Source organism: Heyndrickxia camelliae, from assembly GCF_002844575.1.
In the GTDB taxonomy this organism is placed as follows: domain Bacteria; phylum Bacillota; class Bacilli; order Bacillales; family Bacillaceae_C; genus Margalitia; species Margalitia camelliae.
Genome location: NZ_PIQO01000016.1, coordinates 1 through 57,671, shown reverse-complemented (window position 1 = coordinate 57,671; position 57,671 = coordinate 1). Strand labels below are relative to the sequence as shown.

The window sequence follows — 57,671 nt, the reverse complement described above, 5'->3', positions numbered from 1 at the left end:
TTGGACCGCAATATTTTGCCAATTTGTCTTACACTATGAACCAAGAAATTGTGCAGAATGGGCTTAGTCTCGGTTCCCAGCAATTACTGATACCATCTACACTTTCGAACCTAGCATTTGCACTTGGTGTTCCGCTTGGTCCGGTAATTACTAGAGCAATTGGGGTCAGGAAAAATTACTTAATTTTTATATTCATGTTTTTATGCGGATCGATTATTAATCTATTTGCGCCCAATTTAGAAATCCTCGTGATAGGCAGGATCATCCAAAGTGTCAGTGCTGGAATTCTATTTTTAACCATGCTGCCTGTCAGCTTAAGATCCTTTCCAAATAATATTCGGAATACGTATTTATTCTTTATCATAACTGGGTTGTTTGGAGCTACAGCTGCTGGGGCATTTTTTGGTTCTCTATCTTTAGGTATTGATGCATGGCGCTGGTTGTTCTTGCTAAATATTGTGTCAGCTGTGTTGTGCTTCGTTATTGGCATTTTTGCATTGCCAAAAATAGTGGAAGAGCATGAGCATCCACCAATTGATAAGACTGGCTTATTTTTGTTAATTTTGCTTATGCTGGTACTTTCCTTTCCGCTTTGCAACTTAATGAATAAAGGCTTCACTTCTTATTATGTTTGGCCGTTTTTGGTGGTAGCTTTAATATTATTAATTCTATTTATATTAGTGGATGTAAAAGCAGAAACTCCAATCGTGCCATTTAGAACGTTAAAGGCTGCCAAACCTATTTCGGGTACTGTTATGGCGGTGGCATCACATATTTTACTTGTATTAGCTATTGCCGGAATCAATGGATTTTTGCGTCATAACAAAGATTTGCCAGTTCATTATTTGTTGATTTTTTATTGCTGTTTCTTTGTAGGAATTGTGTTTACTGCTATTTTTAAGACTTTATTTTATGGTGCATTAGGAGCTGGAAAATTAGGTATCATAGGTTCTTTAGCGGTCATGTATGTCAGCTGGAAATGGAGAACGATGACGCCTGCTATTTCCTTGCCAACGCTTTATGTAGAGATAGCGTTATTGGGAGCGGGTGTTAGTATGGTGCTCGTTAGTGGTGCCTTAGGTACGGCATTTGCAGGAAATTTACACTTTGCTTCGATGCGGTCAGGTACACTTCATTCCATTCGGAATTTTACAGGGGCGGTAGTTACGCCGATTGTAGCCTGGTTTATCTCAACTCAAAACACTATTCAATATGAAAATATAAGAGGGAATTTAGGAGAATTTGATTCTGAAACGAATACAGAACTTGCTAATTTAACCCGTCGCTTTGTAAGTATGGGACTTCCTGTTAAGGATGCTCAAAGTATGACGTCTTATGAATTAGTAGCCAATACAAAAAAAGCAGCTATTTTGACAGCATATCATCATCTTTTTACATTTATGTTTGTGGTGGGGGTCATTATGTTAGCTGCATCGATTGTCAAGATGGCAACGGGTAAAGGGATTGGACTCGTCAAGAAAGAGAAGAAGGTTAAACCATCTAAAAAAAATGCTGCAGAACAAACTGCATAAAAAATATATTCTGATTGTGAGAGGAGAAATGTTATGGCTCGTCGATTAATTTTAGCCAATATTATAGGAGTTATTGTCGTATTTCTAGTAGTAGCAGCTGGCGCTTATTTTTATTATGAACATGATCATTTTTTGAAGACGGATGACGCTGTTGTATCCGCGGATATGATGCCAGTAGTAGCATCGAAGACAGGGGTATTAACAGATTGGCAAGTTTCTAATGGTGAAGATGTCTTAAACAAAGATAATGTAGGTACTATCTTTGATGGAAAAAATTCCGTTCCAGTAGATGCACGAATGGACGGAAAGATCATCAAAAATGAAGCGAAGAAAAATCAATTAGTCCAAGCTGGGCAAGTGCTTGCTCAAGAGGCCGATATGGATCACTTGTACATTATTGCTAACATTAAGGAAACAGATTTACAGGATATTGAAAAAGGTGATAATGTGGATGTTACGGTTGACGGAGATTCCGGGGTTGTATTTAAAGGGAATGTGGATGAAATCGGATATGCAACCAATTCTGTATTTTCCGTTCTGCCATCTGATTCTACGGGGAACTATACAAAAGTAACACAAAAAGTCCCTGTCAAAATATCCATCGATCAACCATCGTCAAAAGTGCTACCTGGAATGAACGCAGAAGTAAAAATCAAAAAATAAAAACCTGGGGTGCCAGGCACCGCCCGTGGACATTTCGCAATATTGTCCACGTGTCGTGGACAGTAGAGAAAGTGTGCGTCTGACATGGACACTTTCCTGATTTGTCCACGAGTGGTGCCTGGCACCATTTTGATTTCGCTGCAAATGTTAATGTCCTTAGAGAATTCGGTGTTCTATTTACTGATTGGGTATTTGTTTTTTCGTTCGCGGTTATCGTTTTTGTTAGTCATGTATAGCCCACGTTTCGTTTTCATTTCGTGTCTAAAAGAGCTGTGGGATGTATATTAAAGATAAATTTAGAAAACAAAATGACTTTCCTTATTTTCCTGAATTATGCTTATTTTTTATGTGTGCATGCTCATCTGTAATAGGGAAGGCAGTATCAGCATAAGTGAAATAAAAAACACAAGACAGCATTATAAATATGTCTTGTGTTTATTTATTTTCAAGCAATGCAGTCTGCCTGCTCTTAATGGAATGATTTGCTCTTATAGTGTACTGCTGCCACTTACTAACAAGAATAATCACCGGTAAGGCTATTTGCGGAGAAGATAACGGAAAATCTAGTATTCCGGTTAAACCTAGAATAGGCAGAGAAAATAGAAACCAATCAAATATACTTTTGCTGTGATTATATTTTAACAGTTTCAGGAATTGGTACATGACGATGATGGTTATTGCTATGAATACTACCCCTGCAAGAATTCCAAAATCCGTAAAAAATGCTAAGAAGATATTATGAGCATGTGCTGCATGGTGACCTGTCTGGATTAGATATTCCGTTGGAAATCCAAGTGGTGTCAATCCAAAACTCGGATATTCTTTTATTAATGCAATACTATTCTTCCAAATAAAAATACGCGTCTCTAAATTTTTGAGAATATCATAGCTTCTTGGGATGAAATGGTAAAGCCAAAACCCATTTGCTAACGCAAAGCTCGCGGTCAATAATGTCAATTTCCAACTTAATCTAAATAAGAAAATGCCAAACAAGAATAACATAACACCGAATCCCGAACGAGATCCTGTATCAATGACACCAACAACAATAAACACTAAGAGAATGCAATAAAGAGCGACTTTTTTGTATACCTTCGCCTTCATAGTCTTTAAGAGCTCCGCAAGTAAAAAACCCATTGCAAATACTAATAAAAAGGCGGAATAATTCGGATTGTAGGCAGATCCATATAAACGTTTGTGGCTTAAAAAACCTAATAATTCACTTCCTGTTAAATATCCAAACAGTTCATTGCTCCATCCTGTTTGAAATAGCAGCATACTAACAGTGCCAAATAAAAATTGGTATACACCGCCTAAAATAATCACCCAGCTAAAATGTTGAAGTTGAGTAAATTTTCGTTGGTTCATGCTGAATAAATAAACTCCATAATAACCAACAATGCCTAATGAAACAGAGAGGTAGCTCCATTGCTGCTGTTGGATAGCTGCCCCAATGGTCGACAAAAATATAATAGAAAATAATACGGTAACCATATCAAAAGGAATTTCTCGAGTCCCTTTTATGACCCGATACAATTCTATAGCACCGATAGTAAGCATATATAAAATCCCTATTGGCGGAAGAACGAAAAGCAAAGCTAGAGCGGCAGCAAGTGGCTGTTCTCGAAAATAATAGAAAATAAAATTCCTAATTCTCTTCATATAATTCCCCTTTCATTATGGGTGAGGGGACAGGCTCTTCGTCCCTTGTTTGGGGATAAAGGGATAAAACCCTATCCCGTTTATGGGGTGAAAAGAAAATAGCACCGTAATGTTAGTTTTATAACGGTAAAATCCTATGAACTTAGTTACTTTAAATTGTTTTACTTAATTTACTCTTAAGGAATTATTAAAAATAGATTAAAAATGGTATGGAACTATTAGGAAAATACCCAAAAAGAAATATATCCTTTCTTTTCTCTGAAAAAATCCTTTATTCTTATAGAAGAAGTACAAATGAGAGAGGGATACAGCTTGAAAGAAATATACAGTGAAATTATTCAATTTCGGGGTTCACATTATGAGTTTGGTTTTATGCAAGGGGAAAAGTTGAAGGATTCTCTTATTGTTAAAAATCGAGAGAATCAATGGAAGGTTCGCAAGCCTAGATTCACCGTGGAAGTAGAGGAAGTGAAGCAAGCGATTACCAGATTTGCTCCGGGAGTGTGGGAGGAATTACTTGGATTACAGGCATCCTTACAATGGCCGATGGAGCGTGTATTAATGGAATTTGGTGGCTATCGGTTAGATTATGTTCGGTCTGGCTGTTCGATTTTAACAGGAGATTATTATTTAATCCGTAATTATGATTATCATCCCAAAACATACGAAGGGCGTTATGTCTTTTTTCAACCGACTGATCAAGGATATGCAATAGTGGGGCCGAGTCAGAGGGTTACAGGTAGAATGGATGGCATGAACGAAAAAGGCTTGGCTCTTGGATATAACTTTATGCATCGCAAGAATCCGGGAGATGGTTTTATTTGTTGTATGATTGGAAGATTAATATTAGAAACGTGTGCAAATGTTGACGAGGCAGTTGCTATGTTAAAGGAAATCCCTCATCGTCATTCATTTAGTTACATTGTTTATGATGTCAGTGGCGAGACGTACGTAGTGGAAACATCACCACGAAGGGTAGAGGTTCGCAAGTCTAATGCGTGTACCAATCATTTTGAAATCATGAAGCATGAAAATCCCCATCATTTAGTGGATTCCAATCGGAGATTAGAAATTATGGAGAAACATCGCGATAATCTTGCTGGTGCTCATGATGCTTTCCGATTATTAAACGATTCAGATAAAGGAATCTTTTCCACTTTGTATGGAAGCTGGGCAGGAACTATTCATACAACTGCATATCTGCCAAGAGAAAGAAAGGCTTGGATTGCCTTAGGCAGTGACAAAAAGCCAATCGAATTTGATTTTGCAGCATGGTTGAGTGGAACAGATATTAAGCTAGATAAAATAACCGGAGAAATCGATACAGACATACCGTTTGTGCATATGGACGAAGGTGCAGATTGGTTTCGGCGATAAGTAACTGTCCACACTACGTGTACAAAGTGGCGATTTGTCCATTTGTGGTGCCAGGCACCAAAGGAACAACCCTTTGGTGCAGTTATGGCAATTATTCCTTATCTAACTTACAGACTGTCTTGAGCATGGTTTCAGCCCCGGCCTTTGCATCTTCCTTTGTTGTGAATTCCTGTGGATTGTGACTAATTCCATGCTGAGAACGAACAAAAATCATACCTACAGGAAACCTGTCTTTAAATTGCATCCCATCATGTCCCGCACCGCTTGGCAGGGAAATCACAGGATAGCCCTGATCCGCTATACTCTCTTTTATCGTATTCTGAATCTCATTAGAGCATAATACTGGTGCGACTCTTTGAAGGTCTTCGATGGACAAATCAATTTCACGTTCAGCAGTAATAGTTGCCGCATAATCTTTAATTTCCTTTTCCAATTGGTCGCGAAGTTCCTCTTTCACATCCCGAATATCAATGGTAAACTCTACACTTCCTGGAATAACGTTGACACCGCCTGGAGCGAGAGATATTGTGCCAACTGTTGCAACGGCATTTTCATATTTTTTTGCGAGTTTCTCGGTTTCAGAAATAATCAAGCTGGCAGCCACTAGTGGATCCTTCCTTTGATTCATAGGGGTAGCACCAGCATGCTCTGCTTGGCCGATTAAAGAAAATTTTAACCATAAAGGTCCAGCAATTCCCGTTACCACTCCAACAGGTACATTTTCCTTTTCTAGTACTTTGCCTTGTTCAATATGTAATTCTAAATAGAGTTTGACATCATCCATTCTTGCTTCAAGAATATTCTCTGGACTATACCCCTGCTTTATCATTGCATCATGTAAAGAAACACCATTTGCATCCTTTCTTTGTAAATCTTCTTTTTGCAAATTTCCTGCAACGGCAAGGCTGCCAATCATCCCAAATCCAAATCTTGAACCTTCTTCATCTTTAAAAGCAATCACTTTTACCGGATGATTCAGATGAATATTTTGTTCTTGAAGGGATTGAACCACTTCAATGGCGGTTAATACCCCAAGACTTCCGTCAAACTTACCCCCATTCGGTACTGTATCAAGATGAGATCCTAAAAGGATAGCTGGAAGATCTTTAGATCCAGGTAAAGTACCGATTACATTTCCGACTGCATCAAAGGTGACTTCTAGACCGGCCTCTTCCATGTATTTTTTTACTTGCTCATTTGCTTCATGCTCAACGTCCGTATAAGAAAAACGGGTAACGCCATTATCTGGTGTTTGTCCTATGGAAGATAATTCATGTATTCTTGACCAAAGGCGATTAGAATTCACCATTTATTCCTTCTCCTCTCCAACATTTATACTATTATTACTAGTTCGCTAAAACTTTTTGATATCCTGCGTCTACTGAAATGATAGAAAAGCTATTTATTTATAAAATAGAGGGAATCAAGGTAAAATGGGTGTATCTATTTTTATAAGAAAAGGGGAAGGATAGATGGATTTTATTGATAAAGTAGTTGTTGTTACTGGTGCTGGAAATGGGATTGGAAAGACGGTTGCAATTGAATACGCGAAAAAAGGGGCGAAAGTAGCTATTGCAGAGATCCATCAGGAGGCAGGACAACAAACAGCTGACCAGATCAATCAAAATGGCGGAGAGGCTATTTTTATCCAAACAGATGTAAGGCTGCCAAAGGATATAGAAGATTTATTCTGGAAGGTGTCGCGGGAATTCGGAGGTGTTGATATTGTCATTAACAATGCTGGTGTTTCTAGATGGAAGAGTCCGCTGGAATTAACAGTGGAGGAATGGGATGACATCATTAATACGAATCTTCGCAGTGTGTTCTTATGTACAAGGGAAGCTGCTAAATATATGGAAAAGGGCGGTTCCGTCGTAAATCTTGCGTCTACTCGTGCCCTAATGTCAGAACCTAATTCAGAAGGCTATGCGGCGACAAAGGGTGGTATTGTAGCTTTAACACATGCACTGGCTGTTTCATTAGGAGAAAAAAGGATCCGTGTGAATGCGATTAGCCCGGGGTGGATAGAAACGAGAAACTATGAACAACTAAGTCATGCTGATCATGCCCAGCATCCGGCACAGCGAGTTGGAAAACCAGAGGATATTGCTCGAGCTTGCTTTTATTTAACAAATCCTGAAAATGATTTTGTCACCGGTCAAAATCTTGTCATTGATGGTGGAATGACGGTTAAGATGATTTATGAAGAGTAAATAAATACAAGTCAAATCTAGAGAGTAGGATCTCTAGGTTTTTTTGTTATGGATAAGTTATCTTATCCAACTGACGGCCACAGCGGGAAAACAGCTTCTCTTGTAAGGAATAGCTCCTATAGAGACAAGGCAATAGAACTTGCAGTGTCTACGCACCGTGGACAAATTGGCCGATTGTCCATCGGTGGTGCCTGGCACCATGTGAATGAATGTGCATTTTTTGAGTAACAATAGTTTTGTCAAAGTGTATGCGACAAAGTTAGTTTTCTTCTTTGTTGATAGCGGTACTATTGTGACTTACCATTATATATGTACTATATTAATGAAAGGAAGAGAGCGAATGGCTCAATCTAATATAAAAGTAGCGGTTCAAAAGTTCGGTAACTTTTTGAGCTCTATGGTTATGCCAAATATTTCCGCTTTCATTGCTTGGGGTCTTATAACTGCATTCTTTATTCCTACTGGCTTCACTCCAAATGAAAGCCTTGCCAAAATGGTAAGCCCAATACTTACTTACCTATTGCCGTTATTAATTGGTTATACAGGTGGTAAGCTTGTTCATGATCAACGTGGTGCAGTTGTAGGTGCGATTGCCACCATGGGGGTAATCGTTGGAGAACCGACGGTACCTATGTTCTTAGGTGCTATGATTATGGGACCACTTGGCGGTTATGTTATTAAGAAATTCGACCAATTGATTGAAGGAAAAATTAAAGCCGGCTTCGAAATGCTTGTTAACAACTTCTCCGGTGGTATTTTAGGAGGAGTATTAGCAATCCTAGCATTCTGGGCGATTGGTCCAGCTGTAAAAGTATTAACAGGATGGTTAGTTAATGGGGTAGACTGGCTAGTTGCAACCAATCTATTGCCTTTAACAAGTATCATTATCGAACCTGCTAAAATCTTGTTCTTAAATAATGCCATTAACCATGGTGTATTATCACCTATCGGTATTGAACAAGCAAAAACAGCAGGTAAATCTGTTCTATTCTTGCTTGAAGCAAACCCTGGACCAGGTATTGGTTTATTATTAGCTTATTGCTTCTTTGGAAAAGGAACAGCCAAAAGATCTGCACCGGGTGCTGCTCTTATCCAATTCTTTGGAGGTATTCATGAAATATACTTCCCATATGTATTAATGCGTCCGTTATTATTCATCGCCGTTATCCTTGGTGGTATGAGTGGTGTATTAACATTAGTTCTTTTAGGTGGTGGACTACTTGCTCCAGCATCACCAGGAAGTATTATCGCCGTTCTTGCCGTAACTCCGCATAGTGCAAGTGCTTATATTGCTAACATTGCAGGGGTTCTTGTAGCGGCAATTGTATCCTTTATTGTTTCAGCTTTAATTCTTAAAACAGGTAAACAAAAGGATGAAGATATTGAAGAAGCAGCAAGAAAAATGCAAGAAATGAAAGGAAAGAAAAGCTCCGTTGCAGGCGTGTTTGCTGGGGACCAAGGAAAAATGCCTGAACATGTAAGCAAAATTGTTTTTGCATGCGACGCAGGGATGGGATCCAGTGCAATGGGAGCATCACTTCTTCGCAAAAAGGTAAAAGAGGCTGGTTTAAATGTTTCCGTAACGAACACAGCTATCAGTAACTTGCCTTCAGATGCGCAAATAGTTGTAACTCAGGAAGAATTGACACCAAGAGCGAAAAATAAACTTCCTAATGCTTATCACGTATCGGTAGATAATTTCTTATCTAGTCCGGAATATGATAAATTAATTGATCAGCTGAAAAATGGCGATACAAATGAATTGAACGAAGTTGTTGAGGATGCAGAAGACAATGCTCCGAGACCGGAAGATACTCCTGATAGCAACGATGGATTGTTATTAGAGAAAAATATCTTCCTTAACCAACAATTCGCAAATAAGGAAGAAGCAATTCGCTTTGCTGGTAGAGCACTAGTGGACTCAGGATATGTGAAGGAAAGCTATATTGAGGCAATGATTGCCCGCGATGCGATGACTTCTACGTATATGGGAAATGATGTAGCTATACCACATGGTACAGAAGAAGCGAAAAAAGACGTTCTTCAATCAGGTTTCACAGTATTACAAGTGCCAGATGGTGTTGATTTTGATGGTAATAAGGTGCGTTTAATTTTCGGTATTGCCGGTAAAGATGGTACCCATCTTGAAATCCTGTCGGGAATTGCAGTAACATGCTCCGACATGGAAAATATCGAGAAAATGGTTGCCGCTAAATCAGCAAAAGAAATCATGGATATTATCAACGATAAAAAATAATGATCCCACAGAATAGAAAAGCTGCAGCATCCCTGCGCTTTTCTATTCGTTATTTAGGGTGCCAGGCACCACTCGTGGACAAATCGGTAAAGTGTCCGCGCAGGGTGGACAGTTTGATGAAACATGTAATGAATAAATTTCCTGAAATGATGGTGTAAATATGTTTATTACCTCAAGGGAAAAAGCAATCATCGAGTTGATTATTAAAACATCCGGGAAACACACGGCTTTTTCTATAGCTACATTTTTAAATGTAAGTGTGCGTACAATTCAACGGGATTTAAAATCGATTGAAAAAATCTTGGAACCATTTCACCTTCAATTAATAAGAAATCCTAATGCGGGTTTAGTAATAGAGGGGAAAAACGAACAAATTTTTCGATTGGTTCAGCATCTTACCGGCAGTCATCCTGTGGACGAAACACCTCAGGAGAAAAAACTTCGGCTGTTTTTAACATTAATAAAAGATGTGGAGTCATTTAAAATTCAAGTTTTAGCAACGACTTTAGGTGTAAGTGTTACTACCTTGTCTACCTATCTCGATGAATTAACGGAATGGCTGAAAAATTTCGATCTTGAACTTACTCGGAAACGAGGTGTTGGCGTTGAATTTCACGGATCAGAAGAAAATAAGCGAAAAGCATTGGCCAGCTATTTCTTGCTTTATTTTAATGAGGATTTAATTGAGAGCCTATTTTTATTAGAAAAGGGAAAGGGCTCAGAACAAAAAATACTGCATTTTTTTGATGCAGAGTATTTATTGGAAATTGATCGAGTTGTAAATGACACGTTAAATTATCGACATTCGCGATTAGCAGACACTGATTATATTGGATTAATTATTCAAATATGCATTACGGTCCAAAGGACAAAAGATGGATTTCTTATGGAGAATGAAGGCAGTTTATTCAATGAGCAATCCGAAGAATACATTCTCATGGAGGAAATTTGTAAAAAACTGCAAGCATCTCTTTCTATATCGTTTACATATGCCGACAAACGTTTATTAGCATCTATTTTAAAAGGATCCAAGCTACAGGAAGTAGAAACTGTGCCATATGACAGTGTTGTATTAGGGCAAATGATCAAAAATATGATTCAATATGTCTCTTCTCAACTTCATGTCGATTTAACAAGGGATTTTTCCTTATTTCATGGATTACTTTCCCATCTAGAACCGTCACTTTTTAGAATTAAGCAGAATATAGGGCTATTTAATCCATTAACGGAAGAGATAAAGCGAAAATACCCAGTGCTATTTCTTGCAGTGAAAAATAGTGTTGAGAAGGAATTTAAAGATATTGAGCATTTTCCAGAAGATGAAATTGCCTTTATTGTTCTTCATTTTGGTTCAGCACTGGTGATGCGGGAAGAAGAAATGATGATTAAGGCACTCGTTGTCTGCCCGACGGGGATTGGAACCTCGAAAATGCTCGCCAGTCGGATTAAGAAAGAGATAACGGAAATTGATTCGGTAGAAATTAAATCAATTAAAGAAATTCAAAACAGGGAAAGCTTACAGCCATTTGATGTCATTATTTCCACCGTCCGCCTTCCATTTATTCGTAAGGAGTATATCTTAGTTAATCCTCTCTTAAGTAATGAGGATATTACCGCAATTAGGGGCTTTTTGCAAAAAAATATCGGCAATTTAACGAAGAATAATCAATATACGGGTAAAACAGGTCCTGTCGTATCAAGAAAAACTAAACCAACATTAACGGACTTGCTTCAGGAAATGAAGGTCATTGAAACAAGTATTGAATCTATTATGAACCATTTTCGTGTTTATCGAAATCTTAGCCCGAATGGATATAAAGAGAATATGAGTGAAATGCTAAGAATTGCGGAAAAGGAGAGTCTGCTCACCAACCCCGAAAGTGTAATGGAAACATTATTGGATAGGGAAAAAAAGGGCGGTCTTGGAATTCCTGATACTGGAATGGGTCTTTTCCATTGTCGAAGTGAACATGTACGAGGGCTTATTTTTCAAATCTCTCATTTAGATAAAACGTGTATGGTAAAAGGAATGGATGGCAATGATATGCCCATGAAAAGCCTATTATTAATGCTTGCTCCTGAGGATTTAAGTACAAGAGAACAAGAAATTATCAGTCTGCTCAGTACAAGTTTAATTGAAACAAAAGAATCGATCATGATTTTTTCATCTGGAAACGAAGATATTATTCATACAAAGTTGGAATCCATCTTTTTAGAATATCTTCAAACAAATTTTATAAAGGAATGATTGGAATGAAACAAGTAGTACATTTTGGTGCGGGGAATATTGGAAGAGGATTTATCGGTGCTCTTTTCTCACAATCAGGTTATCATGTAACCTTTGTGGACATTGCAGATCAAATTATTGACCAATTAAATGCTGAAAAGCAATACACCGTTAAATTAGCAACGGATCAACAAGAATCCATGACGATTACGAATGTTTCAGGGTTAAATAATATGAAACAAGAGAGCGAAGTAGTGGAAGCTATTAAAGGTGCAACATATTTAACAACTGCAATCGGTCCAACTATTTTGCCGAGAATTGCTCCTTTAATTGCAAAAGGTTTAGCCGAAAGAGTGAAGGCGAATGATGAAAAAATATATGTAATCGCATGTGAGAACCAAATTTCTGCGACGGATTTATTGAAGGGATATATTTTAGAAAACCTTGATGAAGATACAAAATCAAAATTAGAAGGCAAGGTATTCTTCTTCAATTCTGCCGTTGACCGTATCGTACCTATTCAAAATAACCAAGGATCACTGGATGTATTGGTAGAACCATATTTTGAATGGGTAGTGGAAACGACAGAAGAAATACCTCCTGTTGAAGGTATGAAAATTGTGGCAGATCTTGCACCATTTATTGAACGAAAATTATTTACAGTTAACACTGGGCATGCTGTAATTGCATACCTTGGATACTTAGGAAATAAATCGACTATTGATCAAACGCTTGCTGATGGAGCAATTGAGAAACAAGTGAAAGCAACACTTGGTGAAACAGGTGCCTATTTAATTAAGCAATATAATTTAAATCTTGAAGAACACCAACAATATATTGAAAAAATTATTAATCGCTTTAAAAATGCCTATTTAAATGATGCGGTGACAAGGGTTGGACGTTCTCCAATTCGCAAGCTTGGACCTAATGACCGCTTAGTTCGTCCAGCAACGCAAGCCGAAAAGGCAGGTCTTTCTTACACAAACCTTTCCAAAGCAATTGCTTCTGCATTGCTATTTGATTACAAGGAAGATGAAGAAGCAGTAAAATTACAACAAATGATAAGTGAACACGGTGTCAAATATGCGTTAAAAGAAGTAAGTGGACTTAATGAAAATAGTGAAATTACGAAGGAAGTATTACGTCATTACGAAGAGTTAAAAAAATAATAGATAAGACACATGGAGATTCTGCTCCATGTGTCTTTTTATTGGAGAAAGGGAGGGGAATACATAATCAAAAATTTCCCATTTATTTCATCCTATCCAATAAATATCCTCCCTTAAATTTCCTTGGTTCATAAGAAATGATGAATGCTTTCGGTTCATAATGCTCAACCGTAGCAAATAACTCATTTTCCCGATTTCTTTTTGTTAAAATTTCTAATCTGTATCTTTCGCTGTCTCTGCCTTCTCCTGAATATACCGTTACTCCGAACCCGTTTTGACGCAATGTATCGATGAGATTATTGTTTTTCGATTGCGTGTTTACCGTTACATTAATGAAACCAATCGCTAGTTTTTGTTCTATTTTGGTTCCTAGTATAATGCCGATCCCAAATCCTACAGCATACACTACCATCGCTAATATATTTTTATTTCCGCCAAACACTAAGGAAAGCCCGAATACATAGATGAGCATTTCTACAATACCGAGAATGGAGGCTAATATTGTGATATTTTTTACAAGGAAAATAGTACGTAGCGTATAGATAGGCACATATATTAATTGCAACAGCAAGATTAAAAGGATATTTAACAAAGCTTACACCTCTGAATTAATGGGATGACAAAATAGTTACTAGTTATGTTCTTTTCTTTTTTTCATTCTTTTATACTTTGCAAGGATTTTTCTTTCTTTACCCTTTTAACTTGGTGTGAAAACATGGAATAGCTAAAGAAAAGGACCTCCATATTAAGAGGGCCTAATCAAGCTCCTGCTGGCGCGAAAGAATAGAGTAGTAATGGAGCACAAAATCATAAAATAGTTTTTCAGAAGGAGATAATTCGCGATTCTTTGGGGTGATGATTCCGACAGTCCTTCTGATATCTGGTTGGGTAATGCGTTTAACCAGTGTGCCATTAGGAATATTATCTTGGAGAGTGATTTCTGGTAAAAGGGTCACTCCCATTCCGGATGAAACTAAACCTTTGATGGCATCTAGATCTTCCCCTTCAAATGGAATTTTTGGTCGGAAGCCAGATTGAAGGCATGCATCCTCTGCAATTTTGCGAAGGATAAATCCTTTTGGAAATAATACAAATGAATCATTCTCTAACTGTCGGAGTGGGATAATCTCTTTGCTTGCTAAAGGATGCTCTTGTGGGATTAGTCCAACAAAATGTTCCACAAATAAAATATCTGTATGGATATCCGGGTCACGTGTTGGGACAGGCCCAATGAAAGCAAGGTCAATCTCTCTTCTTTTAATCCCTTCTATTAAAAAGTTATAGGAACCCTGTCTTAAATGAAAACATACATCCTGATGATTTTTTTTAAAAGCATTGATGATTTGCGGCAGGGTATTAGTCGCTAAGCTGGATGGAAAACCGATACGGATGGAGCCTCGCTCTGGATCTAAATATTCATTTATTAATTGTTTGGCATCATCTAGGGCATTTATCGCAATAGCTGCTTTTTCGGAAAACATTCTTCCGATATAGGTTAATTTAATATTTCTTCCTTCTCTTTCAAATAATTGGACACCTAGTTCATCCTCTAGGTTGGATATTTGCCTGCTTACAGCGGATTGTGCTATATGTAAAGTATCTGCAGCAAGAGACATATGCTCCTGTCTAGCTACTTCTAAAAAGTATAGTAACTGTCTTAATTCCATAAGTTTCCCTTCAATCTAAATTTGATATAGATTATATGTTAATTATATATTGTTAATATGATTATTTAAATATATTATAGTAATATATGAATAAAAGCCCTTTCATAATGAATAGACCAGCTTTTATCACTTTATACATGAAAATTAGTGTAAAGGAGAGTTACAGCATGAAAAAAATCAGCTTAGGTTGGCAAATTCTAATTGGACTTGCCCTCGGAATAGTAATTGGAGCAATTTTCTTTGAGAATCCGACTTTACCAAAAATATTAAAGCCAATTGGCGATATATTTCTTCGGTTGATTAAAATGATTGTAGTACCGATTGTGGTATCAAGTTTAATCATCGGGGTATCTGGTGTAGGGGACATGAAGTCTTTGGGGAAAATCGGCGGTAAAACCATTCTTTACTTTGAAATAATCACAACAGTTGCAATTGTTGTAGGTTTACTTGCTGCAAACATTTTCCACCCTGGTACAGGTATCGATCGCTCTCATCTATCAAAAACGGATATTTCCAGTTATGTTAGTACAACGGAGTCGACAAAAAGTCATTCATTTGTTGATACTATCGTAAATATTGTACCTAGTAATCCAATACAGGCTCTAGCAAACGGTGATATGCTTGCAATTATTTTCTTTTCTGTTCTTTTTGGATTAGGGGTAGCGGCAATAGGAGAAAGAGGGAAACCCGTTACTCAATTTTTTAAAGGTGTAGCAGATTCGATGTTCTACGTTACAAACCAAGTAATGAGGGTAGCACCAATTGGTGTCTTTGCTTTAATTGGCGTTACGGTTTCTACGTTTGGACTATCATCCTTATTCCCGCTTATTAAACTGGTTGCTGTTGTATATGGTTCTATGGTCTTTTTCATTATTGTCGTATTGGGCATAGTAGCCAAAATGGCAAAGGTGAATATATTTAAGCTATTGCGTTATTTAAAAGATGAGTTGATTTTAGGATATTCTACATCAAGTTCAGAGACAGTACTTCCGAAAATTATGGAGAAAATGGAGAGGCTTGGATGTCCAAAAGCCATTACATCGTTTGTAATTCCGGCTGGGTATTCCTTTAACTTAGATGGATCAACCCTTTATCAATCCATTGCTGCACTATTTATCGCCCAAATTTATGGAATTCATATGAGTATCGGACACCAAATCACGCTTGTTTTGGTCTTGATGATTACTTCAAAAGGAATTGCAGGAGTTCCGGGAGTTTCATTCGTTGTTCTACTTGCAACATTAGGAAGTGTTGGTCTCCCTGTTGAGGGTCTCGCATTAATTGCAGGAATTGACCGTATCCTTGACATGGCTCGTACAGCTGTCAACGTTGTAGGTAATTCGCTTGCAGCTATCGTCATTTCCAAATGGGAAGGCCACAAAGTACTAGATAGAGTAGAAAATCAAGCGGGATAAAGGGTCCGGTTCCTCATCCCATTAAGTGTAAAAGTAGGTATAAGGGTCTCATAGAAATACGCTTGGAATAATTCGTTTATTCTAAGCGTTTTTTTGTGTGTCCACCATCAAATTCAGAGGGGGAACTAAAGGTCCCATCCCTCATCCCACCCAATCAAAATATAATGGGACGAGGGGTCTGACCCCGCATTTATACTTTTATTAGTAAAATTATGGGAATAGTTCACCGTTTGTTAAGGAATAATAGAGCATGAGAATATTATTTATCCCGCGAGGTAGAAAAATTGAAAAAGACCTTCCCTAATTCTGTTCGCCGGCCAAAGGCTCACATTTCTCCATATTTAATTAATTATATTGAGGAACGTAATCCTTGGACTGTTGTTTGGTGGTCTGCTGCCTTTCCGGGTGCAGGGCATTTGCTGTTGTGTAAATATTTTTCGGGAATATTGCTGATGTTTTGGGAGTTGGTCATTAATGTCAAGGCGCATATTAATGAAGCTATTTACTACTCCATGATTGGACAATTCGAACTTGCTAAAATGACCATCGATACTAGATGGTTTCTTCTATACTCTGCTGTTTTTGTTTTTGCCATGTGGGATTGTTACAGCACCACGATAGATCTGAATAAATACTCACAGCTGGCTGATCGCCTTGATTCGCCAATTAAACCTTTTAAAATCGGAATATTTGAACTCCATTTTCTTGATTATCGAAAGCCAGCGTATGGGGCTTGGTGGTCATTTCTTTACCCTGGTTTAGGCTCCATATATAGTAACAGACTCCCAACGGGTTTTTTTATTTTCATTTGTTTTATTGTAACTGTTTATTATTCTAATGTATTACCCGCTGTACACTTGACTTTAACTGGGAACACAGAACATGCTGGTAGTGTTATCAATAAACAATGGTTCTTGAATTTGCCTTCCATCGTCCTGTTCAGCATAAGCAGCTCCTATCAAGATATCATATTTACTAATAAATTATTTAAGGTGGAACAATCAAGATACCTGCAAGAACATTATCAGCCGATACATTTTAATATGCCTCAAAAGATTAAGAAGAGGGATAATATGCATATTATTGCAACCTTTCGTCACAGTGCGCTATTAGAACTTGCTTTAAGCGATTTACAACAACAGGGGATACCCAAAGATAGTATTTTCGTTGCTTCTCTAGAAAAATTCATCCCTAAAACACATGATGTTTATAAGATCCATCGTGAAGGTGCCAGTAAATTAGAACTTTCATTTTTCTTTGGAGCTGTTTTTATGCTGCTTGGCGGAATCTATGGATTTATCTGGACATGGGGTCCGATTATTTGGTCACTGATTGGATTGATTTTTGGAGCTACAGTAGGTCTTTTAATTTCCTTTTTTATTTATAAAAGCAAATGGTTTCAAAAAGAACCCCCTTCAGAGGTTGTTTTGATAATTGAGTGCGAATCGAATCAATCAGAGCTAGTAGAAGGCATACTATGGGGGCATAATGCCCTTGGCGTATCCAAAACTTCGTAAACTCGGCTTATGTTACCGGGTTTTTTTGTTTTGAGCAGGTTCTATACTTAAAAATTTCAGAGGTAAGTTATTTATGAAAAAAGAACAGAGAGAATAATAATTGCGGGCATTCAAAACTTCTTTTTCATGAATAAAAGGGGTTACGGTTACAGCCGAAACACTAAACTTTATTCAAGAATCCCATTCACCGCATTTTTATTTATGAAGCGATTCAAGAAGCGAAACACGGTAGTTGAACAACAATTTTTATCAATTGGAATAAAAGGTTGTGGAGGATGCAATGGTTAATAAGTTTAACGAACTAGGAATGCTAATACAAGATTTAGGCAGTGGGTTGCATTTTAAGTGGGTTTTAAAGGCCAAATTAGTAGAGAAAGAGCAAGGAGTTGTCTATTAGAAGTGTTTTAAAGGAAAAAAAGGCAGAGAAAAAGCAAGGAGTTGTCTATTAGAAGAGTTCAAAAGGCCAAGTTAGTAGAGAAAGAACAAGGAATTGTCTATTAGAAGGGTTCAAAAGGACAAATTAGTCGAGAAAGAGCAGAGAGTTGTCTATTAGAAGTGTTTTAAAGAACAAATAGGCAGAGAAAAAGCAAGGAGTTGTCTATTAGAAGGGTTCAAAAGGACAAAAGGGTAGAGAAAGAGGAGGGAGTTGTCTTTTAGAAGAGTACAAAAGGCCAAATTAGTAGAGAAAGAGCAAGGAATTGTCTATTAGAAGTGTTTTAAAGGACAAAAAGGCAGAGAAAAAGCAAGGAATTGTCTATTAGAAGTGTTTTAAAGGACAAAAAGGCAGAGAAAAAGCAAGGAATTGTCTATTAGAAGTGTTTTAAAGGACAAAAAGGCAGAGAAAAAGCAAGGAATTGTCTATTAGAAGTGTTTTAAAGGACAAAAAGGCAGAGAAAAAGCAAGGAATTGTCTATTAGAAGTGTTTTAAAGGACAAAAAGGCAGAGAAAAAGCAAGGAATTGTCTATTAGAAGTGTTTTAAAGGACAAAAAGGCAGAGAAAAAGCAAGGAATTGTCTATTAGAAGTGTTTTAAAGGACAAAAAGGCAGAGAAAAAGCAAGGAATTGTCTATTAGAAGTGTTTTAAAGGACAAAAAGGCAGAGAAAAAGCAAGGAATTGTCTATTAGAAGTGTTTTAAAGGACAAAAAGGCAGAGAAAAAGCAAGGAATTGTCTATTAGAAGTGTTTTAAAGGACAAAAAGGCAGAGAAAAAGCAAGGAATTGTCTATTAGAAGTGTTTTAAAGGACAAAAAGGCAGAGAAAAAGCAAGGAATTGTCTATTAGAAGTGTTTTAAAGGACAAAAAGGCAGAGAAAAAGCAAGGAATTGTCTATTAGAAGTGTTTTAAAGGAAAAAAAGGCAGAGAAAAAGCAAGGAGTTGTCTATTAGAAGGGTTCAAAAGGCCAAATTAGTCGAGAAAGAGCAGAGAGTTGTCTATTAGAAGTGTTTTAAAGGAAAAAAAGGCAGAGAAAAAGCAAGGAGTTGTCTATTAGAAGGGTTCAAAAGGACAAAAGGGTAGAGAAAGAGGAGGGAGTTGTCTGTTAGAAGGGTTCAAAAGGCCAAGTTAGTAGAGAAAGAACAAGGAATTGTCCTTTAGAAGAGTTCAAAAGGTAAAGATTGTGAAGCAAAAGAACCAATTCTCCTTTAGAAACGGATCAAGGGACACTAATAACGTAATAATATCTATATATCTCATTTTAAGAATTGCTAATGATGTGGCTAAATCCAAAAAATGGTTGTAAATATTTTTTTGATAATTTATACTACTTATAGTTTAGGATGGATAATTTTGTTAAAAAACAAAATGTAACTGGTTAAATTGTTTTTAAGACCACTGACATACTATTGTTGATTTATTTTTATTATGTTGTCGCATCCTTTCTACTATTCTATTTATCGTAAAAACAATCGTCTCAAGGTAATTCCAATTGTCTTTGTCATAGTAACCTTACTTTTCACTCTCTATATTCTCGTTATCAATACAATGTGGGGGAATGGGGTTGTTTCATTGATATTCGTCTTAGAAACCATTACACTAATGCACGCGCGCAATACATGAAAAAAGGAGATTTATTCATTATGTGGGCACAACGGTTCATCGAAACAGTCAGGGGAACATTTGAAATCTTTGAAAAAGGGGATGGTAAGCCATTAGCAGTCACCCATCTTTATAGTGCTTTTAATGAGCGGGGAAATACATTTGCAAATCCATTTACGAAATACTATAAAGTTTACTTAATTAATCTTAAAGGTGCAGGTAATTCAGTAAAAGCAAATAATGAGCAAGAATATAGTATACAAGAATCTGTTTTGGATTTAGAAGCGATTAGAGAAGCGATAGGTCTTGATCAATGGGCATTTGCGGGCCATTCTACGGGAGGGATGCTTGCATTAAAATATGCTATTTATTGTCCTCGATCATTAACAAAAATTATTGCCGGCGGGGCAGCTGCAAGCTATAAATATGGGGAAGACCCGAATTGTATTTACTGTTCTCAAAATCCCAATTTTAAGCGCATAGTCGAAATTATGGACAAATTAAACAACCCTGCAACACCTATTGAAATGCGCAGGGAACTTGATTACGAATGGGCTTTAATGTCATTTTATTCAGAGGAAAAGCTTCAAATCGCACTAAAAAAGCCTAATAGCGGAAAAACGGTTGGAGTAAGGTTAAATTATTTTAGAAATATGGAGTATCCTGTATTTGACATACGAAAAGAGTTGAAACATGTAACTGTACCAAGCTTTATTTATTCAGGGAAATATGACTCCCAATGTCCGATGAAATATGGGATCGAGATTGCTGAGTTAATCCCCAATGCCTCCTTTACTATCTTCGAAGAAAGTAATCATAACCCTTTTTCAGAGGAAGAAGAGAAATTTCTCGAATTTGTTAAGACTACTATTTAAAGACTTCGATTTAAATTAAGTTAATTGCTATTCCCCTTTAAATAATCATGATAATGGAGTGAACGCATTTAGTCCTTTTTTCGTCTTGAGCATTACTTCTGCGCTCATCGTTTCATTTTGGCTTTCTTCCTTGTATCCGTTTTTAACGAAGGCTCCTTGAATGATGTTCCATTAGATCATTACGTAAAATTCGAATTGCTTTTGGAAGGAACTCTTTTACGTAACAGCTTCATTATCGATAAGCATTAAAATCCTAGGAGTTGGAATATATGAAACTTGGATTAAAAAGAGATCAAGTAAAATTGGCTCCTTATTCTGATGAGTGGAATAAGGAGTTTATTAGGATAAAAGAGGAAATCCAAACAAATACACCATTAGATGGGGAATGCATCGTGCATATTGGCAGTACAGCTATTAAAAATATGGATGCCAAGCCCATTTTGGATATTTTAGTGGGGGTAGAGAACATAAACAACATTGCCCCATCCGTTATTAAGGGCTTAAAAAAAATTGGATTTTTGCGACTGAAAGTGGAGCGTCCTTCAGAAATTATCTTTGCTAAATTTACTGATAATAGCTACGAAGAAAAAACTCATTATATTCATTTAGTGAATTATGGGGATGAGCTTTGGCAAGATTTGATTTTTTTCCGTGATTACTTAAATGCCAATGAAACAGAGAGAGAGAAATATAAAAGAATAAAATTAGAATATGTACAGAAATGCAATACTGGAATTGAACAATATACGGATTTAAAGGAGGGATTTGTAAAGGAGATTTTAAAAAAAAGAAAACATAAATATCATTAAGCCTCTATATATGGTTGATACGGTCTTTCCCAGGTTAAAAATATATTAAATAATGATGGGTGGTTTCCGTAGAAAATGGGAGCATACAAGCATGGGAATAGGTATATTGATGGAGCAGGAACATATAACGGAAATTTCTTCAATAAATATAAAAAGAGAATTTGTTACGAAAGTTAAAATTGGAAATTGGAAATGGAGGGGGCGAAATGCTGGAGGACACGGCAAGAGAATTGCGAAATATAAGAATTACCCTTGTGATTTTAACGATTATTGTTCTTTTTATAGGTGGAGATCGAACAGTTCGGATTGATAATTTAAATGATTCACAAGAGAATTTTCCTCAATTCTCCTATAGTAATATGGTAGATTTAGGTGATGGGAATTTTGGGGTATTATCTGGTTATACGGGTGGGGATGGTAATGAGACGGTGAAAGTCTATTATTATGACAAAAAGAAAAATAAGATAATTTTTAAGACAGAAGCTTCATTAAGTGAGCTTCAGTGATAATTATGTAACCATTACTATAGAGAAATGTGTTATTCTATATATTAAAAATCCCATGCAATCGGAGGTGAAACATATGAGTGGAATCGTTGGTTATATAGGGAAGTCTTCAGCTGAGTCCGTTCTGCTGGATTGCTTGACTCAATTGGATTATCGCGGCTACGATTCTGCAGGAATTGCTATATCTAATCAAGATAACATCAAGATTCGAAAAGAAACCGGTAGAATTGAAGATTTAAAAGCATTGTTAGAAATAGATCCTATTATAGAGGGCAATATTGGAATTGGACATACAAGATGGGCTTCACACGGGGCGCCAACTATTCTTAATGCCCATCCTTTAAGTGATGATAAATCGCAATTTTATGTGGTTCACAATGGAATTATCGAAAATTATCGGCAATTAAAGAACGAATTAATAGAACTTGGCCATGTATTTTATACTGATACCGACACAGAAGTTATTCCGCATCTTCTTGTACAGCATGATACAGGCATTTTAGAGGAGACCGTCCGTAAAGTACTGCCTTTATTAAAAGGATCCTTTGCACTTGCCATTATGTCTCAGAATCAACCAGATACAATCATTGGAATATCACAGGAAAATCCATTGATTATTGGATTTGGAGAAAACGAAGCCTTTTTATCCTCTGACATTTCTGCCCTCCTATCTTACGTGAAAGAAATGTATCCAATCAAGAATGGTGAAATTGCTGTTTTAAAAGCGAATGAAATTAAAGTACAAACGATTTCAGGAGAAATTATTCAGCCAGAAAAAAGAATCATCGAATGGACAGAAGATGATTTTAGCCTCCAAGGGTATGAGCATTATATGCTGAAGGAAATTATGGAACAGCCCAAGGCGATAAAAAATACGCTGGAGGGACGGTTGTTAGAAAACGGAGTGAGCCTCCCAGAGTTGGAGCCTTTTATAAGGAAAGATTTTGATTATCGGAAAATTGATATTGTGGCAAATGGTACTTCCTATCATTCTGGAATGATAGGAAAAAAAGTTATGGAGACCTTGCTTAATATCCCAGTAGAAGTTTCTATTTCCTCTGAGTTTCGTTATGAGCATGGACCACTTGATGAGAAAAACTTAGTTATTGTTATCAGTCAGTCTGGAGAAACAGCGGATACCTTGTCTGCGCTAAAAGAAGCAAAACGTCATGGAAGTACTGTTATTGCAATAACAAATAAAAGGCGAGGAAATATTGCGAGAAAATCAGACTATACAATATGTACGAATGCCGGACCCGAACTAGCAGTTCCTGCAACGAAGGCATACACGACACAAATAATTGCATTATATCTTTTAGCTATCGTCTTAACAGAAAAAACAGGTGGCTATGGGATAGGTCTGCTCCCGGAAATTTTAAAGGAATTGCACCAGCTTCCGGAAGAAGTAGAGAAAACATTAATCATGACTCAAGATGCAATTGACGAGTTTGCCCAGGTGACGGAAGATCAAGAGAGTCTTTTTCTAATTGGTCGGGGGTTAGATTATGTTCTCGCATTAGAAGGGGCACTTAAGCTTCAAGAAGTTGCTTATTTACATGCCGATGCTTATGCAGCGGGAGAGATGAAGCACGGAACAATGGCTTTGATTACTCCGGGTGTTCCTGTAATTGCTCTTTCTACCCAAAAACATCTGCGTGATAAAACAATCAGCAACATTAAGGAGATTAAAGCTCGAGACGCCTTTGTTGTTGGGGTAACTACAATTGGAGATGATGATGTTAGCGAAATAGTGGATGAGGTAATGTATATACCTGAGGTTCATCCATTCCTAATGCCGATTATTGCTGCCATACCTCTGCAACTATTAGCCTATTATGCAGGAACCGTACGTGGATATAATGTGGATAGACCAAGAAATCTAGCGAAAAGTTTGACAGTGGAGTGAAGCATAGCTCCACTGTTTTCTTTTTTGTAGTTTTATAAAAAAGACTGATCAATTAAAACAAAGTTCGATTATTTAAAATAAAGTTTGATTAAAATCCTGATTTTACAGGATTTTTTTCTTTAACTATAGGGGCAGGATAGTACAACAAGACATATATTACCAGATTATGCTAAAATGAACCTATTATTATTTTGGAGGCGATACGAATGCCATTTGAACCACCAGCAGAACACTATGATGAGCATATTGAAGTAATAGATGAACAAATATGTAATTTAATTAGGAAACGGAAAGAACTATCAAAAAATAATCCTGGTTTTCCAACTAAACAACTTATATGTGATTGGTCGATAAAATATAATTTTTATGAAGATTTTCTAAACAGTGTTTTTGCACATTTCTTAAACGAAGAGATATATAAACCTGTTGTTGAGCCAAAAGGATTTCTTAAAAATATACCGATATTAAAGTCATTTGAAATAGATGATTGGTTTTATTCGGTAACTTTTGTACGTCAATTCCAAAATGCCAGTGTTGTTCATTTAAACCTTGATAGGGATGATTCCGATGAAATGCCTGGAGTCTTTCCAGAGCATTATTGGTTTGATCTTTCAATAGACGACGACGACGGAGAAGGGATAAATTACGACTGTCGAAATGAAGGAGGTGGCGGCTCAAGAGGGCATTCATCATACACTTTTGTTGTATCTCCACCTTTACCTGATGATGTTTCTAAAATTAAATTAGTCTTTAAAGAATATAAAACTCCATTAAAAACAAAACCAACGGGTCTTGAATTCGTCATAAGAATGGATAACTAAATGATTTATCTAAACTTTTCAATATCCATTATTCAACTAAAGGGTGCAATAGTTAAAGAAAATGAGGTCGCTGCGGCGATCCTTTTTCTTGTTCCACACAAGAGCAGTTTAGTTGAAGATTGATGTTTAACTTATGTTCAACAATCGGGTTAGATAGTGTAGCAATACCTAGATATCTGATTAAATGTTTAGGAAGGATGGGAGAAACTTGTGCTTAAAGTAACAGGTAGGTTAGCGAAATAGAAGTTATATTTGTCGAAGTCAATTACATATTATATGGATTCTGAAAAATGTACATAAAACCATGAGCAGAATAGCTGAATTTACTATGAATACAAAAAATTGAATTAATGTTAAATTAGTTATAGTTTGTAATATATGAAGAGGTGATTCTTATTGAATAAGTTCGATAGAGAAAATATAGGATTATGGTACTTGCCATCGAATCCAACCGAAAGGTTAACAGGCACATTAACTATTGAAGAGGACAATGTTTGTAAATTGAAGATGGCTCATAATTTTAATGGCTTATCAGGAGTAGGAGTTAATGAGTTACCAATAATTCATGGTATATTATCAAATGGAAAAGAAGTTACACTTGTAAACTCAATAAAAACTAATGAACGATGGGGGTTCCCCGGCTTTCCTGTATCCGTTTGGACATGTAGTCTAGCCGTTATTGGCGGGCTTTATAATGAGGCTAATGATATAGCAATCTCAGAAATAAAAGCCACCTATGAATCTTTAAATTTATGGCTGAACAAAAGACCCTTTGAGATTAATGCAAACCCAGCTTCATCTGAACTATTCATGCATTATAAGATGCCTGACGTGATTAAAATCGAAAACACTAATTTTAATATTGAATTCACTTATAAGGTGAATAGTTCAGGTAACCTGTATAGTAAATTTGAAGTTAGCCAAACAGAATTCGTTAAGTTTCTATTTAAAGAAAGTGTACATTACAGGGAAGCTATTAACGTTGTGGATGATTTTTCCAACTTTTTAACCCTTTGCATAGGAAAATCGGTTAATTGTGAAAACTTTTTTGCTAAAGATACTCATGGCAAAGACATCACTCTATTATTGAGAGCGCAAAAGGATAATTCAGCAAAAGTAAAAGAGAATGAAATTATTATTAAATTCTCTTATATTGAAGATTCATTTGAAACCTGTATACAGACATGGAGCGCAAAAAAAGAATTATTAGAGCCAATTATTCATTACTTTGTTGAAGCGCATGAAAAAGGGTTTCATGTACCAATGTCATTTCTTAAAGTAGTACAAGCTTTAGAAGCCTTTTCGCGAAGAATGAGACACAATAAAATATGGTCTGACGAAGAATTTAAAGAAATGATTGAAAGGATAACTTTACAATTGCATGCTGAGGATGATAAAAAACTTATCTCTGGTTTAATTTCAAACGAACCTAGGTTAAGGCAACGATTGAATGAAATTCTTTCAGAGGTAAACGATGTTTTTGAAATTTCATCTAAAAAAAGAAGCTCTTATATCTATAAGATAGTTAATACTCGAAATTATTTTACGCATTTCGATGAAAGTCTAAAAGAAAAAATCCTTGATGTAGATACGATGTACTACATAACAAAGTATTTGAAACTTGTATTACGAGTGCTTCTATTAAGAGAATTAGGAATAAACAATGACCTAATTAAACAGCGAATGAGTGATAATCAAGAACTTATGAGTGTTAAAGAAGGATTGGGGCTTATCCCGCCCATTGAACTGTTCAAAATAGAGGTACAAAGGAGCTCTAAGGATGATTCAATGGAAACCTCACAAGAATAAAAATAACTTTTTTTAGACTTTATCTAATAGTTTGATAAAGACTAAGGGGTCACGAAAAAAGACAATGAACAAACTCGCTAATAGAAGCGTCAGTGTTATTCAACAAACGGGCAAGATTGTGGAAATAAGCATCCCTTATCTTATTTAATTAACGGGTGCTTTAGTTCAATAAGAAATGATCAAACTTTTTTATAAAACCGAAAATTAAATATGCTAAAAAGGAATCCATTTTGATCAACCTTTTTTTCAAAATGGATCTTCTTATTTACCGTAAAATACGGGTTTATAAGGTATTTTTATCAATCTTTATTTTAAACCTACACTTTTTTGTAGTTTTATAAAAAAAGACTGATCAATTAAAACAAAGTTCGATTATTTAAAATTCTATGTTTACTCTATTTTTTTCTTTAACATTAGGATAGCGTTTAACGAAGAAGGATTAACGCTTTTTTTATGCAGTTTTAGGAGGATTTACTTTGGATGATTTTTAAACAAGCCATAGTTAATGGAGATTTTTCTGGAGCAAAACAACTTTCTATATATATAGATTTGTAAACTATCTCTTGCTTGATAAGGAATCATCCGAAGTACATTATTTAGCTTCATTACTACTTAGCACTTTATACCTAGGGAGTGCTACCAATAAACTCTAAAAATATGAGACAAGGGATTCTATGGAAAATTAGGGAGTATGTTATATTAATTTGTAAAGGGAGGTTATTATGAAGTTTTTCTTCAGATTAAATTTCGTTAGTATTTTATATGCACTATTTATATTTATTCCAGTGGAACTGTATATAAATATCCCTAGAATTACAAGATTGATGGATTTGGAGTCTGGAATAGTTCCTTATATATTTGGGTTCACTATCATTGTTGAAATTATAGCCGGCACTGTATTGCTTTATCAGTTAACCAAGAAGTGGTTAAATGGAAGAATATCAAAATTTTGGACAGTAATTCTCTGGCTACCCTATTTTATTTTTTTTGTATTTGGTTTTGCCTCTTTCTTTCCTAGTACCTATGCTGGGGATAACCCAGGTCCAGGTGCTGGTTTATTATTAATTGGCGGATTGATTTTTTATCCGCTTTATATACTAATTCTCAATATTATTAGTACTAATTCAGACTAGAAATCAATCTAGTCCTTTTTTATTGCAATTAGTTTATGATCCAGCTGCCAATTTGGTGGCTTTTTCTTATTCGACTAAAGGGGCAAGTTTGTTGAAAATGGATTATGTTATAATAATTTGTATATTTCAAATTTTAAAGTGGAGCCATGTAAAACAACAAACTGGGGAGAAATACTAGAATTAGTCGAATCAGAGATTAGCCTGAATTAGAATATTTTTGAACGAGATTACGGATTAGTATGGCGGGAAAAGAGGTCGTATAAATGAAGCTCCCAGAGAAAATTATTATTTCAGTTCTTTCTACACTAATTTTTTCTCTGTCTTTAGCTTTCTTGGAATATACACCGGTGACAGAACAACAAACTGGAGTTGCTTATTTTTCTTTTAAAGTACTGGTTATAATATATGTTATTTTTTCATTACCTGTATATTTAATAGGTGGAGGGCTTTACTCTTATTTCGTAGATGTATATTTCGATAAAGTTCAGTTTCGTAATAAATTTTTAAAATATCTTATTGAATTCCTCGTATATGCAGCAGGTGGTTTATTAATAGTTGGAGTACTCTTGGCAATAATATTACTAGTTGACGGAAGTGTCGCTGGAATATTGATATCCAAATTTTTTATAGTTGGTGCGTTGGCATCCTTATTGTTTTATCACATTTCTCTAATTTCTAAAAAGGCATTAAAATTCGTACAAGATAAATTATAGTTTTAATAATCCAATATCGTGGCGCTTTTCTTTAGTAAGAAGGTGTCATTTGATATGCCCTTACAAATAAAGGGATTAGATTTTGTTAAGATAAAAAAGATTGTGAAGTTTATCACTTAAACAAAAGGGTGCAAGAGTTGAAGATTCAATGTGGATCAGCAACTCTTTTTTCGTATTTGACTAAAGGGGCAGCATTTAACTCTAAAATCTCATTCTATAAAACACTGAAAATACTGGAGAAAACGTGAGTTTTCATTTTGTTTATTGAGGGAGTTTAGTTTACTAGGTGTTAATGGAGGTGGTAGATTGAAACTCAATAATGTCAATGTCATTGGATGGGTATATGCTATATTGTTAGGCATCTGTAATTTCTTTTTTAAAGAAGAACTATCAATTATAACAACTGGTTTAGGAGGATTGTTTGTCTGATTATTGGATTAATGTTGATATTTTATCAAAGTAAAAAGGTCAAACATTAAAAAACTTGCATTTCCTACTAAATTCTTAAAGAATCGTACTTAAGGCAACTAGAATTTCTTATTTATTTCCTTTTTTCAAACAATACTGTAAATAGTATGTAGAACACAGCAAAAGTAAAAGCCTTTAAAGCGTTAACAGCCCAATTAAATGTATTATTCTGTACAATGCTCAATATAACAAAGGCAGCAAATATTGTTATACAAAATAGCAAACTTCTCCGAAGTATATTCATTAAAAATCACATTCCTTCAAACAATAATAATTTTATTTTATATTATTTTTTTACCTTTTGCCATATTTTGGATTTTCAATCAACTGGAGAGTTAAACAAGAATGGAGAAACCATATTTATTACGGTTTCCTTTATTTTATTGGCATTTATCAACATTAAGGTTTAACAGAGCCTTTTGCTAAAATAATAAAGTTTGTGAAGGATTGTACTTAAACTATAAGGGGTTTTAGTTCAATAAGAAATAATCAAACTTTATTATAAAAATTTAAATTTAATCAAACAGAAAACCGTCATTTTGATTGCTGTTGTATGTGAAGAGAACAGAGTTTTTTTTCAATCTTTATTTTAAACATACACCTGAACAACTTTTATCCAAAGAGAAGCAATTCATACTGCAAAAGAAAGACCCCGAAAACAAGGCTTCATTGTTTATATGAAAAAGCGAAATTTAAGGTTCTCATTTAACTAAAAGGTGCAAAGTTTAAGAGCCAGCTGCCAATTTGGCGGCTTTTTCTTATGCGACGAAAGGGACAGATTAGTTGTACAATCTTCATTAGCTTTTTTTCAACAATCTGGCCAGATTGGAGAAGAACACTCACAATGAAAATGGCATTTATATTAATATTAAAAGATAATGGAAATTGTAAAGAAATGTACTTAAAGTAACAAACCGGTCACTTTTATAAGAGATTTATAATGTTTACAGTTTCTTTGGAAAATGCTTGAAGATAGTACTAAATTTTATAAGATAAAGCAAATTAATGAAAACAAATTAAAATAATGAATAGATTGAAAATATTCGCATATAGTGATATATTTTTATTTAATAAAACAAAGGAGGGGGTACCGGTATGAAAAAAAGATCATTAAATTCTTTATCTAAAGGTGTAGGGTACTCAACTGCCGTTTTTTTCGTGTTCGCTAATCATGGGAGAAGTCTGTCTAATTTTAGAAAAAAACGACTTAAATCCTTTGATTAGATTCTCTAATTAAAGTAGTGGGATATAAACCACAGGTCGTTTCCTGTGGGAGTTATTATACATTCATGCTATTGAAAACCACAGGAAAATTTTCCTGTGGTTTTTTTATTTTCAGAGGGAGGAAAGAACATGGAGAAAACACAAGAGATATTTATTAGGCAATTGGAATTGTCAGATGCGGAGGATTTACTAAAGTTAGAGGTTGAAAATAGAGATTTTTTTCAGCTCTATTCACCACTAAAAGATGAAAAGTTTTATACACTTGATGGGCAAGTTGAGCGAATTAAAAATTGGGTTTTACAAGCTGAGCAGGACTCAGTTTATGCTTTTGGGATATTTCTTACAGACAGCGAACAACTTATTGGAATTGTAACACTATCTGAAGTTGCAAGAGGTAACTATCAGAGCTGTTGGATTGGATATTCACTAGACCGCAAGCAAAATGGGAAGGGATACATGACAAAGGCCGTAAAATTAGTTGTAGACTATGGATTTAATGAATTAAAATTACATCGAATTGAAGCAGGAGTAATGCCTCATAATGTACGTTCCATGAAGGTACTAGAGAAAGCGGGATTTCATAAAGAGGGTATTGCAATAGAAAATGTTAAAATTAATGGGAAGTGGGAAAATCATCAAACGCTTGCGATTGTCAATAATGAAAAGTATAAACCGAAGTAATTAGAAAAAACCCACAAGGCATTGCAATGCCAATTGGAGATTACAGTTACCTTACGATTGTACCAAAAGGAGCCGAATTAATTACTCTATCAGGTCATGTAGGAGTAGACAGAGAAGGATATATTCCTGATTCAGTTGAAGAACAATTTCAGATTTCCTTGGAGAATATTGTATCGCTTCATAAAAGTGAGAATTTAGATACTAATGGGATTATCAAAATTAATATTTGGTTAACTGAAAAGGAAGACAAAGACGTATTTGTAGACATCTATAAGAAATTTCACAAGGATTTTCCACCCGCAATGACACTTGCTTATGTTATGGCTTTAGGAACTCCATACCTTAAAGTAGAAGTTTTGGCAGCTCGTTTTTAGTCTATACCTATTTAAATCTAGTAAGGTGTTGATCAATGTTGAATACGCCTAAATAGGTTGAATAAGCTGCTCTAACAAGAAATATTAAATAATTTAATTCTGAAGGGAAGAAATGCACTTATACTATTGGCAGGATAGTCAACAATGCAACAAGATATAGTTTTAAGTTCTTCCACAATCAGGCGCTTTTCTTGAATAAGAAGGCGTCTTTTTTATATGCTCCTACACAAAGAATTGTGAAGATTTTCACTTAAACTATAGGTTTAAAATCCAGCTGCCATTACGGTGGCCTTTTCTTATTGAACAAAAGGGGGAGGATAATTGAACAAGAATATATTTGGTAAAATTCAATTAGAAGACATTTGTAGAAAGGGGTTAGTATATGATATTGGTGAGTTCCTGATTAGCAGGGTGATGTGAGATATAATGGGACAAATTGTTTAAATGATAAAATTAGAAAATTGGTAGAAGAAAATAAAGCTATTACAATATGTCCAGAATTACTTGGTGGGTTTTCAACGCCTAGAGAACCAGCTGAGATAATTGGTGGAAACGGAGAAGATGTATTGGATGGAAACGCTAAGATAGTTGAAAAATCAGGTAAAGATGTTACCCAACTTTACATAAAAGGAGCCTATTCTACGCTAGAACAAGCTATAAAATTAAATGCGACTTTAGTGGTTCTAAAGGAAAATAGCCCATCTTGCGGAAGTTTAACCATATATAACGGTGAATTTACAGGAAAAAAAATTATGGGGATGGGAGTCACTTCAGCTCTACTAAAAAGAAATGGAATAAAAGTAATTTCAGAAGAGCTATTTGCAGCTACCTTCCTTTAAAAATAAGAAATGATCACACTTTATTATAATAATTTGATAATTAATTAAAAGTAAACCGTCATTTTGGACAATATATTTCAAAATAACGGTTTTTTAATTGCTATTGTATAAGGAGAGAAGAGAGTTTTTTATCAATCTTATTTTAAAGCTACATTTTCGATTAAATAACAATAAAATTGTTTAGTTTACAATAATGTCGTTTAAAAATAATAGTTATTAAAAAAACAGTCATACTAATGCGAGTCAGATTAATTAGGGGCATTTTTCCATTTCGGGTGTCACAAAGGGTGATACCTTTATTATTTATTCAGTTTTCATCATATTATTTAAAATATCATAAACTAATGGAAAAGTAATAAAGCCATCTTCTTCTAGAAAATGACCACCCTTTTCAACAGGGTAAAATAATGTATCTAATTGTTTTGATAAATTTTTACTTAATTGAAAAGGAACAATATGATCATCTTTTGCAGCAATAACAGCACGTGAATTAGTTGCAGAAATAATTTTTTTATAATCCACTTTTTTAACTGTAAAAGGATCTAGAGAAGGTAAGATGGATAATGGTTCGGAAAAACCCGAAACAAGAATAACCCCTCCAAAACTTGGTAAAGGATCTAATTGTTCTAGGTAGTTTAATAGTGTGATGGAGCCTAAGCTATGAGTTATAAAATAAGTGTTGTTATCTAAATTTTTTATATTATTGGCCAATGTTTTTAACCATTCTTCTTTCTTGGGATCAGACGAATTTGGCATGTGAAGAACCGAAACTTGATTACCATCTGCTATTAATTTTTCTTTTAACCATGGGAACCAATGATTTGCTGGAGAAGCTCCGTATCCATGGATAATATATACTTGTTTTCCCATTGCTATTCTTCCTTTCTTATTATAGATTAATACCATTATATTACAGATCTAAATCTACACGGTAAAAAAACATTTGAAAAAGCTGCAATGCGAGAAGGAAAAGAAGTAGCTAGCTTAGATTTAGAATTGGAATCAACAATTGGGCGATATTGTGAAGCAATGTATAGAGTTAAACGACTTTATTGTTATATTTTTGAGAAAAAGAGAAGTATGTTACAAAAAATTATATTTTAACCCCGTTCTAAAATTGAACGGGGTTATGCTAGTCTAAGATTTTAAATTAAATGATTTTTTTTACTTTACGCTTTTTGTAGTTTAATGGTTAAACTATACGCTTTAATCTTCAGTCCATATGAAATCTTATATTTGTTTGAACCTTGGAAAAAATAAAATGTGTTACAGTTTGTGCAAGTGGACTAACAATATCAATGAATTCTTCAGCTTTAGCTAACGTTTCAAAATGCATTTTAAGCATATAACAAGCATTTCCTGCTATACGATAACAAAACTCTACGTTTGGAAGTCTCTCTATATAATTTCTAAAAGACTGATAGTCTCCATTTTTAACCGTTGCTTCTACAATGCACTGTATAGGGAAACCTAATTTTTCATAATCCACTTCTAAGGTATATTTTTTTATTACTCCAAATGACTCCATTTGTCTTACTCGTTCCGTCACAGAAGGAGAAGACAGATTCACTCTTCTTCCAAGTTCACTCATGGATAAACGACTATTATTCTGTAATTCATCTATTATTTTTTTATCAATATCATCAATTTTCATTTTTTAAATAAAACCTCCTAATTTTGTTAATCATTTAAATAATTTATTGCTAATTTATTTGTAATTTAATGTGATTAAAGCATTTTATTTTTTATAATTAACTTATTATTAAATATAACAAGGGGGTGTCTTATATGGCAAGAATTGTTGAATCCAGTTTCGGACAAACGCCTTTTCAAAAGCTATTAGGACATAACAAACAAGTAATGGAGGCATGGTCTTTATTAGGGGATACGTTAGAGCAGGATGGAAAGCTATCTTCTAAGTTAAAGGAACAAGTAAGGCGAACTTTAGCACAAAGCAATGGCTGTGAGTATTGTAAAGCGAAAGGGAAACCTGAAACAGATAAGTTTGATGAAAAAATATCTATTGCGGTAGGATTTGCAGAAGTATTTTTGAAACAAAAAGGGAATATATCAGATTCCACGTTTAATATATTGAGAGAATGTTTCACAGAAGAGGAAATCAGTGAACTTTGTGCTTTTATTACGTTTACCACTGCTTCACAATATTTTGGAGCGATAATGAAACTAGAGGCAAAATAATAATACATTGGAAGTAAACTAATAATTTAATAGGGGCTATACTGGAACATATAGCCCTTTCTATTTTAAGGGTTTTTGGTAATTTGAAAGAGTCAGGGGGAAATATCTTGGATAAAGAAAATAGAGCTTTAATTATTATAGATGTACAAAAGGCTTTTGATGATAATAAATGGGGAGGTCGAAACAATCTAACTGCAGAAGAAAATATTAGTAGGATATTAACATTTTGGAGAGAGAAAGGCTGGCAAGTCATACATATTCAACACAAGTCTGATAACCCTAATTCTTTATTCCATCCAAATAATGAGGGGTTTACTATTAAGGAATTGGTAGCGCCTATTGAAGAAGAAGTAATTATAATTAAGAAAACTAATAGTAGTTTTATCGGCACAAATTTAGAGGAGTTTTTAAAATTAAATCATATAACAACAGTGGTAATAACTGGTTTGACTACCCCGCATTGTGTTTCTACAACTACGAGAATGAGTGGGAATTTAGGTTTTAATACATATCTTATATCAGATGCAACAGCTGCGTTTGGTATAAAAGACCAAAATGATAATTATTATGATGCTGAGACAATTCATAATGTTTCTCTAGCTACTTTAAATGAGGAGTTCGCTACAATACTTACAACAGTGCAACTACTAGATATATTAAAATAAACTTCATCAAGTTTAGCTCTAGTGTAATAATAAATGAATATCAATATTGGGGTGTTTTTTAAATAAAGCTTCTCTTTGCCCATATCCACAATATCTGCAGTAGCATTTTTGAGGAGCGGTATTAGGGAAGTTCAATTTAATTTTATTTATAATTTGATCTGCCTCTTCATAATTTCGTCCATTAATTAGAACATTTACATCTTCTTTGGCAAGCTCCATAGCAATTGCTCTTTACCAATACCTTTCGTGGACCCATAATTATTTAACTGTTTCTTTTCTTTTCTTTAGATGAAATAAATGCCGTATCAATTTATACAGTATTACATAGCATTTAATACAGGTATTGAACTATTTTTTATAATAATGGTTGACATCTCTAGCTACTCGGTGTTACGATGTACTTGTAATAAGTAATACTAAATAGTGTATGGGTTCCCAGAAGCTATTCAGTAAAAATTTACTCCAGTACTATGTTATACTGAGTATTAGTTCATACAAAATAGAGGTGGATCGGATTATGGAAAATTTAACTGAAATGCTGAAGGGTTCGCTGGAAGGCTGCGTGTTGGAAATCATCAGCCGCCATGAAACCTATGGCTATGAGATTACCCGCCGCCTTAACGAGCTTGGGTTTACCGAAGTCGTAGAAGGGACGGTCTATACTATCCTTGTACGATTGGAGAAGAAAAAACTGGTGAGCATTGAAAAGAAACCGTCAGATATGGGGCCGCCACGCAAGTTTTACTCTCTTAATGAGGCTGGTCGTAAGGAACTCGAATTATTTTGGAAAAAATGGGATTTTGTATCATCGAAAATAAACCTCTTGAAGTCAAACTAGCTTCACCAGATATTCTATCCGGTATTTTGGGAGTGTTTTAGCTATATAAAAAAGGAGGAAAAATGGCATGATGGAAATGTTCAAAAAGATGATTGGTGATAAAAAAGAATATAAGATGATGATGGCGAGAGTTGAAGCCCTGCCAGAGGACTACCAGTATGTATTTAAGAAAATTCAAAACTACATGTGGAAATTTACAGCTGGCAACGGGATGGATATGCTGCACATACAGTATGAATTAATCGATTTGTTCGAAGCTGGAGCAGCGGAAGGCAGGCAAGTGCTGGAAATCACTGGGGAAGATGTGGCGTCCTTTGCAGACGAATTAGTGGCAAATGCGAAAACCTATGTTGCCAAGTATCGTGAAGATTTGAATCAAAGTATCTTGAAACGATTGGGAAAAAAATAAACTCGTTAGATTTTACCGACTGAATAGCTGGTTACAAATATGAATTGCCATCATCGTTATTCAGTTATACTTTCGCCTAGTAGTAAGTGATACAGGTTACCAGTCAGACTGAGTAGATTATAGTCAATTTAGCTTTGCTAGGTACATCTTATAAGGAGGAAAAAAGTATGAATAATGCAGTTATTTCTGTAAAAGGGTTAAAAAAATCCTATAAAGACAAGGTGGTCCTAAAGGGGGTAGATTTTGAGGTGCGGCGTGGAGAAATTTATGCACTGCTTGGCTCAAATGGAGCTGGTAAGACGACAACTGTTAACATCCTTTCAACGCAGATGAAACCGGATGGCGGTGAAGTTGGTATTTGCGGCTTTGACGTCCAGCGCCAACCAGATCAAGTTCGCCAAAGCATTAGCCTAACAGGGCAATTCGCAGCTTTAGATGGTATGCTCTCAGGACGGGAAAACCTGATGTTAATCGCCAAATTGCGGGGAGTTTCCAATCCTGCACAAGTCGCCGATAATCTCCTAGCAAAATTCAAACTGGCTGATGCGGCAAACCGTCGAGCAGACAAATATTCCGGTGGGATGAAGCGCAGGCTGGACATCGCCATGAGCTTGATAGGCAAGCCAGCAGTCATTTTCCTTGACGAACCGACAACAGGTCTTGATCCCGAAGCGCGGATTGAAGTCTGGGATACCGTCAAGGAGCTTGCCGGCAGCGGCACAACCATCTTGTTGACGACCCAGTACCTAGAGGAAGCCGAACAGCTTGCAGACCGTATCGCCATCCTGCATGGCGGAAAAATTATCACGACCGGTACTCTTACTGAACTTAAAGAGATGTTCCCGCCTGCAAAAATGGAGTACATCGAGAAGCAGCCGACATTGGAGGAAATTTTCCTCGCAATTATCGGCAAAAAGGAGGAAATGTAAATGAAAAGCAAAACAGGTGTATTACTAGGACGTTTAATGCGCAACATTATGCGCAGCCCGGATACGATTATCACGGTGGCAATTACACCGATTATGATGATGCTACTGTTTGTCTACGTGTTTGGCGGTGCAATCCAGACAGGTACGGAAAACTACGTCAATTATTTATTGCCGGGAATCTTGCTGATGGCTATTGCATCCGGTGTTGCTTACACTTCCCTAAGGCTATTTACGGATGTAAAGAGCGGGTTGATGGCACGTTTTATAACCATGCCCATCAAGCGCTCGTCGGTATTGTGGGCTCACGTGTTGACTTCGCTGGTTTCCAATGCGCTGACTCTTGTGGTGGTTATTCTAGTCGCACTCTTAATGGGTTTCCGTTCCAACGCTGATTTTCTACATTGGCTCGCGGTAGCGGGAATACTAGGGATGTTTACAATGGCGCTGACATGGCTGGCGGTTATTCCCGGATTGACAGCGAAGTCTATGGAAGGGGCGACAGCCTACTCATACCCGCTGATTTTCCTGCCATTTATCAGCTCAGCCTTTGTCCCCACCGAAACTATGCCCAAAATTGTGCGTGCATTCGCTGAGAATCAACCAGTGACATCCATCGTAAATGCAATTCGCGCCCTCTTGTATGAAGGGTCTGTTGGAAATAATATTTGGATCGCCCTTGCCTGGTGCGTCGGCATCATGGTCATTGCTTACTTTTTCGCGAGTAAACAATTTAAGCGTCAATTAGGGTAAGTACCATTTTGGGATTACCCATATCCAAAATTATACGTTGTGTAATGGCAGTTGCTATGGTTCGTCTTCCATCACTACCTATGAAATCGGGTACTTCACATGAGGTAGTCCTATATTCCTTGCTGGAATAGAATTCGCTGGTTATGCAGAAACTTATAAGGATATATCAATCATAATACCGTAAGACTTAGGTGATAAAACATGAAAGCAGAGACCACAGAGAGTAAAAATCTTAGTGTTGCAATAGATAAAATGCAAGAGGGGTTGGAAAGTGTTATTGAATTATACAACTCGATTGAAGACGATACACCAATAATTAATCTTGATAAAGAAGTAATGGAGGACCTCGAAAAGGCAAAACGCATATTCGGAGAGGATTATGTAAGCAAAAAAATTAATACCATTCTTCGAGAAGTGTTAACGTGGTTGGATTTAGATTCATTTGAGGTTGAACAGGAAGAATAAAGGAACTATACTTCCTACACAATTGGATTCATAAGTTCAATAAAAATAATCAGTATTTTAAAATAATTGGAAAAACCGTCATTTTGATCTGCTTTTTTCAAAATAACGGTTTTTTTATGCATTTATCTAGAGGAGGCGTTTATATGATCCTTTTAATAAACAGTAGGACTCAAGGCTGAAATATAGACCCAAGATGTATAGAAAGAATAGTTAGTTACCTATTCCTCATTCAGTTGATTTAAAGACCGCTGACTCTGTGATATCTAACCCCTCTTCATTGTGACTAACGGCTCTTGATATGTAATGCTTTACTTTCCTTAATACCAACAAAAAAATGGGGCTGCCTAATATTACTTGGCAGCTCCCATTTTTTATTCGCTTACTGCTATCCAATGAAATAAGTTTCGCCATGGATATCGCTTTGATTTTTTTATTGCTGATAATGTTCACTATATTATCTATTGTTGATCTACAGGGATTACTGCATCTCTTAATTCCTTTTCTAAGTCAGCTTTATATTCTGCTGTTTGATCCGGTGTCCAATTAAAAATCGCTTCCATCCTATCAATGACAGGATCTTTCCACTGTTTGGCCCATCCAATATTAAAGAAAACGGAACCTGTGCGGCGAATAAAGAAGTCTACAGGTTTTACTACCATTTCATGTTCAATTCCATACATAAGCAGTGCATATACAAATGGGGTTAAATCCTTTTGTTCTAATTCCTTATATTTCTTAGCATACTGAAACAAATAGTCTACATTTGTTCCATATTTACTAGCAAGTATGCGACCTTCGTCTTCCTTTAATCCATATGAGACCGCTTCTTTAGATTTATGATCAACAAATAATTGATACTTTTCAGAACCTCCAAAATCCCCTCCTGAAATAGGTAAATGAATGGTTTGGCAGGATTTATAGTTTTTTTGGTGAGCTGAAGACAACTCTTTTGAAACAAGGTTAACCACATTTTCAGCCATTTTACGGTATCCTGTCAATTTACCGCCGGCAATTGTAATCAATCCACTATCGGATTCCCATATTTCATCTTTTCTAGATATTTCTGAAGGGTCTTTTCCTTGTTCATAGATAAGTGGCCTGACACCTGCCCAACTAGATTCAACATCTTCCTGAGCAATTTTAACCTTTGGAAACATATAGTTAATGGCTTTAATCACATAGTCACGATCAGATGATAGCATCTTAGGATGTGTTATATCTTTGTCAAAAAAAGTATCTGTTGTTCCGACATATGTTTTGCCATCACGTGGAATCGCAAAAATCATTCTTCCATCCGGAGTATCGAAATACACTGCTTGCCTTAATGGGAATACGGATTGGTCGAAAACAAGATGGATGCCTTTTGTTAGTCTGAGTTGTTTATTATTTTTGGAGTAATCTTTTCCACGCACTTGATCCACCCATGGACCTGCAGCATTCACAACTTTCTCGGCAAATATTTCATACGTTTTATCCGTTTGTACATCACGTACATTAGCACCTATTATTTTTCTGTCATTATTGTAGATGAAGTTTTCACTTTTTGTATAATTTACAACATGTGCACCATGAGCTACGGCTGCTTTCATAACTTCAATTGTTAATCTTGCATCATCCGTACGATATTCCACATAATACCCTCCACCTTTTAATCCCTCTTTTTTAATAAGTGGCTCTTTATTTAGTGTTTCCTCAGCAGATAGCATAGTACGACGCTCTGATTTCTTAACTTGGGCTAAAAAGTCATACACTTTGAGACCAATGGAAGTGGTAAAAGCACCAAATGTTCCGCCTTGATGGAAAGGAAGAAGCATCCATTCAGGTGTGGTGACATGTGGTCCATTCTCATAAACAATTGCCCGCTCACGACCAACTTCTTTTACTACATTTATTTCGAATTGTTTTAAATAACGCAATCCACCATGGACAAGTTTTGTAGATCGGCTGGATGTTCCGGCAGCAAAATCCTGCATTTCTACTAATGCTACTTTCATTCCGCGTGTAACGGCATCTAATGCGATACCTGCACCAGTAATTCCACCGCCAATAATAAGAAGATCGTATTTATTTTTTGTCATTTGTTCTAGCAATTCAGTCCGATTGATTCCTGTGAAGTTATTTTTCAATTGAATCATCTCCCCATAATATAAATTATCCATATATAGTTGATTGATTATATTCTTTTATACAGTGATAAACAAAAAGAGACCACTACAGGCATAATAGTGCAACACTAAAATGCTGTATGGTCTCTCTTAGTCTCCTACCGTATATTAACTTATCTTCATACTATCACAACTTTTTTATTGTTGCCAGCCTTTTTTAAAACGCTTTATTCCATTTATAAGAAGTTTGATCGAAGTAGTAACATTACTCTGGCAAACTATAATAATAACAAAATCTCGCCAATACTGAAGTGGTATATGTCAAAATGTCGGTCGGTTTTAAATATTCAACATCAACGTCTAAAACAGAGACCTAAAAAAATATTGACAACGTTTACAATGTAAATTAATATTTAAATAAGTTAATAGTGTGATGGAGAAATTGAGACCCACATTTTTTGATATGTATGCTTTTGATAAGTATACATTTAAAAATTGTGGGTCTTTTTGCTTTCCATTGTAATAAACATATAAGGTGAAAAATGGTAGTGAAGGTGGGAGAAGAATGTCGGAATTTTTAGGTGAATTAGTTGGAACGATGATTTTGATTATTTTCGGAGGTGGCGTTGTTGGTGGTGTTGTCTTAAAAAAGACAAAAGCGGAAGGATCAGGCTGGATTGTAATTACCATCGGATGGGGTCTTGCGGTTACGATGGGAGCATATGCTGTAGGGAGTATATCTGGTGCACATTTGAATCCAGCTGTTACTCTAGCCTTTGCTGCAATTGGCAAATTTCCGTGGGCTAAGGTTCCTGTGTATATAGCCGCCCAAATAATTGGTGCTATTATCGGTGCTATTATTGTATTTTTCTTATATTTACCTCATTGGAGAGAAACAGAAGATAAGGTTGCTAAGTTGGCAGTGTTCGCCACAGATCCTGCCATAAGGAGTCCGCTTGCTAACTTAATTAGTGAAATGATTGGAACTTTTATACTTATTATGGGTTTGTTATTTATTGGTGCAAATCGTTTTACGGAGGGACTAAATCCAGCGATTGTAGGATTATTAATCACAGCAATTGGTTTATCGTTAGGGTCGACAACTGGGTATGCAATTAATCCCGCACGTGACTTAGGGCCAAGAATAGCGCATGCTTTTCTCCCTATTGCTGGTAAAGGAAGTTCTGATTGGGGATATGCATGGATTCCTATTTTAGGGCCTATAATCGGAGGAGTTTATGGTGCTTTGTTTTATCAGGCAATTTTTAAAGGCGATTTTTCCATTGGATTTTGGATTGTAAGTATAATAGTTGTCATTATCTTTGTTGCTGCGGCTTCAAAGGAAATTAAAAAAGGGATTAATTAAGGAGGAGAATGATATGAAACAATATATACTATCAATTGATCAAGGGACAACTAGCTCTCGAGCTATTCTTTTTAATCATGCGGGTGAAATCGTTGAGACGGCGCAAAGAGAATTTGAACAGTTTTTTCCAGAACCGGGCTGGGTAGAGCATGATGCAAATGAGATTTGGACATCTGTTCTTGCTTGTATAGCGGAAGTATTAAGAAAGGCGGATGTTAATCCTAATCAAGTAGCAGGAATTGGAATTACGAATCAACGTGAAACAACTGTTGTATGGGATAAAACTACAGGAAAACCGATTTATAAAGCCATCGTATGGCAATCCCGACAAACGGAAGAGATTTGTAAGGAACTACGTGAAAATGGTTATAGTGATTTATTTAGAGACAAAACGGGACTCCTCATCGATCCATATTTTTCAGGCACGAAGGTAAAATGGATACTTGATCATGTTGAAGGAGCAAGGGAGAAAGCAGAAAAAGGAGAACTTCTTTTTGGTACAATTGATACATGGCTTGTCTATAAACTTTCAGGTGGTAAGAGACATGTAACCGATTATTCGAATGCGTCACGTACACTTATGTACAATATTTATGAATTAACATGGGATGAAGAGTTGTTGAAAATATTAGGTGTACCGAAAAGTATGCTCCCTGAAGTATGTCAATCTTCAGAAGTTTATGCAAAGACAGTAGACTATCATTTCTTTGGTCATGAAGTACCAATCGCTGGTATAGCTGGGGATCAGCAAGCCGCATTATTTGGGCAGGCATGTTTTGAAAAAGGAATGGCAAAAAATACTTATGGTACCGGTTGCTTCATGTTAATGAATACTGGCGAAAAAGCAGTAAAATCTGAGAATGGATTACTGACAACCCTAGCATGGGGTGTTGATGGCAAAGTAGAATACGCATTGGAGGGCAGTGTGTTTGTAGCAGGTTCGGCAATTCAATGGCTGCGGGATGGTTTGCGAATGCTAAAAAATGCACCTGAGAGTGAGAGTTACGCAACTAAGGTGGATTCAACGGATGGTGTTTATATAGTTCCTGCGTTCGTAGGTCTTGGCACACCTTACTGGGATAGTGATGCGCGTGGCGCAGTATTCGGGCTTACTAGAGGAACAACTAAAGAACATCTCATTCGTGCAACACTAGAGTCTTTAGCCTATCAAACAAAAGATGTGTTAGACGCAATGGTATCTGATTCCGAATTAGATCTTAAGTCACTTCGAGTCGATGGTGGAGCAGTTAAGAATAATTTCCTTATGCAATTCCAAAGTGATATTCTTGGTGTTCCAGTTGATCGTCCAGTGGTAAGTGAAACTACAGCATTAGGTGCTGCATATCTCGCAGGTTTAGCTGTGGGCTACTGGAATGATAAACAAGAAATCGCAAAACAATGGAAAAAGGAAAAAACCTTTACAAAACAGCTGGATGATGACCGGAGTAAAAAGCTATATGAGGGATGGAAAAAAGCAGTCGCTGCAACAAGAATGTTTAAATAATAATTAGCAATTTAAAATTAAAAAAGATCCATAACATCCGCTTTATAATGCATGTTATGGATCTTTTTATTAGCAAATATTAAATAAAGTATAAATAATTCATGATGAAAGTATTCTTGGATTTTATTTAAAATGATCCCAAATGTCCACTTTAGAAGTGGTAATCCCTTTGGCACCAGCAGATAAAGCATTCTCGACTTCCTCAATATTACGAATTAATCCACCGGCAAGTATTTTAGTTTGCGTTCTTTCTTTTATTTCCGCAATCATGGAAGGAATCGCTCCTGGTATAACTTCAATAAAATCAGGTTTCGTTTTTTCTACCAATTGAAGGCTTTTGTCAACAGCATGAGAGTCAAGCAAAAATATTCTTTGAATCGACATAACGCCTTTCTTTTGAGCTGTATAAATTACATTTGATTTTGTTGAAATAACTCCAAAGGGTTTATATTCTTGACACAGATATTCTGTACCATAGTCATCGTTTTTTAATCCGTGTATAAGATCCACATGGTATATAATTTTTTTGTTATACTCCTCTGCCATTTTTTTTATATTAATTAGTTGTCCAATATGGGTTTCTAAAGACACACCTATTTCATAATCACTTTTTAAAAACTTTTCAAAATACTTAAATGTAGAAAATGCGGGAAATATCTTTTGCAATGTTTATACCCCTTTATTTGTTCAATATTTTTACGGTTCAATTTGATTAAAGGATAACGATGAGAAAGGAGAAAAATACTCCTGTTAATATCTCTATACTATTTATTTTGCTATCTGTTTCTTAATTCGCCCGACAAGTGGTACCACAATGATACCTGCTATAACAATTTGCATCACATTTCCTGGAATGGAGCCGAATGGCTGAATCCAGTTTCCATAGAGAATTACTTCTGCAAAATAGTATCCAACAATTTTTATAATTAACGCCAATATTACCGCAAGTGTGTTTACAAGATATCTATTGCCAGGAACCTTTTCAGAAATAAGTCCGACAACGAAGCCTATTGCACCAACGATGATAAAGGTAAACGGTGACCATATCGCCCAGCCAGATATGACATCGGAGAGACCCATTCCAAAGGCACCGGCTATAGCGCCTGTTTTTTTGCCGTATATCATAGCTGCTACAAAAAGAGGCACATTACCGAGATGGATTAGCCCCCCATTACCCATTATTGGCAGCCTTATGTTGATGAGCGCAGTGGCTACTAGGGTTAATGCTATGAAGAGCGCATTAATGACTATTGCTTTTGTTCTAGTTGTTGGTAGGAATGTTGATTTCATATGATGACCTCTTCTTTTTTTAAAAAATAATATCATACTATTAGAATCTGTTAAATAGACAAGTCAAAAACAAAACATTATCAGTATAACATGTTCCATTATGCTAAATCTTTATATATATGGAGGCTGTAAATTTATTACAATAGAACATACGTGGCAGTATAAGAATAAAAGTCTTTATAAAGGATGTTTTTCTACTCTTGTGGAAATGCATTTTTTTGTTTGGAAATCATTATAGATTGCTATGGAAGATACTGTTTTTAAGGGTTTTTCTATGTGAAGCAGGAACAGCTGCTGAGAAATATTGAAGAATACTCCTAATATGATATTGGAAGTCTTCTTTGATTTGCTTCAGCCGAGACTTGCACCGCATCTTGCTAATCTGGGGGTAGTGGAACGAGTTTCGTTATTGCACATCTACTTAATACCTTACGGGAGGCGGATAACATCTTGGTGATTAACGCTGGAGAGATTATGGAGAGCGGGTCACATGAAGAATGAATAAGCAAGAATGGATTTTATTCCAATTTATATAAAAATCAGTTGATTCAAGGGAATGCATGCTAATATTTTGTTAACTTTCACATTAATAAATTTACTATACTAAATTTTCGTGATTTAATAGGTTTAATAGAAATAAGGAGTCGATGAATTGATGGTGACTTTATTATTAACAACAGATCAAATGGCAGAGGTTGATAATTTAGTGTAGATTTTATTGAGTGACCTCTTTCATTCGTTGTAATGTATCAATACACAAAATATGGGAGGGTCTTATGAGTAACGGAAAAACAGCAGCCTTCATAGAAACTTATCAATTATTTGAAGATGATTTCATACAGCAAATTCAGTTACAACACCGTTTGGATTTAGTAGAAGCATTTGGGATACAAAAAGGGATGCGTGTACTAGAAATTGGATGTGGTCAAGGGGATACAACCGCTGCACTGGCAGATGCGGTAGGAGAGAATGGATATGTTGTCGCAATCGATATTGCAAGTCCAGACTACGGAGCACCATTAACATTGAGGCAAGCTACAGAGAGAATGAAAAATTCCTTATTGGGAAAACGCATTCGTTTTCAATTTGACATGGATTTTAAGGAATTTGAATCAAATGAACGATTCGATGCTGCAGTCTTATCTCATTGTTCCTGGTATTTTAAGAGATCGAAGGATTTACTTCAATATTTTCAAAAGCTACGTACTATGACGGAAAGAATATGTTTTGCGGAATGGGATCTCGATTTTACGAGCATGCAACAGCGTTCCCATTTTTATGCAGCTTCCATCCTAGCATTTTATTCAAATTTTGTTCATAACGATGGTAATATCCAAAATCTATTCGATAAAAAACAGGTTCAGCGACTACTTGAAGAAGCTGGGTTTGAAATTGGAAAACAATTAACGGTCAACGCAAAGTATCTACAGGACGGACAGTGGGAGAAGAGTTATGCAAATAGTATCCGCCATGAATTTTCACGCGTTTCTGAAATGATGCAAACCCTGATAAATAGCTATTACGAGTTAATGAATTCATCAGATGGAGATGAACAATCCTTAGATAGTTTCATTATATGTACAAAATAGAAGAAAACAAGAGAACTTATCATCTAAAATAAGTTCTCTTGTTTCTTTAAATAGGAGTAAAGGAGTGAGAGACATTATTAAAAATAGAATACTAGGCCGTGGGCATTTCATGTCTATTTAAACCCAACATTGGATTTTCTCATAATATATACGATAACTAAAAGGCTTCCTCCTGTTAGCAGTGAAGCTAACCAAGTAAAATGGAAGGTAGGGCCAAACTTAGGAGTGAACAAGCTTATCCCTACAATAATACCCATCGATAGCAAAGCCATAATTATAAACTTCATCATATCTTTCTTTTTATTGGCATTTTCATTAAATAAAGATTGTTGGATAATCCGAAAAATGAACCATACATCGAAAAAAACAGCAGCCAAGATAACAACAAATATAATAAGAGATGTCAGTGGATATACTGTAGTTTCTACATCTCTAAAATGTGAGGTTACTAGAATCGCAATACCTCGAATGATGAACATCCAACTCATTAGATGGAGCACGATGCCACAAAGAAAAGGAAAAACATCACGCTTTTTCCCTTTGGGAAGGTTTTGAATAATGTCATCCGCAAAACGCTTAGGATCATCGCCAAAAATATCTCGTGCCGATTTTCCATCTTTTTGCCCCTCCAGCAGGTGATCCAGCATTTCCATTAATACTTCTTCCGATTGTTGTTCAGACAAAGACAAATTAAGACGTATGTAAACCAACATATCACTATAGTATTGTTTGTTCTCGGGCGTGAGAAGCTCACGTTTTTGATTATTTTCTTCAATTAATTGTTTAGCCTTCAAGGTATATTCCTCTCCTTAAATAAAGAATTAACGGGATTCACAATTTGCTTCCATTCTAAGGCGATGGTATCAAGTGACTCTTTGCCTTGCTCGGTTAAATAGTAATACTTTCGGTTTGGACCATAATCCGATGATTGCATTTTGCCCTTAATGAGACCATTTTTTTGTAATCGTAACAAAATCGGATAAATCGTACCCTCACTCACATCACTTAGTCCTACTTCTTGAAGTTTCTTTGATAATTCATAGCCATACACGGGTTCCTTCTCGATGACTGCTAAGACACAACCATCTAATATTCCTTTTAATAATTGACTGCGTAAGGACATAGTATAGCTTCCTTTCTTATATATGCTACATACCTATCTTGCAAAACAAGATAGCAAATTAAAATGCAACTACCTTGCTTAGCAAAGTAGTTGTCACTATTTTAACCTTATTATTCCATTCCTGTCAAATTGTTTTTTACCTAGATAGAAAAAAGAGCGTGAATAACTTGAGTTCTTATAAAGGCATTTTCCTTTCTAATCAATACATACGTTATTGGTAGTTTAGTCTCAGTCTTTTAATGTGAAATTTTCATTGTTTTCAGTAAATAGATGTGATATATTAGCACTATCACTTATTAAAGAAGTTTATAAAGTTATTTAATAAGTTGAAAGTTCTTTTAGAGGTGAATCCTGTGAATGAATTATTAGCTACTCCAAAATCTCTGAAGAAGATCATTCTTCGAGGTATTCGGACTAAACTTTTGGAACTTGGAAGTGCAACCAAGCTTGAACTTAGCAATCAATTAGATATAAGTCTTCCGACAATAGGAAAGTTTCTAACACAGATGGAGAAAGATGGGGAAATTATTGTTGTCGGTTTAGATGATTCCAGCGGTGGGAGAAGAGCAAAAAGATTTGCATATAATCCTGAGCATACATTAGGACTTGCGATATTTTTAGAGAGAACAGAAACTGTGTATACCGTTTTTAACTGTATGGGGGAGATTAAAGAACAGGGAAATACCACTAGTGTATTGTTAGAGAATGGTCTTAATGGATTAACTAAGTATATGGAAAACATAATAAATTCATATCCGAAAATCAGTTCCATCGCAATTGGCGTTCCTGGTGCCGTTGACAATGGTCGGATTTTTTACATACCTGGATACGAGCAGTTTCAACATTTTGATTTAAAAGGATATTATGAGGATTATTTTTCTATACCTGTCGCAGTGGAGAACGATATGAACGCAGCTGTTCTCGGATATAAAACAAATAGAGGAATAAAGGAGAAGCAGTCACTTATATATCTGTATTTTGGGGTAAACGGTCCAGGTGCAGGAATTATGATTAATAGTGATTTGGTTCGAGGTAGCACATGTTTCTCCGGAGAGGTATCATTTGTTCCCCAATATAATAACCGAAATTTTCGGCAAGCAATGAAAAGTCGAATGGGATCTAAAAAAATAAAAATCTGTGAAGATGATGAGATAGATGCAATTAGCAGACTAGTAGCTTCTTTTGTAGCGATTATCAATCCTCATACCATTATTTTTTGTAATGATGAAGTAGATATAACAATGTTAGACAAAATCGCTATAGTTAGCTCAAAATATGTCCCCTTAGAACACATTCCTGAGCTGACAATCAGTGATTGGAAACAAGATTATTTATATGGATTACAAAGTCTGGGTCTTGAACTCATGTTGAATGGGATAAGCAAGTAAATCAAAAATCGGATAATTGGCGAGGTTTAATATGACAACATTCCTTTTAATCATCATATATTTGGCTTTTATCAGCTTAGGTTTGCCAGATTCCTTGTTAGGGGCAGCATGGCCTATTATGCAATCGGATTTGAGGGCACCACTTGAAACGGCTGGCTTCCTTTTTATGACTATTGCGGGCGGTACCATTATCTCCAGTTTGATCAGTGGTAAGGTGCTTAGAAAGTTTGGAACTGGCAAGGTCACATTTGTTAGTGTATTCATGACAGCTTGTGCTTTGCTAGGATTTCATTTTGCTCCATCGGTTATATGGTTATATGTATGTGCCATACCGCTTGGATTAGGTGCAGGGGCCGTTGATTCAGGGTTAAACGATTATGTTGCCACACATTATAAGGCACATCATATGAGTTGGTTACATTGTTTTTGGGGAGTTGGAGCTACTTTTGGACCTATCATTATGGCTCAGTTTATTTCGGTACAACATTCGTGGAGAAATGGCTATTTCGCTATTTCTGGAATTCAATTTTCGTTAGTGATCATCCTTCTTCTGACATTGCCTTTATGGAATATTGTGACAAAGGTCAACACTAATAGCAAAAAGGAAGAACCAGTTAATCATAATGAAAGGGCTAAAGACGTTAAACCTTTACAAATTAAAGGGGTTAAGCTCGCTCTAGCATCTTTCTTATTTTATTGTGGGGTTGAATCAACAGTAGGTCTTTGGGGAAGCAGCTTTTTAGTAAATATCAAAGAGTTACCTGCAGCACAGGCGGCACAGTGGGTTTCCTTATATTACGGCGGAATAACGATTGGTAGATTTATAACAGGCTTTATTACTTTTAAGATAGGCAATCGTACTCTTATTCGATTAGGGCAAATAATAGCATTAGTAGGTGCAGCATTTTTATTCCTACCACTGCCATCAATCTTTTCATTAGTAGGGTTTATTATGATTGGATTAGGGTTAGCGCCGATATTTCCGTGTATGCTGCATGAAACACCAACTCGTTTTGGCAAACAGCATTCCCAAACCATTATGGGTTATCAAATGGCAGTCGCCTATACAGGCAGTACATTTATTCCTCCGCTTCTTGGGTTCATCGCATCACATTCAACAATCGGAATCCTCCCAATTTGTATTGTTATTTTTGTTGCAGCAATGCTTCTAAGTTCGGAAAACTTAAATAGACTCATAAAAAAGAAGAGCATAATTAAGAGAAATGATACAAGTTCAACAGCGGTTTAATGGAGTGAGACTCAGTTGAAACTTAAATCTTATGATTCAATTAGTCATAGGATACATAACCGTCCCTTCAGACTAAAGGAGAAGGGATGGTTTTCTTTTATTTTCACGGGGGAAGTGATTTGTAGAAGGAGTTTTTGGACCGATTCTTACTAATTTTACTACATCAAGGTTTTGTACAAATCTTTAATTAAATGAACTGTCTTTATGAAATTTGCAAAATGTACAAGATGATTATTAAAATAATCATTATTTCCGATTACGGGATATTTTTATTTTTATAGAATAAATATCTTATGGACAGCGTGTTTTACTCCGTTCTTTGTACAAGGGGGCATATGAATGAGGCATGAACTGGATCATAGGATAATAAATTCTGCTAGTATATCATGGATTTTTGTTGTAATCACTTTAGTCATTATTTTTCTATTAGTTTTCCATATTGTTTACACACTGTGGGAGCATCAAATATTATTAAGAAAATTACGCAAGCAACATAGCAATTTGACACATTCGATACCAATGTCTCTGGGGATGAGTTCTACTATGGCTCTTTGTACCATTGTTGGTGGAATCATGATTAATCATCAAAATGTAGCCTATATTGTTGGGTTAATCACTGGTATTTTTATTAGTGGGCTAATTAGTTCCCCATTTAAAGATGGAATTGCCATACTAGATGGTATCATTGCAGGTTCAATGGGTGGACTCATGGGAGTAATGGTTGGCGTGATGATTCCGCAAATAGGTTTATACATCGTAACCATTTTTTTAATAATATTGTTCGCCATCGCATGGATTGTCATTTATCGGCATATTGTTTTGCATTATCAAATATCGTAATAAAAATGCACCTTGCTTCTTTTCTACGGGTTTTTGTTTTACAATCCATTATAATAAAATACGACCTCATTCTCTTTGAAATAAAGAGATGGGGTCGCAAAAAAATTACGATTAAGCCAATTACGATCTTTTATTATCTTAAACAGATGTAGCTCCTTGTCCACCATCTATTCTGTAATAGGATCCGCTAATAAAGGATGCTTTTTCAGAAGCTAGAAATACCATTAAATCCGCAATTTCTTCTGCAGTTGCATAGCGGTTCATCGGAACTGATGCCTCGAATGCTTTTCTGGCTTCATCCGCTTTATCACCCAATGCATTCTTCTCAATTCTTCTCATCATTTCGGTATTTACACCGGATGGAGCAACAGCATTAACGCGTACACCGTATTCTGCCATTTCAAGTGCTGCTGTTTTATTTAAACCAATGACAGCATGTTTGGAAGCAACATAAGCGCTCATTCCTGGGGCACCTAATAGACCGCCATTTGAAGCGGTATTTACAACCGCACCGCTTTTTTGCTCTTTCATTATTTGAAGAACATATTTTAAGCCAAAGAACACACCCATTACATTAACACCGAAAACATTTTTAAAGTTCTCTTCCGTTTGTTCTGTAATATTTTTGAATTCACCATTAATACCGGCATTATTGATAAAGACATCAATGCGTCCATAATGCTCTTTCGTCTTTTGAACATATTCTTTTACTTCATTTTCATTAGAAACGTTAGCAGTAAGCAATAAAATATCTTTTGCATCCACTGACTTAGCTGCTTGTTCTAGTGGTTCTCTCCTCAAATCTACTAAAGCTAGTTTTGCGCCTTCTTTCGCAAATGCTTTTGCAGCGGCAATACCAATACCTCCAGCAGCACCAGTTATTAAAACTACTTTGTTCTCAAAAAGCATATTGGTAACACTCCTTTTAATAAAGTATTATTTTTTATTTCGCTGTATATCCACCGTCAACTAGAATGGTTGTGCCAGTTACAAAGTCATTTTCAGCTAAAAAGATAACTGCATGAGCAATTTCTTCTGGTTTGCCTAGTCGGCCAATTGGATGCTTTGCTACTAAACCATCATAAAAATCACCAAGTGCTTCTTTGTTAACTAATCCTGACTCAATAAATCCTGGGCCAACGGCATTTACTCGAATATTACGATCGGCATATTCCAATGCTACAGATTTAGTCATTAAATTAATAGCACCTTTGCTTGCTGCGTACGGAATAGACGTAGGTTCACCAACTGTTCCCAAAATAGAGGAAGTGTTAATAATGGAACCGCCTCCAGTTTTGAGCATCTCGCGAAGGGCGTATTTGATGCCATAAAATACACCATCTTGGTTAACCGCTATAACTCTCTTATACTCTTCGTCCGTTAGTTGATGAGTGGGAGTTTGAACTCCGATACCTGCATTATTAAAGATTACATCTAAACGTCCAAATTGTTCTACAGTTACTGAAACAAGGTTTTCCACAGATTTTTCTTCGGCCACATTAACGGGAACAAATAAAACATTCGCATATTCTGCTTTTAATTCTTCTTCTACTTTTTTCCCTGCTTCTTTGTTGTAGTCACCAATTACAACTTTAGAACCTTTATCTAAAAAAGCTTTTGCAGTTGCCAGTCCTATACCGGATGCACCGCCTGTTACAATTACAACTTTGCCATCTAAATTTGTCATATTATATATCCTCCTTAAAGGCCAACATTATTAACTATTACATTTAAATCATATCACCGATTTTGTAGATTGTCGACAATTCAATCTACCATTTATGTACTTGTTAAATATTTCAGTAGTGTAGCCTTTTAGTAATAATGTACCTTATCTCGGGCTCACCTTTTTACCGATTGTTAATGAGACACGTCATGTTTCGATTGATGTTCTGTCCCTAATATTTTCGGCAATGGGTCTTGGTGGTGTTGTTTACATGTCTTGTGTATCTGATCATCTAGAATGGACAAGTACAACGGTTATGGCACAAATATTATCAGATTTGCAGCACTTATTTTTTTGCAATTCGTCAACGCAAGATGGAATTGTTTAACGCAATTAATCCAGAAAGTTGCTGGCACCATTGGTATAACGGTCATGGTATCCATTTTAAATGCACAACAAAACAGAATAGATATGTAACAACTATTCCGAGTGATTCGGCACAAGCAACAACTACTGAATTATTATTGATCTTATAACCATTCGTAGAGCTAGTTTTTACGAATGGTTTTTTTGTTAGAAAATCGAAAAATATTATGTTCATAATTAAGTAAAGATGGAAATCATAAAAAAAGGCAGTTATATATGACATTTAAAGGGGGCACGACAGGTTGTTTTTTCTTATTATTATCATTATCTTGTTAATCTATTTTTTGATAATCCGACCGTTAACCCAAAGAAATCGACCACAAGTATTTGAACCAAGAAGAAATAATTATAATGGGCGTCCTGATGATTATGGGCCAATCAATTCTTGGGGAGGCTCAGGATTCGGAAGATTTGGTTCCTTTGCAGGTGGATTAGCAACGGGAGCATTACTGACTTATTTATTAGAACAGGGTCGTATTGGCTTTGATCAATATCATGCAATGCAAAATTTAGAAGATCATGAGCTGTTACGAGAATTAGAAAATCAGAACATATTGCAGCAGGATGAGATTAATCAATTGCGAGAGGGAATGGATAATCCTCCTGAGGATCGTAATCAGGAGGATTGGAATCAGGATAATGACAATCGTAATGTCGACAGAGTTGATTATGATCCCAAGGATCAGCAAGATGACAATGATTTTGGTGGTTGGGATGACAATTCGGATGATAATTGGGTCTAGTTGTTAAAAATAGTATGGAAGGTTAAAGAGCTGAAGATGGATAAATCGGCAGCTCTATTTTTTATCAGCAATTCACAGGTGTATAGGTTTCACCTTTAAGCAAGTTTGCTTAAATAATGGGTTATTTGGTGTGGTGTTCATCATGTTGGATAAAATCTTTCACAATCTATAGCAGAGAATAGGGTTCTCCTGTATGTGGACAATGGGATAACCCATTAGAAGATAAAGGCTTGCATACTTCTTCTTCTGACATTTGTCTTAGGGTATTGTATAAAGATTCCCGTACAGTAATGGCTTCGAGTATAAGTTCAGATTGCGATACTCCTTTAGTAGCCCGTAAAAGGTACGAATGGGTGTTGACCGCCGGGATTGAAATAGATTAAATCATAATCATTCCAATAATTGTTTATAGTGTTTAAAGGTATAACTTCATAATTCGGATATACGTATCCCATATAAGTGTCATAATAAGGGTATGGAATGTAAGCGGGTCTGTAATAACGTAAATATAAATCCAATGCTGGATTCATGGTGTCACCTACTTTCTAAACAGAGTAACTTCGCTTATTCAGAGTATGCACATACTATGAAAAGAGTCATATAGAGAACAATGGATAAATTATTTGACATATCGAGATATCACGATATAATAATTTGTATGGAACCGATTGAAATATTCAAAGCATTATCCAATGAATCAAGGTTGCAAATTTTGCAATGGCTGAAGGAGCCTGATCGTTATTTTATACCCCATGAAGGGATTGATATGAACGTAACAGGGGTGTGTGTTAGTCAAATAACAGATAAATTAAAAATGACACAATCAACGGCTTCCCAATATCTCACCATACTGTTAAGAGCAGGTCTTATTAAGGCGGAACGAATAGGAAAGTATACGTACTACAAAAGAGATGAAGTTGCCATTAGTAAAATTGCTGACTTCCTAAAAAAAGAGATATGAAACGATTTTATTATCATAAAAATAAACATCTATGATGTTTATTTTTAACACATACATATCGACATATTTCGATTTGTATATTTTTAAATAAACATATCGTTATTTCGCAATATGTAAATTTATATAATTTAAGGAGTGAACGAATTTGTCTAACAGTTGGAAAATCTATATTTTAGCTATTATCAGCTTTTTAGTGGGAACATCAGAGTATATAATATCCGGTATTTTGGATAATATTGCTCATACACTTGGGATAACTTTAGCTGCTGCGGGTCAGCTAATAACGATTTTCTCACTCGTATATGCTATTTTCACACCAATTCTTATGGCTTTGACTGCAAGTATGGATAGACGAAAATTAATGCTTTTTTCTCTGGGACTATTTATTATAGGGAATATTTTAGCGTCTATTTTGCCTGGTTATAAATGGTTTATTGTTGCACGAGTAATCATGGCGCTTGGAGCAGGTATGGTAGTTGTGAATGCATTAACTATTGCAGCCAAGATTGCTTCAGTGGGTAAGCAGGCGAGTGCCATTGCTACCGTAGTCATGGGGTTTACAGCGTCACTCATTATTGGTGTTCCTCTTGGAAGAGTAGCAGCTGAAGCATTTGGCTGGAAGTCTGTATTTGGGGGAATTGCTTTATTAGGAATAGTAGCAATGCTGGTTATCTTCTTTACGCTTCCATATACTAAGGGGGATAAACCGATACCGTTATCTCAGCAGTTGTCGCTTTTCAGGAGGCCAAAAGTGTTGATTGGATTATCCATCACTTTTTTCTGGCTCGGAGGATATTCTATCGCTTATACTTATCTCTCTCCGTACCTGCTTAATGTTTCAGGAGTAAGTGAAAATCTGCTTAGTGGAGTGCTACTCATATTCGGGATAGCTAGTTTAGTTGGATCGAAGTTCGGTGGATATAGCACTGACCGCTGGGGTGTATCCTTTACGTTGGTTGGTGGTATGGCAATACACATTATTATGCTCATTTTGTTGTCATTCGTAACGCATTCCTTATTTGGGGTATTAGTTATACTAATATTATGGTCATTTGCGGCATGGTCAACTGGTCCGACACAACAATTTCATTTAGCCACTATTGAACCAGAATTATCAGGTGTATTGCTGGGCTTTAATCAATCCATCATGCAATTAGCAATGGCAGTCGGTGCAGGAGTTGGGGGTATATTTGTAGAGAAAGTATCACTGACCTCTATTACTTGGTTTGGTGCATTGGGGGTTTTAATTGCAATTGTCGCTTCGTTGATTGCTTCCAGTTCAAATTCTAAACAAAAACTCATTGATATAAAAAATAAACCTGTTATCCGGAACAAGTAGGATCCTTTGTCTATTGAACAGAGAACCAGTAGTAATATTGATTAGAATAAAAATATAATGATGTAAAAATACAAATAGACGCTATTCAATAAAAAGAATGCGTCTTCTTTTTATGTGACATTCCTTTATTTTAAGGACGTTTGATATTTCCTTTAACATTTAAAAAACATTGTTAGCAGTTTTTCCTATATATAGAAGGTGTGCAGAAACAATCGTAAATAAAAAAAGAATGAGAAATGAACAGCAATAGGAGTATCATGGTGAGTGCAGTAATATTGATTTAGATGAAAACTGTTTATTAATGGACAATATGACAGGTTCGAAAAAGTGTTAAGTCCTGTTTCAAAGGAAATATGAGTAACTGGAATTTTAAAATGAGATAATCATGGGCACGTATACGAAGCATAAGGTGTATCTACAATAGTGGATGAATATAAAATTACAGATATATTATAGCAAGAATTACTTCATGACTATATTGGTACATTTAAATATCATTGTGTTCCTTTTCGTAATCGCATTAATATAATTAAAAAGTATGAATATGAATTTAGGCATCATTACAACGGAAAAGGACAATTTCAGAAGAATAACTAAGGGCCCTTGCAATTAAGAAATATTTTGAAGTTACTTTGGTCTCAAAGTGGGAAGGGATAAAGAAACCGGATATACATATTATTAAGAGAGCTTTAGCAATGTTGAATGCTTCACCACAGGAAATTATATTTATCGGGGACCATTTAGAACACGACGTGATTGTAGTGGAGAATCCCGGGATAATGCAGTTTAGAAAAGAAGCAATAGAGAGGAAGATTTAGGAGCAGATATCTCTATTCTTGATCTAGCTAAGCTTCCAGGTATGCATATAATGATTGAAATTTGATGGAGAACCTATAACATCACTGTATCATGTGAAAAATAAAATTAGATCATTGAATAATGAATGAAATTGGAGATCCTTTGGAACTCGCTGCTATTGTTTTGTTCCTTAAATCCGAAATTATACTCTGACCCTTGTGTGTTCATGAAACTTTTTAATAACTGGCACGTATGAATTATAGGTGAACCAACGAGTGGTATAAAGTTAAGTAAATTTCATAACCATAAAGGATTCATGTTGCATTATTTTTACACAATTTCTTTTGAGTGTGATAAATACGATAAGTTCTTTTTTATATAAAGAGAAAGGGAGGATCTGTATATGGATGAAAAGGGTCGGACAACAAACAGCAAGTCAGTAATCTCTTTAACGCTTGGAATACTTTCGATTGTAATACCTTTTATTGGAGTAGTACTTGGTGTTATCGGAATAATATATTCAAGAATAGGAATAAAAGAAATCGAGGAAACAAATGAAAATGGAAGGGGACTTGCAACATCAGGGTTTATATGTAGTATTATCGGAATCATCATTCATCTACTCTGGATTTTGTTTATTATTCTTTCTATCTATATGTTTACCAATGTAGAGTTTGAAGTAATGGATATTCTACAAAAAAATTAGTTTATATAAATTGAATAAAAATAGTATGGTTATTCTAGTAGTAATAGGAATAATCTTTTTTTGTTTACAGGAATTAAATGCGTGTCATTTGATGGTAGTGAAAAGTTATCTAAAAAACTATTGACCTTATGAAAAAATAATAGTAATATAATAAAGTCGCTAAGAGAGAGCGATTAATTAAAACCTTAACAACTTTAAAAAGTTGTTGACAAAATGGTTTGATGTAAGTATAATTAATATCTGTCGCTGATACGAAAAAGTTATTTTAAAAAAGTATTTGACAGTAAAGATTTAAATGTGATAAGATATAAACCTGTCACAAAAAAATAGTTCTTTGAAAACTAAACAAAAACAAAAACGTCAACGTTAATTCTTGTCTTTGAATTTAAAAGACATTTTATATGAGCTATATCAAACACTTTTTTGGAGAGT

General features: G+C 35.6%; 54 protein-coding genes and 1 pseudogene (1 of these 55 running past the window's edge). 40 read left to right on the top strand and 15 right to left on the bottom strand.

Annotation, left to right across the window (positions count from 1 at the left end; translation table 11 throughout):
* Both CWO92_RS17930 and CWO92_RS17925 read left to right on the top strand, forming a co-directional pair.
* A protein-coding gene (locus CWO92_RS17930; protein ID WP_101355585.1) for an MFS transporter crosses the window boundary here: on the top strand, positions 1-1,532 show its 3' portion. Its footprint begins 85 nt before the window's first position; the window shows 1,532 of its 1,617 coding nt (coding positions 86-1,617); its start codon lies off the left edge, out of view; its stop codon occupies positions 1,530-1,532.
* A 33-nt stretch (positions 1,533-1,565) separates the two neighbouring features.
* Entirely contained in the window at positions 1,566-2,195 is a 630-nt protein-coding gene (locus CWO92_RS17925; RefSeq protein ID WP_101355584.1) for an HlyD family secretion protein, read from the top strand.
* Positions 2,196-2,630: 435 nt separating this feature from the next.
* Here the strand turns inward: CWO92_RS17925 and CWO92_RS17920 are convergent, their stop codons facing one another.
* Complete coding sequence (locus CWO92_RS17920; protein WP_101355583.1) at positions 2,631-3,857, bottom strand: O-antigen ligase family protein; 1,227 nt, start codon at positions 3,855-3,857, stop codon at positions 2,631-2,633.
* Between the two features lie 312 nt (positions 3,858-4,169).
* On the opposite strand from CWO92_RS17920, the gene CWO92_RS17915 reads away from it, so the two are divergent.
* Entirely contained in the window at positions 4,170-5,234 is a 1,065-nt protein-coding gene (locus CWO92_RS17915) for a C45 family autoproteolytic acyltransferase/hydrolase (RefSeq protein WP_101355635.1), read from the top strand.
* A gap of 91 nt (positions 5,235-5,325) precedes the next feature.
* Here CWO92_RS17915 and CWO92_RS17910 read toward each other — a convergent pair whose 3' ends face one another.
* Entirely contained in the window at positions 5,326-6,543 is a 1,218-nt protein-coding gene (locus CWO92_RS17910; RefSeq protein WP_101355582.1) for a Zn-dependent hydrolase, read from the bottom strand.
* A 163-nt stretch (positions 6,544-6,706) separates the two neighbouring features.
* On the opposite strand from CWO92_RS17910, the gene CWO92_RS17905 reads away from it, so the two are divergent.
* The 5 genes from CWO92_RS17905 (at position 6,707) to CWO92_RS17885 (ending at position 13,100) form a co-directional block, all read left to right on the top strand.
* Positions 6,707-7,447 carry a glucose 1-dehydrogenase gene (locus CWO92_RS17905; protein ID WP_101355581.1) on the top strand — a complete coding sequence of 247 codons (741 nt, stop codon included), beginning with the start codon at positions 6,707-6,709 and terminating at the stop codon, positions 7,445-7,447.
* A 48-nt stretch (positions 7,448-7,495) separates the two neighbouring features.
* Entirely contained in the window at positions 7,496-7,675 is a 180-nt protein-coding gene (locus tag CWO92_RS17900; protein ID WP_101355580.1) for a hypothetical protein, read from the top strand.
* A gap of 112 nt (positions 7,676-7,787) precedes the next feature.
* Complete coding sequence (locus tag CWO92_RS17895) at positions 7,788-9,704, top strand: PTS mannitol transporter subunit IICBA (RefSeq protein WP_101355579.1); 1,917 nt, start codon at positions 7,788-7,790, stop codon at positions 9,702-9,704.
* A gap of 160 nt (positions 9,705-9,864) precedes the next feature.
* A complete protein-coding gene (locus CWO92_RS17890; protein WP_101355578.1) occupies positions 9,865-11,952 on the top strand; it encodes a BglG family transcription antiterminator in 2,088 nt (695 codons plus the stop codon).
* A gap of 5 nt (positions 11,953-11,957) precedes the next feature.
* The gene (locus CWO92_RS17885) at positions 11,958-13,100 is read left to right on the top strand and encodes a mannitol-1-phosphate 5-dehydrogenase (protein ID WP_101355577.1); all 1,143 of its coding nucleotides are present in this window, start codon (positions 11,958-11,960) and stop codon (positions 13,098-13,100) included.
* An 82-nt stretch (positions 13,101-13,182) separates the two neighbouring features.
* On the opposite strand, the gene CWO92_RS17880 is transcribed toward CWO92_RS17885, so the two are convergent.
* Entirely contained in the window at positions 13,183-13,692 is a 510-nt protein-coding gene (locus CWO92_RS17880) for a DUF2179 domain-containing protein (protein ID WP_101355576.1), read from the bottom strand.
* 163 nt (positions 13,693-13,855) lie between these two features.
* Positions 13,856-14,767: a glutamate biosynthesis transcriptional regulator GltC gene (gene gltC / locus CWO92_RS17875; RefSeq protein WP_101355575.1), complete on the bottom strand. Its 912-nt coding sequence runs from the start codon at positions 14,765-14,767 to the stop codon at positions 13,856-13,858.
* Between the two features lie 167 nt (positions 14,768-14,934).
* Between gltC and CWO92_RS17870 the strand changes: the two genes are divergently transcribed.
* The 14 genes from CWO92_RS17870 to CWO92_RS17815 all read left to right on the top strand — a co-directional run bounded on the left by CWO92_RS17870 (position 14,935) and on the right by CWO92_RS17815 (position 31,891).
* Complete coding sequence (locus CWO92_RS17870; RefSeq protein ID WP_101355574.1) at positions 14,935-16,182, top strand: cation:dicarboxylate symporter family transporter; 1,248 nt, start codon at positions 14,935-14,937, stop codon at positions 16,180-16,182.
* 284 nt (positions 16,183-16,466) lie between these two features.
* Positions 16,467-17,699: a hypothetical protein gene (locus tag CWO92_RS17865; RefSeq protein WP_101355573.1), complete on the top strand. Its 1,233-nt coding sequence runs from the start codon at positions 16,467-16,469 to the stop codon at positions 17,697-17,699.
* 2,075 nt (positions 17,700-19,774) lie between these two features.
* Positions 19,775-20,608, top strand: coding sequence for an alpha/beta fold hydrolase (locus tag CWO92_RS17860; RefSeq protein WP_101355572.1), 834 nt, complete (start codon positions 19,775-19,777; stop codon positions 20,606-20,608).
* A gap of 269 nt (positions 20,609-20,877) precedes the next feature.
* The gene (locus tag CWO92_RS17855; RefSeq protein WP_101355571.1) at positions 20,878-21,417 is read left to right on the top strand and encodes a GrpB family protein; all 540 of its coding nucleotides are present in this window, start codon (positions 20,878-20,880) and stop codon (positions 21,415-21,417) included.
* Positions 21,418-21,623: 206 nt separating this feature from the next.
* Positions 21,624-21,923: a sialidase family protein gene (locus tag CWO92_RS17850; protein ID WP_101355570.1), complete on the top strand. Its 300-nt coding sequence runs from the start codon at positions 21,624-21,626 to the stop codon at positions 21,921-21,923.
* Positions 21,924-21,999: 76 nt separating this feature from the next.
* The gene (glmS, locus tag CWO92_RS17845; RefSeq protein WP_101355569.1) at positions 22,000-23,829 is read left to right on the top strand and encodes a glutamine--fructose-6-phosphate transaminase (isomerizing); all 1,830 of its coding nucleotides are present in this window, start codon (positions 22,000-22,002) and stop codon (positions 23,827-23,829) included.
* Positions 23,830-24,035: 206 nt separating this feature from the next.
* Positions 24,036-24,650 carry a hypothetical protein gene (locus CWO92_RS17840; protein WP_101355568.1) on the top strand — a complete coding sequence of 205 codons (615 nt, stop codon included), beginning with the start codon at positions 24,036-24,038 and terminating at the stop codon, positions 24,648-24,650.
* 396 nt (positions 24,651-25,046) lie between these two features.
* The gene (locus tag CWO92_RS17835; protein WP_101355567.1) at positions 25,047-26,459 is read left to right on the top strand and encodes an ApeA N-terminal domain 1-containing protein; all 1,413 of its coding nucleotides are present in this window, start codon (positions 25,047-25,049) and stop codon (positions 26,457-26,459) included.
* Positions 26,460-27,181: 722 nt separating this feature from the next.
* Positions 27,182-27,592, top strand: a complete 411-nt coding sequence (locus tag CWO92_RS17830; protein ID WP_101355566.1) for a hypothetical protein — start codon at positions 27,182-27,184, stop codon at positions 27,590-27,592.
* A gap of 263 nt (positions 27,593-27,855) precedes the next feature.
* Positions 27,856-28,305: a hypothetical protein gene (locus CWO92_RS17825; protein WP_101355565.1), complete on the top strand. Its 450-nt coding sequence runs from the start codon at positions 27,856-27,858 to the stop codon at positions 28,303-28,305.
* A 1,563-nt stretch (positions 28,306-29,868) separates the two neighbouring features.
* Positions 29,869-29,997: a hypothetical protein gene (locus CWO92_RS26350; protein ID WP_268877602.1), complete on the top strand. Its 129-nt coding sequence runs from the start codon at positions 29,869-29,871 to the stop codon at positions 29,995-29,997.
* A gap of 129 nt (positions 29,998-30,126) precedes the next feature.
* Positions 30,127-30,678: a GNAT family N-acetyltransferase gene (locus CWO92_RS25510; protein WP_165786705.1), complete on the top strand. Its 552-nt coding sequence runs from the start codon at positions 30,127-30,129 to the stop codon at positions 30,676-30,678.
* Positions 30,679-30,704: 26 nt separating this feature from the next.
* The gene (locus CWO92_RS25505; protein WP_165786704.1) at positions 30,705-31,052 is read left to right on the top strand and encodes a RidA family protein; all 348 of its coding nucleotides are present in this window, start codon (positions 30,705-30,707) and stop codon (positions 31,050-31,052) included.
* A gap of 416 nt (positions 31,053-31,468) precedes the next feature.
* Positions 31,469-31,891 (top strand): 2-thiouracil desulfurase family protein, encoded by a 423-nt coding sequence (locus CWO92_RS17815; protein ID WP_437177565.1) that lies wholly within the window; start codon positions 31,469-31,471, stop codon positions 31,889-31,891.
* A gap of 303 nt (positions 31,892-32,194) precedes the next feature.
* On the opposite strand, the gene CWO92_RS17810 is transcribed toward CWO92_RS17815, so the two are convergent.
* The gene (locus tag CWO92_RS17810) at positions 32,195-32,761 is read right to left on the bottom strand and encodes an RBBP9/YdeN family alpha/beta hydrolase (RefSeq protein ID WP_101355564.1); all 567 of its coding nucleotides are present in this window, start codon (positions 32,759-32,761) and stop codon (positions 32,195-32,197) included.
* A gap of 343 nt (positions 32,762-33,104) precedes the next feature.
* Positions 33,105-33,545 (bottom strand): Lrp/AsnC family transcriptional regulator, encoded by a 441-nt coding sequence (locus tag CWO92_RS17805; protein ID WP_101355563.1) that lies wholly within the window; start codon positions 33,543-33,545, stop codon positions 33,105-33,107.
* 134 nt (positions 33,546-33,679) lie between these two features.
* Here CWO92_RS17805 and CWO92_RS17800 point away from each other — a divergent pair, with 134 nt between their 5' ends.
* Positions 33,680-34,090 carry a carboxymuconolactone decarboxylase family protein gene (locus CWO92_RS17800; protein ID WP_101355562.1) on the top strand — a complete coding sequence of 137 codons (411 nt, stop codon included), beginning with the start codon at positions 33,680-33,682 and terminating at the stop codon, positions 34,088-34,090.
* Positions 34,091-34,197: 107 nt separating this feature from the next.
* On the top strand, positions 34,198-34,755 hold the full coding sequence (locus CWO92_RS17795; protein ID WP_101355561.1) for a cysteine hydrolase family protein: 558 nt from the start codon (positions 34,198-34,200) through the stop codon (positions 34,753-34,755).
* 18 nt (positions 34,756-34,773) lie between these two features.
* Here CWO92_RS17795 and CWO92_RS17790 read toward each other — a convergent pair whose 3' ends face one another.
* A complete protein-coding gene (locus CWO92_RS17790) occupies positions 34,774-34,974 on the bottom strand; it encodes a hypothetical protein (RefSeq protein ID WP_101355560.1) in 201 nt (66 codons plus the stop codon).
* Positions 34,975-35,272: 298 nt separating this feature from the next.
* On the opposite strand from CWO92_RS17790, the gene CWO92_RS17785 reads away from it, so the two are divergent.
* From CWO92_RS17785 to CWO92_RS17765, 5 genes are all read left to right on the top strand, one after another.
* On the top strand, positions 35,273-35,593 hold the full coding sequence (locus tag CWO92_RS17785) for a PadR family transcriptional regulator (RefSeq protein ID WP_101355559.1): 321 nt from the start codon (positions 35,273-35,275) through the stop codon (positions 35,591-35,593).
* Positions 35,594-35,660: 67 nt separating this feature from the next.
* A complete protein-coding gene (locus CWO92_RS17780) occupies positions 35,661-36,002 on the top strand; it encodes a DUF1048 domain-containing protein (RefSeq protein ID WP_101355558.1) in 342 nt (113 codons plus the stop codon).
* A gap of 167 nt (positions 36,003-36,169) precedes the next feature.
* A complete protein-coding gene (locus CWO92_RS17775) occupies positions 36,170-36,931 on the top strand; it encodes an ABC transporter ATP-binding protein (RefSeq protein ID WP_101355557.1) in 762 nt (253 codons plus the stop codon).
* Positions 36,932-37,681 carry an ABC transporter permease gene (locus CWO92_RS17770; RefSeq protein ID WP_101355556.1) on the top strand — a complete coding sequence of 250 codons (750 nt, stop codon included), beginning with the start codon at positions 36,932-36,934 and terminating at the stop codon, positions 37,679-37,681. It begins immediately after the preceding gene.
* Between the two features lie 201 nt (positions 37,682-37,882).
* Positions 37,883-38,146, top strand: coding sequence for an atypical membrane-integrating protein (Mistic protein) (locus CWO92_RS17765; RefSeq protein ID WP_101355555.1), 264 nt, complete (start codon positions 37,883-37,885; stop codon positions 38,144-38,146).
* A 458-nt stretch (positions 38,147-38,604) separates the two neighbouring features.
* Here the strand turns inward: CWO92_RS17765 and CWO92_RS17760 are convergent, their stop codons facing one another.
* Positions 38,605-40,281 (bottom strand): glycerol-3-phosphate dehydrogenase/oxidase, encoded by a 1,677-nt coding sequence (locus CWO92_RS17760; protein ID WP_101355554.1) that lies wholly within the window; start codon positions 40,279-40,281, stop codon positions 38,605-38,607.
* A gap of 535 nt (positions 40,282-40,816) precedes the next feature.
* On the opposite strand from CWO92_RS17760, the gene CWO92_RS17755 reads away from it, so the two are divergent.
* Positions 40,817-41,617, top strand: coding sequence for an MIP/aquaporin family protein (locus CWO92_RS17755; RefSeq protein ID WP_101355553.1), 801 nt, complete (start codon positions 40,817-40,819; stop codon positions 41,615-41,617).
* 13 nt (positions 41,618-41,630) lie between these two features.
* Positions 41,631-43,121: a glycerol kinase GlpK gene (gene glpK, locus CWO92_RS17750; RefSeq protein WP_101355552.1), complete on the top strand. Its 1,491-nt coding sequence runs from the start codon at positions 41,631-41,633 to the stop codon at positions 43,119-43,121.
* A gap of 123 nt (positions 43,122-43,244) precedes the next feature.
* Here glpK and CWO92_RS17745 read toward each other — a convergent pair whose 3' ends face one another.
* Together CWO92_RS17745 and CWO92_RS17740 are read right to left on the bottom strand one after the other, a co-directional pair.
* Entirely contained in the window at positions 43,245-43,787 is a 543-nt protein-coding gene (locus tag CWO92_RS17745) for a glycerol-3-phosphate responsive antiterminator (RefSeq protein ID WP_101355551.1), read from the bottom strand.
* A gap of 102 nt (positions 43,788-43,889) precedes the next feature.
* Complete coding sequence (locus tag CWO92_RS17740) at positions 43,890-44,411, bottom strand: ECF transporter S component (protein ID WP_101355550.1); 522 nt, start codon at positions 44,409-44,411, stop codon at positions 43,890-43,892.
* A 776-nt stretch (positions 44,412-45,187) separates the two neighbouring features.
* On the opposite strand from CWO92_RS17740, the gene CWO92_RS17735 reads away from it, so the two are divergent.
* On the top strand, positions 45,188-46,000 hold the full coding sequence (locus CWO92_RS17735; protein ID WP_101355549.1) for an SAM-dependent methyltransferase: 813 nt from the start codon (positions 45,188-45,190) through the stop codon (positions 45,998-46,000).
* A gap of 113 nt (positions 46,001-46,113) precedes the next feature.
* Here the strand turns inward: CWO92_RS17735 and CWO92_RS17730 are convergent, their stop codons facing one another.
* The gene (locus tag CWO92_RS17730) at positions 46,114-46,794 is read right to left on the bottom strand and encodes a DUF1129 family protein (RefSeq protein WP_101355548.1); all 681 of its coding nucleotides are present in this window, start codon (positions 46,792-46,794) and stop codon (positions 46,114-46,116) included.
* The gene (locus CWO92_RS17725) at positions 46,791-47,123 is read right to left on the bottom strand and encodes a PadR family transcriptional regulator (RefSeq protein ID WP_101355547.1); all 333 of its coding nucleotides are present in this window, start codon (positions 47,121-47,123) and stop codon (positions 46,791-46,793) included. Before CWO92_RS17725 ends, CWO92_RS17730 begins: the two co-directional genes overlap by 4 nt.
* A 353-nt stretch (positions 47,124-47,476) precedes the next feature.
* Between CWO92_RS17725 and CWO92_RS17720 the strand changes: the two genes are divergently transcribed.
* From CWO92_RS17720 to CWO92_RS25500, 3 genes are all read left to right on the top strand, one after another.
* Positions 47,477-48,511 (top strand): ROK family protein, encoded by a 1,035-nt coding sequence (locus CWO92_RS17720; RefSeq protein ID WP_101355546.1) that lies wholly within the window; start codon positions 47,477-47,479, stop codon positions 48,509-48,511.
* A gap of 31 nt (positions 48,512-48,542) precedes the next feature.
* A complete protein-coding gene (locus tag CWO92_RS17715; RefSeq protein ID WP_101355545.1) occupies positions 48,543-49,760 on the top strand; it encodes an MFS transporter in 1,218 nt (405 codons plus the stop codon).
* Between the two features lie 339 nt (positions 49,761-50,099).
* Complete coding sequence (locus CWO92_RS25500; RefSeq protein WP_165786703.1) at positions 50,100-50,600, top strand: hypothetical protein; 501 nt, start codon at positions 50,100-50,102, stop codon at positions 50,598-50,600.
* Between the two features lie 138 nt (positions 50,601-50,738).
* On the opposite strand, the gene CWO92_RS17705 is transcribed toward CWO92_RS25500, so the two are convergent.
* A complete protein-coding gene (locus CWO92_RS17705) occupies positions 50,739-51,509 on the bottom strand; it encodes an SDR family NAD(P)-dependent oxidoreductase (protein ID WP_101355544.1) in 771 nt (256 codons plus the stop codon).
* Between the two features lie 34 nt (positions 51,510-51,543).
* Positions 51,544-52,287 carry an SDR family NAD(P)-dependent oxidoreductase gene (locus CWO92_RS17700; protein WP_101355543.1) on the bottom strand — a complete coding sequence of 248 codons (744 nt, stop codon included), beginning with the start codon at positions 52,285-52,287 and terminating at the stop codon, positions 51,544-51,546.
* A 647-nt stretch (positions 52,288-52,934) separates the two neighbouring features.
* On the opposite strand from CWO92_RS17700, the gene CWO92_RS17695 reads away from it, so the two are divergent.
* Complete coding sequence (locus CWO92_RS17695; protein ID WP_101355542.1) at positions 52,935-53,435, top strand: hypothetical protein; 501 nt, start codon at positions 52,935-52,937, stop codon at positions 53,433-53,435.
* 326 nt (positions 53,436-53,761) lie between these two features.
* On the opposite strand, the gene CWO92_RS25125 is transcribed toward CWO92_RS17695, so the two are convergent.
* The gene (locus CWO92_RS25125) at positions 53,762-53,965 is read right to left on the bottom strand and encodes a hypothetical protein (protein WP_133120578.1); all 204 of its coding nucleotides are present in this window, start codon (positions 53,963-53,965) and stop codon (positions 53,762-53,764) included.
* A 128-nt stretch (positions 53,966-54,093) separates the two neighbouring features.
* Between CWO92_RS25125 and CWO92_RS17690 the strand changes: the two genes are divergently transcribed.
* The 4 genes and pseudogenes from CWO92_RS17690 (at position 54,094) to CWO92_RS17675 (ending at position 57,239) form a co-directional block, all read left to right on the top strand.
* Positions 54,094-54,396 carry an ArsR/SmtB family transcription factor gene (locus CWO92_RS17690; protein ID WP_101355633.1) on the top strand — a complete coding sequence of 101 codons (303 nt, stop codon included), beginning with the start codon at positions 54,094-54,096 and terminating at the stop codon, positions 54,394-54,396.
* 145 nt (positions 54,397-54,541) lie between these two features.
* Entirely contained in the window at positions 54,542-55,735 is a 1,194-nt protein-coding gene (locus CWO92_RS17685) for an MFS transporter (protein WP_101355541.1), read from the top strand.
* 605 nt (positions 55,736-56,340) lie between these two features.
* A pseudogene (locus CWO92_RS26590) lies at positions 56,341-56,553 on the top strand (HAD family hydrolase); the annotation flags it as partial.
* Between the two features lie 383 nt (positions 56,554-56,936).
* A complete protein-coding gene (locus CWO92_RS17675; protein ID WP_101355539.1) occupies positions 56,937-57,239 on the top strand; it encodes a DUF4190 domain-containing protein in 303 nt (100 codons plus the stop codon).
* Positions 57,240-57,671: the final 432 nt, after the last annotated feature.

What these genes read in the sequence shown, in the direction of transcription:
- CWO92_RS17725 (WP_101355547.1), bottom strand. Translation starts at nt 47,123, where the DNA reads ATGTCCTTACGCAGTCAATTATTAAAAGGAATATTAGATGGTTGTGTC.
- CWO92_RS17895 (WP_101355579.1), top strand. Translation starts at nt 7,788, where the DNA reads ATGGCTCAATCTAATATAAAAGTAGCGGTTCAAAAGTTCGGTAACTTT.
- CWO92_RS17740 (WP_101355550.1), bottom strand. Translation starts at nt 44,411, where the DNA reads ATGAAATCAACATTCCTACCAACAACTAGAACAAAAGCAATAGTCATT.
- CWO92_RS25125 (WP_133120578.1), bottom strand. Translation starts at nt 53,965, where the DNA reads ATGAATCCAGCATTGGATTTATATTTACGTTATTACAGACCCGCTTAC.
- CWO92_RS17765 (WP_101355555.1), top strand. Translation starts at nt 37,883, where the DNA reads ATGAAAGCAGAGACCACAGAGAGTAAAAATCTTAGTGTTGCAATAGAT.
- CWO92_RS17790 (WP_101355560.1), bottom strand. Translation starts at nt 34,974, where the DNA reads ATGGAGCTTGCCAAAGAAGATGTAAATGTTCTAATTAATGGACGAAAT.
- CWO92_RS25510 (WP_165786705.1), top strand. Translation starts at nt 30,127, where the DNA reads ATGGAGAAAACACAAGAGATATTTATTAGGCAATTGGAATTGTCAGAT.
- CWO92_RS17905 (WP_101355581.1), top strand. Translation starts at nt 6,707, where the DNA reads ATGGATTTTATTGATAAAGTAGTTGTTGTTACTGGTGCTGGAAATGGG.
- CWO92_RS17900 (WP_101355580.1), top strand. Translation starts at nt 7,496, where the DNA reads ATGGATAAGTTATCTTATCCAACTGACGGCCACAGCGGGAAAACAGCT.
- CWO92_RS17675 (WP_101355539.1), top strand. Translation starts at nt 56,937, where the DNA reads ATGGATGAAAAGGGTCGGACAACAAACAGCAAGTCAGTAATCTCTTTA.
- CWO92_RS25500 (WP_165786703.1), top strand. Translation starts at nt 50,100, where the DNA reads ATGAGGCATGAACTGGATCATAGGATAATAAATTCTGCTAGTATATCA.
- CWO92_RS17715 (WP_101355545.1), top strand. Translation starts at nt 48,543, where the DNA reads ATGACAACATTCCTTTTAATCATCATATATTTGGCTTTTATCAGCTTA.
- CWO92_RS17890 (WP_101355578.1), top strand. Translation starts at nt 9,865, where the DNA reads ATGTTTATTACCTCAAGGGAAAAAGCAATCATCGAGTTGATTATTAAA.
- CWO92_RS17825 (WP_101355565.1), top strand. Translation starts at nt 27,856, where the DNA reads ATGAAGCTCCCAGAGAAAATTATTATTTCAGTTCTTTCTACACTAATT.
- CWO92_RS17920 (WP_101355583.1), bottom strand. Translation starts at nt 3,857, where the DNA reads ATGAAGAGAATTAGGAATTTTATTTTCTATTATTTTCGAGAACAGCCA.
- CWO92_RS17775 (WP_101355557.1), top strand. Translation starts at nt 36,170, where the DNA reads ATGAATAATGCAGTTATTTCTGTAAAAGGGTTAAAAAAATCCTATAAA.
- CWO92_RS25505 (WP_165786704.1), top strand. Translation starts at nt 30,705, where the DNA reads ATGCCAATTGGAGATTACAGTTACCTTACGATTGTACCAAAAGGAGCC.
- CWO92_RS17785 (WP_101355559.1), top strand. Translation starts at nt 35,273, where the DNA reads ATGGAAAATTTAACTGAAATGCTGAAGGGTTCGCTGGAAGGCTGCGTG.
- CWO92_RS17910 (WP_101355582.1), bottom strand. Translation starts at nt 6,543, where the DNA reads ATGGTGAATTCTAATCGCCTTTGGTCAAGAATACATGAATTATCTTCC.
- CWO92_RS17870 (WP_101355574.1), top strand. Translation starts at nt 14,935, where the DNA reads ATGAAAAAAATCAGCTTAGGTTGGCAAATTCTAATTGGACTTGCCCTC.
- glpK (WP_101355552.1), top strand. Translation starts at nt 41,631, where the DNA reads ATGAAACAATATATACTATCAATTGATCAAGGGACAACTAGCTCTCGA.
- CWO92_RS26350 (WP_268877602.1), top strand. Translation starts at nt 29,869, where the DNA reads ATGAAAAAAAGATCATTAAATTCTTTATCTAAAGGTGTAGGGTACTCA.
- CWO92_RS17770 (WP_101355556.1), top strand. Translation starts at nt 36,932, where the DNA reads ATGAAAAGCAAAACAGGTGTATTACTAGGACGTTTAATGCGCAACATT.
- CWO92_RS17850 (WP_101355570.1), top strand. Translation starts at nt 21,624, where the DNA reads ATGCTGGAGGACACGGCAAGAGAATTGCGAAATATAAGAATTACCCTT.
- CWO92_RS17885 (WP_101355577.1), top strand. Translation starts at nt 11,958, where the DNA reads ATGAAACAAGTAGTACATTTTGGTGCGGGGAATATTGGAAGAGGATTT.
- CWO92_RS17760 (WP_101355554.1), bottom strand. Translation starts at nt 40,281, where the DNA reads ATGATTCAATTGAAAAATAACTTCACAGGAATCAATCGGACTGAATTG.
- CWO92_RS17735 (WP_101355549.1), top strand. Translation starts at nt 45,188, where the DNA reads ATGAGTAACGGAAAAACAGCAGCCTTCATAGAAACTTATCAATTATTT.
- CWO92_RS17810 (WP_101355564.1), bottom strand. Translation starts at nt 32,761, where the DNA reads ATGGGAAAACAAGTATATATTATCCATGGATACGGAGCTTCTCCAGCA.
- CWO92_RS17830 (WP_101355566.1), top strand. Translation starts at nt 27,182, where the DNA reads ATGAAGTTTTTCTTCAGATTAAATTTCGTTAGTATTTTATATGCACTA.
- CWO92_RS17690 (WP_101355633.1), top strand. Translation starts at nt 54,094, where the DNA reads ATGGAACCGATTGAAATATTCAAAGCATTATCCAATGAATCAAGGTTG.
- CWO92_RS17925 (WP_101355584.1), top strand. Translation starts at nt 1,566, where the DNA reads ATGGCTCGTCGATTAATTTTAGCCAATATTATAGGAGTTATTGTCGTA.
- CWO92_RS17755 (WP_101355553.1), top strand. Translation starts at nt 40,817, where the DNA reads ATGTCGGAATTTTTAGGTGAATTAGTTGGAACGATGATTTTGATTATT.
- CWO92_RS17780 (WP_101355558.1), top strand. Translation starts at nt 35,661, where the DNA reads ATGATGGAAATGTTCAAAAAGATGATTGGTGATAAAAAAGAATATAAG.
- CWO92_RS17700 (WP_101355543.1), bottom strand. Translation starts at nt 52,287, where the DNA reads ATGACAAATTTAGATGGCAAAGTTGTAATTGTAACAGGCGGTGCATCC.
- glmS (WP_101355569.1), top strand. Translation starts at nt 22,000, where the DNA reads ATGAGTGGAATCGTTGGTTATATAGGGAAGTCTTCAGCTGAGTCCGTT.
- CWO92_RS17800 (WP_101355562.1), top strand. Translation starts at nt 33,680, where the DNA reads ATGGCAAGAATTGTTGAATCCAGTTTCGGACAAACGCCTTTTCAAAAG.
- gltC (WP_101355575.1), bottom strand. Translation starts at nt 14,767, where the DNA reads ATGGAATTAAGACAGTTACTATACTTTTTAGAAGTAGCTAGACAGGAG.
- CWO92_RS17860 (WP_101355572.1), top strand. Translation starts at nt 19,775, where the DNA reads ATGTGGGCACAACGGTTCATCGAAACAGTCAGGGGAACATTTGAAATC.
- CWO92_RS17855 (WP_101355571.1), top strand. Translation starts at nt 20,878, where the DNA reads ATGAAACTTGGATTAAAAAGAGATCAAGTAAAATTGGCTCCTTATTCT.
- CWO92_RS17705 (WP_101355544.1), bottom strand. Translation starts at nt 51,509, where the DNA reads ATGCTTTTTGAGAACAAAGTAGTTTTAATAACTGGTGCTGCTGGAGGT.
- CWO92_RS17805 (WP_101355563.1), bottom strand. Translation starts at nt 33,545, where the DNA reads ATGAAAATTGATGATATTGATAAAAAAATAATAGATGAATTACAGAAT.
- CWO92_RS17840 (WP_101355568.1), top strand. Translation starts at nt 24,036, where the DNA reads ATGCCATTTGAACCACCAGCAGAACACTATGATGAGCATATTGAAGTA.